Here is a 56059-nt window from a genome sequence, read left to right as displayed (position 1 = left end):
GTGGCTCCTCGTCGACGGGTCACCGCGAACATCGGCGGAGCTCACAACATCACCGGGTGCACGGTTGTGACCGGAGGCAGCCCACCGATGGGCGGACGCACCGCCGCGGCGACAGGTGGATTGTGAGATCTCCAAGCGAAATCGGAACGTGTTCCTCTCGATGGTGCAAGCCCTACCGTCGAGTAGGAAGGCGCTCACCAGTGCCGGGGCGAAAGGAGCACGCCATGATTCCCATCGACGAGAACATCGCCGCCACCCTCCACCGCATCGACCCGAACGAGATACCGACCCGGCGGATCACGGTGTACTTCGATGGCCCCACGCCCGAGGACGCACTGGTCCTGGAATACGCGGCGACTCAGGCCGAGGCCTGGGAATTCACCTCGGCGGCCGTGCATTCCGGCCTGCTGGTCACCGTCGACGGCCAGGTCGGCCCCGGCCTGCGCCGGTTGCCCTGCCGGTCGCTGTGGCACCGATGACCTCGACGCCGCCCCGCTAAGCTGGCGGGCGGGGCGCATCGGCCCCCGGTGAGGAGAAGGGGCAGACGTGGCACGGTGGCAGTTCCGGCTCGCTCTCGCCGCGACGGCCGTCCTCACCGGTTGCGGCTCGGCCGACATCGCGGATGTCGCGACCCCGACCACCACGACTACCCCGACGACGACCCGAAGGGTGCCCGCCACCATCGCACCGCCCACCACCACGGTCGATCCCTACGCGGGCCTTCCCCTCATCGACCACGTGAGCTGGACCGAGAACATCGACGGACCCCGGCTGCTCGTCTTCCCCACCCCGGCCGGCCGCAAGACCGCCGCACCCGGCACCGACGAGCTCGCCTGGCAGGAAGTGCGCGCCCTGGATGGCGGCGCCGACGCGCCGGGCATGCGCGACCAGTTCCTTTGCCACTGGGTGTGGGCGAGGATGGTGGCACCCGACAAACCGAGCTGGAATCTCGAACCGTGGCGGCCCGACGTCGGTTACCAGGCCACGGTATCGGCGAACTGCAATCCCGGCGGCCCCGAACGCTGATAGGAGCAACCATGCGCATCGTCATCGCCGGTGGACACGGCAAAATCGCTCTGCTGCTGGCTCAGATCCTGACCCGGCGTGGCGACCAGGTCCACGCGCTCATCCGAGAGCCGGGCCAGGCCGCCGATATCGCCGCGACCGGCGGCGTCCCGGTCATCTACGACATGGAGCGCGACACTCCCGCCGACCTCGCGGCCGCGGTCGCCGGTTCGGACGCGGTGGTATTCGCGGCGGGTGCCGGCGCGGGCAGCGGCGCGGCACGCAAATACACCGTCGACCTCAACGGTTCGGTGCAGCTGGCCGACGCCGCCGAGCACACCGGCGTCGCGCGGTTCGTGCAGATCTCGACGATGGGCGCGGGCAGCCCGCCCGCGCCGGGCACCGACGAGGTGTGGGCCGCCTACCTCGACGCCAAGACCCGCGCCGAGGAGGACCTGCGGACCCGCGCGCTGGCTTGGACGATCCTGCGGCCCGGGCAGCTCACCGACACCGAAGGCAACGGTCTGATCACGCTCGGGCCGCCGCCGATTCCGCGCGCCGCGGTACCGCGCGCCGATGTCGCCGCGACACTCGCGTCGATCTTGGTCGCGGACAACACCTTTCGACGCACGCTCGAGCTGGTTTCCGGAACGCAGCCGATCGACACGGCCGTCGCAGCTATTGAATAGCCAGAAATTAACTATCGCAATATATTTCACCCTTTCGGCATATGCGGAGTCGACCCGCGCCGCATTGTTGTCGCCCGGTGAACACAGCGAGCCGCCGGTCACGACACTATTCGCGCGCCACCTTCGGTGACGGCGGCGGCCACAGACCTGGATTCGCCGCTCAGAAGCGGAGAAACATGCTGCATCGAGACGGAATCGATCGTGCAGATGTGCTTGCATCTGAAAGTGTCCCCGTCCTAAACTCAGGGCCGCAACACAATTCAGGGGATAATCAGGGGAGGCCGCGAGCGGCACACCCGGGGCCAGGTTTGCCTTGGGTTTGCCACTGCCTGAGTAGCACAGGGGCATTCACATGAACAACACCACGGACCATTTCGGCCTCGCTGATCGCGCAGCGACCACCCATCCCGGCACCGCACAGTGGTCGAGGGAAAGCGCGGTCGCCTTCGTCATCGATGCCGTGGAATCCACCGGCGCGGCAACACGCAACGATTTCGATATCGACCGGATCGTGACCACCGCGCACGAGTTGGCCGACGACTGGGATCCGCACATGCTGACCCCTGATACTTTCTGGCGAATAGCCGCCGGCTGTATCCGGTACTGAACGGCGGATCGGTACCCGGGCTGTTCGACATCGCCGAGCGACCCGGCGTGAGTTCTGCGTGCCGGTGCCGCCCTGCGGTCAATCCCGCTCGGCGTAGGAGAGCAGAATCTCCCGTGAGCGGTCCGGCCGTTCGGCCTGGACGCTGAGCTGATCCATCACCGACAGATACATCGCGAGGTCCTGCCGGCGCTCGAGATAGAGCGCGCTGGTGAGTTGCTCGAGGTAGACGATGTCGGGCAGTTCCGGTTCGGCGAACCGCAGAATACTGAACGAACTGCCCGCCGCCGCGTGCCCGCCCGCCGCGTACGGCAGCACCTGCACCGTCACATTCGGCAGTTCCGAGAGCTCGGCCAGGTAGCGCAGCTGAGCCCGGTGCACCTCGCGGCCACCGATCGGACGGTGCAGCACGGCCTCGTCGATCACCGCCCACACCACCGGCGGGTCGATCCGGCGCAGCACATCCTGGCGCAACTGCCGAACCTGGACCCGACGGTCGGTGTCGGCGTCGTCGAAACCGAGAGTGACGATGGCCCTGGTGTACTCCGGCGTCTGTAGTAGGCCGGGTACCAACTGGGCCTCATAGGTACGAATCTTGCTGGCCGCCTGCTCGAGCCCGAGGTAGGTGCTGAACCACGACGGCAGCAGATCGCTGTAGCGATGCCACCAGCCGGGTTCGCTTGCCTGCCTTGCCAATTCGAAGAACGAGGTGCGTTCCGCGGCATCGTGCACGCCGTAGAGGGTGAGCAGATCCCGGATGTCACGTTCCTTGAAACCGGTGCGGCCCAGCTCGAGTCGGCTTATCTTGGCGTGCGAGCCGCGGATCGCGTCACCGGCGGCCTCGCGGGTGATGCCTTTACCCTCGCGTAGCTTGCGCAACTGGCCACCGAGCGCGATGCGCAACACGGTGGGGCCACGGTCTACAACAGGTTGTACGCGACCGATCTCGTCGGGTTCAGCCGTCATGGACCCAGATGTTACCGATTACCCGGTGAGGTAGTCGAACTCTCCGGCCTTCGCGCCGCGGATGAACGCGTCGATTTCGGGCCTGGTGTAGAAGATCACCGAGCCCTGTGGGTCGCGCGAGTTGCGCACAGCGACCGAACCATCGGCCGCTTCGGCGACCTCGACGCAGTTTCCGCTCGGGTTGCTGTAGGTACTCTTGCGCCACGCGCCGTCTCCCGGGCGTTCACGCTGATCATGCTGCATTCCGGACATACCGCACTCCTCGTTCTCGAATGATGCCCAACGGTACGAACATTGCAGATGCACGTACAAACGTTCTTGCATCCGCCTTGCGCGATGGGGACATTAACACGCGAAACGTGACCGCGCACCGGTCGGTACTTACCCGACGTCACGACCGGGGGGCGACTCCGGCCAAGTCGTCCAGCCCCCTGAATTCTTCAGCGCCACAACCTCATCCCGGCCCGACACGGCCCGAACGAACGTGCAGATGTGCTTGCATCCGAAAACGACCGGCCCGTACACTCGGCCCGAGATCACCGGGAGGTACCTCGGCTCCATCAGCCGGACCGGCCTTCCATCGCCGGATGGGAGGGGCTTCGATGAGCAGTCCGTTGCAGCGACACCTCGGTGCCGCAGGCGCACCGCCCACCGCGTGTAGCGACGAGCCGAACGGGCTCACCTACCGTCAGGCGCGCGAGATGCTACGCCAGCACGACATCCATGGACCACAGTGCCGCCAGTGGCTCGCCGCGGCGGCGTATCTGTCCGCGGGGCTGGACGACGAATAGTCCGGTTGTAACGTCTTCGTGCTGGTCAGACCGGTGCAAACCGGTCATACTTGGCGGCGACGACCGATCCGGACAGGTGGTGCGCGTATGCGGATAGCTGAGATCTTGCGCAACAAGGGCACGGCGGTCACCACCGTGCCACCGCGGACGACGGTGCGTGACCTACTGGCGGCCCTGGCCGAGCACAATATCGGCGCGGTGGTCGTCTCCCCCGACGGTGCGGTGATCGCGGGCATCGTGTCCGAACGCGATGTGGTGCGTCATCTCCACGCCCACGGTGCCGCGCTGCTGGATCGACCGGTCACCGACATCATGACGGCCAGGGTTCGCACCTGCGGGCCCGATGAGGATGTCTCGTCGCTGCGCGATGTGATGACCGAGCATCGGATCCGGCACATGCCGGTGGTGGAGTCCGACCGGCTGATCGGCATCGTCAGCATCGGCGACGTGGTGAAGAGCGAGATCACCGAACTGGCCGCCGAACGCGAGCACCTGGTCGAGTACCTCCAAGGCAACTACTGAGCGCAACGCCGCCCCACGGCAGCCGAAAAGCGTTGCGCCTGAGAATTCTTCGCGAGCCGTACCAGAAACGTGCGTATCGTTGAACAGGTGCACCCCGCCCGGCCCGAGCTCGCCGCAGCATCGGTGACGCGGCACGCGCCGACTCCGGTGCCCGCCTCGATCCGGTCGCGGTTTCCCGCCCTGACCGATCCCTCGGTGGTCTATCTCGACAGCGCCGCGACGACGCAGAAGCCCGACACCGTCATCGCGGCGGTCACCGGCTACCACCGCGAGCACACCGCCAATCCGGGCCGCGGCACCTATGGTTGGGCCACCTCGCTGTCCGCGCGGATCGCCGCCGTCCGCACCAGGGCGGCCGGTTTCGTCGGCGCGCAGCACTGCGACGAAATCGTGTTCACCGGCGGGGCCACCGCCGCGCTCGGCGCGATCGCGCACAGTTGGGGCCTGGCAGACCTGAACGACGGCGACGAAATCCTCTACAACCCCGCCGATCACGCCGCCAATGTGCTGCCGTGGCATCACCTGCGCGACACCCTCGCCAGATTCGGCCGCCGAATCGTGCTGCGGCCCTACCGCAGCACCGCGACCGGCGAGGCCGACATCGACGACATCCTGGACCTGGTCGGTCCGCGCACCCGGCTGATCACCACCAGCCACCTGCATCACGTGTACGGCGGACTCACAACCCTCGAAGAGTTGCACGGCCGGATCGACCCCGCCATCCTGCTGTGCTTCGATTGCGCGCAGAGTGGTGGGCACCTACCGGTCGACGTGACAGCTCTGCGCGCCGATTTCGCGGTCTTCGCGGGGCACAAGATGTTCGGCGCGCCCGGCACCGGCCTGCTGTACTGCCATCGCCGGGTGCACGACAGGCTGCGGCCCTTCCTGCCCGGCGGGCAGTCCGGGGTCAGGATCACCGACGCCGGTCTGATCGGCACCGGCATGCCCGAACTGCTCGAGGGCGGCACACCCGATATCCCCGGGATCCTCTCCCTCGCACCGGCTTTCGATCTGCTGGACGAAGTGGACCGGTTCGCTGTCGCCGCGCACAACCAGGTGCTCACCCTGCGGCTCATCGCTGGCCTGCGCGAGATTGCCGGACTCGACTTCCTCCCCGGCCCCGCGCACGCCGCGTGCGCCGTGGGCTACGGGATCGTGTCGTTCACGCTCGACTCGATCACCGCGGCCGATCTCGGGTTCGTGCTGGCCGATGCCGGATTCCTGGTGCGCACCGGCGCGCACTGCGTGCCGTCCGCCGATGCCGCGAGTGGTTCGGTGCGGGTGAGTACCCAGCTCTACAACACCCTCGACGAGATCGACCGATTCGTCGCCTGCGTGTCCGGCATCGCCGGGCACGGGCGCTGACCTGTCCGCCAAGCCCCGACGCCGAGGAGGAACGATGGGTACACCCACCGTGCAGCACTACGATCGCCGCGCCGCGTCCCGGGTACTGGCCCGACTGGCCGCCCCCGGATTCCTCGCGGCCACCGACCCGCCACCTCCGGTCCGGATCAGCTTCCGGGCCACCGCATTACAGCCCGAGGCGGGTGCCGCGCTGACGCAATCCCAGCGGATGTATCTGGAACGGTTCATGCGACCGTGCCGTCCCGACCAGGTGACCAGCGCGACCCACCGCCTCACCTGGACCGACAGCGCGGGCATCCCCAACACCGGGTACTTCCACACCTCGGGCGCCGGCCCTGAGCTCGCGGTGATCGCCCGTGAAACGGTTCTCGCACTGTGGCATTCACTGTCCGCATCGGCTCTGCCGGCGCGGGCAGCGGCGCTGTCGGCCCACGATCGCGGCGTCCTCGCCGCGACCACCACCGATCACGACCCGCACGAGATCTTCCGGGTCGGGGTCGAGGCCACAGGACGGGCGCTGGTGCAGCACGGACTGATCGCCGCCGATACCCCCTATCGCGGGGTTGCCGCATTCGCCAGGGGCATGCGCGATTCCGGTATCTTCACCGCCGTCGCCACCCGCTGGTTCTGGGAGTTGCAGGCGTCGACCTTCCGGCGCGGGATGATCCCGGTGCGCCTGGCCACCCAACCCGATGGGCTGGTGCGCTACACCGCCGACTCGATCGCTGTCCTGCGAGCGATGAAGGACGCGACGATCGCCGACGCGCACGCGGTGATGCGTCGCGCGACCACCGACGAAGGCCTCGACACCGAGGCGGCCGTCGCGAAGTACCACGACGACCTCGATCTGATCTCACGGCAGTACGCACTGCTCCCGGCCGATGCCCGACCCGCCTGCCTCGCGGCCACTCAGCACGACATCGACGGTGTTGCCGTGCATGTCCTCGGTGCGGTCGCCGACCGGTTCGTCGAGACCTTCGCCGCGCTGGCGGGCTCGGTGGAGGTGGTCGAGGATACGGCGGTGGAACCGTCCGGAATCGAGGGTGCCGACGATGACGGTGTCTTCTACGTGCCCGATATGAGCTGCCGGCACTGCGTGCGGACGATCACCGCCCTGCTCGAATCGATGGATATCCCGGTCGTCGAAGTCGATCTGGAATCCAAGCGGGTGATCGCCCGGATCCGAAGCCCGCGCAATCGGTTCCGGGTGTTCGAGGCCTTGCGCGACGGTGGCTACAACCCGGTCGACGATGTGCCCGCACCGGCACCCGGCGCGTCGATGGGATGATCCCGCCCGCCGTTCCCGCCGCGCTGCATCCGCTCGTCGCCGCGTTTCTCGCCGACCGCGACGGCGTACGTGCCGCGCTGCATCGCTATGGCTCTCCCCTGCACCTGGTGTTCCCGCAGATCTTCACCGCCAACCTCGCGGCGCTGCGCACCGTGCTCGACACCGGCGCCTTCCGGCATCGAATCTGCTACGCACACAAGGTGAATCGCTCGGCGACGTTCGCCCGGACCGCCGCGCACGCGGGGATATCCGTCGATGTGGCATCCGCCGCGGAGTTGCGCTCCGCACTGGCTGCCGGATTTCGCGCCGACCGGATCGAGGTGACCGGACCCAAGGGCGCCGCCATGCTGCGGGCCGCGCTGTCGGCGGGGATCACGGTGAATGTGGACAATCTCTGGGAGCTCGCGACCCTGGCCGAACTGATCCCGCCGGGGCCGGCGGTGCCGGTGCTACTGCGTGTTTCGGGATTCCGCGGCAGCTCGCCGAGCCGGTTCGGCATCGATCTGGCAGATATCGCGACAGCCTTGGATCTGCTCGTGCTGCACCGAGATCGGTTGCGGCTACTGGGCTTCGCCTTCCATCTCGATACCGCCGCCACCACGGAACGGGTCAACGCGGTCGGCGACTGTCTCGACCTGATCGAACGCGCCTACGGGCACGGTCTCACGCCCACAGTGCTCGATATCGGCGGCGGCCTGCGCCAGGTATTCACCGCTGACGCCGCGGGCTACGACGCCTACGACCACGCACTGCGGACGGGCCTGCTCGGACGAGGTCCCGCGATGCACTGGGGCAACAACACTTTCGGCTACCACGTCGCCGAGGGAATGGTGCACGGCGGTCCGGTGTTCCACAAGTACGCCAATACCGAACCCGCTGCCACCATCCTCGCCGAGCTGCTCGCCGCCCCACTGCCCGGCCACGGCGGACGGGCACTGGGGGCGGTGCTCACCGACAATCTGCTCGATCTGTGGCTCGAGCCGGGCAAGGCGCTGGTCGACCACGCCGGAATCACCGTGGCGCAGGTCGAATTCGTCAAACAGGCGGGCAACGGCGCGACGCTGGTACATCTGGACCTCAGCCGCGACACCGTCACCGCCGCCGACCAGGAGGTGCTCATCGATCCGATCGTGCTGGCTGCCGATACCGAATCCCCGCCTGTCGGTGTGTATTTCGCGGGACACCTGTGCCTCGAGCGCGACCTGATCACCCAGCGCAAGGTCCGGGTCGCGAACCTGCCCGCGCCGGGCGATCCCGTGGTGTTCGCCAATACCGCCGCCTATCACATGGATCTGTCGGCCGCACAGGCCAGCATGCACCCGGGTCCGACAAAAGTCGCTGTCCTGCACCGTGAGGGACAGTTCGTACTCTGCCCCGATGCTGACTATCGCCCCGGTGACCGGTGATGGTCTACACCCACATCACCGAGCTGATCGGCAACACTCCGCTGTTGCGCCTCGATCCCGCCGTCCACGGGCTGCCCGGGGTCGACCTGTACGCGAAGCTGGAGTCGCACAACCCTTTCGGCTCGGTGAAGGACCGCGTCGCCTGGGCGATGATTCGCGATGACCTCGAGCACATCACCGCGGACGAACAGTCGTTCATCGAGGCCTCCAGCGGCAATACCGCCAAAGCGCTGCGGGTACTCGGCGCGCTGCACGGCATTCCGCTGCGCGCGGTCACCAACCGGATCAGGGTGGGCGAGGTCCGCCAATTGCTGCAGCTGCTCGGGACCGAGATCGTGGAACTTCCCGGCCTGTCGGAATGCCCCGATCCCCATGCGGCCGACGATGTTTCGGCGGTGATCGAGCAAACGGTCAGTCAGGCGCCGGGCCGCTGGTACCACCCCTCGCAATACACGAACGAGCGCAATGTCGCGGCCCATCACGATGGCACCGGCACCGAGATCGCCACCGATCTCGCGGACGCGGGTATCGATCACCTCGACTACCTGATCGGCGGCCTCGGCACCACGGGCTCGACGCGCGGCACCGCGACCGCACTGCTGGCCGAGCATCCGGGCCTGCGCACCATCGGAGTGGTGTCGGACCGGTTCGACTTCATCCCCGGCATTCGCTCCGAGCGCGAGATGTGGGATGTCGGGCTGTTCCGGCCGGACTTCTACGACGAGATCGTCACCGTCGACTCCGCCGCCGCCATCGAGTCGACCCTGGAGCTTGTCCGCGGCTACGGCGTCCTCGCCGGACCGACCAGCGGCGCAGGCTATTTCGCCGCCTTGCGCACCCTCGCGGCGGCACCGCGCCCCGAGGGCAGACCGCTGGTGGCGGTGTTGATCGTGTGCGACCGGATCGAACCGTACCTGTCCTATTTCGCCAAGCGCAGGCCCGACCTGTTCGGCAAGCCGACCGCGCCCGCGCCGCCGAGCCCTGACGACACCGCGCCCACGCTGTCGCCCGCCGCACTGGCCGAACTCGACCGCACCGGCAGGCCGACCATCGTCGACACCCGTGGCGCGATGGCCTATCGCGTCGGGCACGTCCCCGGCGCGCTCAACATCCGCGACGACCAGCTCGACGACATGCTCACCCAGGGTGTGCCGTTTCCACGGTCACGGCCGGTGGTGTTCGTCTGCCCGGTGGGCGAAACCTCGTTGCGCTTCGCCGCACTGGCCCACCGCGCGGGCTATGACGCGTTCAGCCTGGCGGGCGGCATCGTCGCGTGGCGCGACGGGGGCTACGCCATGGAGCGCGGTGGCTGATCAGACGAGCACCCTGGTCGCGCGGCGGGCGGTGCTCAGCGAGCCGGCGCGGCCGGAACTCGCCAGCAACACCGTCAGCGGGCCGCGGTATCCACCGGCGAGCAACCCGACGACCGCACGGAAACGGGCCACGAACTGCTGTGCGGTCGCCTCGTCGAACCGGGCGATCGGATAGCGGAACGACCCGTCGACACCGGCGGGTGCGCCCAGCTGGTCGTAGTGATCGGTGAGCCCGAACTCGAGGTCGTGCTTGGCCCTGATCACACCGGTCGGCATCTCGGTGATCGAAAGCCCCTGCGCCGGCACCTGTTCGGTGGATGTGCGCGGCGTCTCGGCGCGCTGGAGGATGAGCGTCGCCTGGAACAGTGGGAGCGCGGCGTCCTGGAGCAGGCAGCGTTTCAAGCGCGGGTTGGGAGTGTCGGGGTGGGCGAAGGCGGCGAGCGCGACCCGGCGGACCTGATCGAGCAGCTCGTCGACATCGCTCGCGCGGTCGAGGCGGACGCGCATCAGCACGTCATCGGAGAAATTGCCGACGAGGTCGTCGAGCAGTCGGTGATCGCGGCCCGACACCGCCGTGGCGACAGTGACATCGGCGCTGCGCGCGAACGCACCGACGGTGAGGGCGAACGCGGCCTGCAACACCATGAACAGACTCGCCCGGCCGTCCTGCGCCAAGCGCAGCAGCCCGGCGTGGGTCGCGGCGTCGAGCGAAATCGGTAGCAGCGCACCGGCAACCGGGTCGATCGGTGTCGTCGGCTGTTCGCGCGTCGGCAGGTCGAGCAGGGCGGGACGGCCCGCCAGCGCGTTGGCCCAGTACCGCAGCTGATGGGTGGCGCGGCTCCACTCATCGGTGAACTCACCGAGTTGCTCGTGCTTCCACAGGGTGTAGTCGCGGTAGCTGATCGGCAGCGGCTGCCACTGCGGGGTGGTGCCCGCGCGGCAGGCAAGGTAGGCCGTGACCAGGTCGCGGATCAGCGGGCCCATCGAGCGGCCGTCGACCGAGATGTGGTGCACGACAAGGGCGAGCACCACATCGTCGGGACCGAGTACGAACAGCCGCGCACGCACCGGCAGATCGCGGGCGAGGTCGAAGGGCTGCCCGGCCAGGGCGGCGACCGCGGGGGCGAGTTCGGCCGCACCGATGCCGCATTCGACCACGTCGAGGACGACATCGTCGGGGTCCATCACCTGCTGAGCGGGGCCCCGGTCGGTTGCCGGATAGCGGGTGCGCAGCGGATCATGGCGGGCGACAACGAGTTCCAGCGCCCTCCGCAGCGCGGCCACGTCGACGGCCGCGCCGCGCAAGCGCATGGCACGCGCGACATTCCAGTCCGCCGAACCGCCGAGCCGCGCGCTGTGCCACATCCGTTCCTGGGCGGGCGCGAGCGGAACATGGTCCGGACACGGCCGTGGCGCGAGGACCGGTGGTGTGGAAGGCCGGAGACACACCGGGTCACGCCCCTTGCGCGCGGTCGCCACCAGCACGCCGCGACCTGCGTCGAAACCCCCCGATCTCATCCCCACACCGGGGTCAACCACGCGTCTGCAACCTCCGCACCGTTCCGACAGGTGAGCGACGCTAATGACCCGATATGAACACGCAGTTACCGGATCGTGACCATGCTCGGTCAGCCCGACCGCATCGCGGATCCGCGGATTTCGCCGACTATCCACTTTCCGGGCGAAATCGCCCAAAAGCCGCGTTAGAGTAGCGACGGGAAAGTTGAGCGAGGAGTGTGTTGGTGTCCATCGGGAAATTGGTGTCGTTCGACGGTTCACGGGGTTTCGGGTTCATCCGGCCCGATGACGGCGGGCCCGATGTTTTCGTCCATGTCAACGACATCGGCCTCGACGAGGACGAACTGCGGCAGGGTCGCCTGTTCGAATTCGATGTGACCGAGGGTGACCGTGGCCCCAAGGCGATCAACCTGACCGGGGTCGGCCAGGCCGTCGCGGCGCCGAAGGTACGCAAGACCGGCGACCCGCTCGGCCCCGATGAGCTGCGTCAGCAGATCACCGAGCTGCTGCTCGAGGCCTCTCCGGCGCTCACCGCGGCCGAGATCATCACCATTCGCGACCGATTCACCACCTTCGCCGACGAGCGCGGCTGGCTCGACAGCTGATCGCGACGCCGCGCGCACCCGATCTTGCGCGCACCTGTCGGTCCCTCGTCCTAGGATCGCCTCACACACCGATGAATCGGGCGTGCTCGCGTCGTCGACACGGGTGAACACACCCGCGAGGAGGATCGGATGGATCTACCGGTGATGCCGCCAGTGCGCCCCATGCTGGCCAAGTCGACGCCGTCGCTACCGCGCGAACCCGGGCTCAGCTATGAGCCCAAGTGGGACGGCTTCCGCTGCATCGTGTTCCGCGACGGCGACGAGATCGAGCTCGGCTCCCGCAACGATCGCCCGCTCACCCGCTATTTTCCGGAGCTGGCCGAGCTGCTGAAAGCCGCGCTGCCGCAACGCTGTGTCGTGGACGGGGAGATCGTGGTCGTCACCGATCAGGGCCTGGATTTCGATACCTTGCAGCAGCGGTTGCATCCGGCCGCGTCGCGGGTGAACAAGCTCGCCGCGCAGACTCCGGCCAGTTTCGTAGCCTTCGATCTGCTGGCCCTCGGCGATCGCGATCTCACCACAGAGCCCTTCGCCGATCGGCGCCGTGAGCTCGAATCGTTGCTGGAGGCCGCGCCGGGCCGGATCCATCTCACCCCGATCACCCAGGATCCCGACGTGGCGCAGGATTGGTTCACCCGATTCGAAGGCGCGGGCTTCGACGGCGTGATGGCCAAGTCCGACGAGCAGACCTATCTGCAGGACAAGCGAGTGATGCTCAAGATCAAGCACGAACGCACCGCCGACTGTGTGGTCGCCGGCTACCGGATGCACAAGGACGGCGAGGGCGTCGGTTCGCTGCTGCTCGGCTTGTTCGACGACGACGGCAACCTCAATCACGTCGGCGTTGCGTCGAGTTTCACCGCGGCCCGGCGCCGCGAACTGCTCGGCGAGCTGGCGCCATTACGGGAGAACGCCCTCGACGACCATCCGTGGCGCAACTGGGCCGACGCCGCCGCCCAGGCCGGTGCCGACGGCAAGATGCCCGGCGGGCAGAGTCGCTGGAGCGGCGGCAAGGACCTGTCGTGGGAGCCGTTGCGGCCGGAGCTCGTCGCCGAGGTGCGCTACGAGCACGTGCAGTCGGGACGGTTCCGGCACGGCGGGCGGCTGGCACGGTTCCGAGCCGACCGCACCCCGGATTCGTGCACCTACGCCCAACTCGACGAAGTGGCGCCCGCCGAACTCGACGCGATCTTCGGAATCGGCCGATGAGCGCCGCGGTGGAACTCGACGTCGACGGCCGTGGGCTCACGATCAGCAATCCCGACAAGGTCTACTTCACCAAGCGCGGGGAGACCAAGCTCGATCTGGTCAACTACTACCGGGCCGTCGCCGAACCGCTGCTCGGCGTGATCGGCGGCCGTCCGCTGCTGCTGGAACGTTATCCCGACGGCGCGTCGGGCAAATCGTGGTTCCAGAAGCGGGTGCCGAAGTCGGCGCCGGACTGGCTGCGGACCGTCGAGGTTTCCACCCCGAACGGCACCACCAGCGACGCGCTGGTCGCCCACGACCTCGCGCACATCCTGTGGGCGGTGAATCAGGGCTGCCTCGGTTTTCACGTGTGGCCCAATCACGTTCCCGATCTGCGGATCGCCGACGAGCTGCGCATCGACCTCGATCCCTCGCCCGGCATCGGTTTCGACGATCTGCGCCAGGCCGCGGTGCGCACGCGCGAACTGCTCGCCGAACTCGGTATCGACTCGTCGATCAAGACCTCGGGTTCGCGTGGCCTGCACATCTACGCGGCACTGGAGCCGCGCTGGGACGGTTACGAGGTGCGGGCGGCCGCGGTGGCGATGGCCAGGGAGCTCGAACGCAGGCACCCCGAGGAGATCACGGCGCAGTGGTGGAAGGAGGAACGCGGTTCGCGTGTGTTCATCGATTTCAATCAGAACGCACCGCACAAGACCGTGTTCGGTGCCTGGTCGGTGCGGCCGAAGGTCGGCGGCCAGGTGTCGACGCCGATCACCTGGGCCGAACTCGACACGGTCGTCCCCGATGAACTCACCCTTGCCACCGTGCCCGCCCGGCTCGCCGCATCGGGTGATCCGTGGGCGAACCGGGCGCCGCAGTCGATCGAACCACTCCTGGAAATGTCGGAGCGCGACATGGCAGCGGGACTGATGGACGCACCGTGGCCGCCGCAGTACCCGAAGATGCCGAACGAGCCGCCGCGCGTCCAGCCGAGCCGGGCCAAGAAGGACTGAGGTCGAACCCCCGAAGGCCTATTCGGTGGTGGTCCAGGGCGACCAGACCGCCGCACTGCCCTTGCCCTCGCACACGAGCGCGTGGTTGTCGGAGGTGCGGCCCGACTTGTCCACCGAGGGATCGCATTTCGCCCCCGCGGTGTAATACGACCCCGACACCCGGAACGGCCCCGACCAGGCGTAACCGCCCGGTCCGCGCAGACACAGCAACGTTGCGCCGTCTGCGGCGACGCCGAGCAGGCCTGCCTTCTCCGCGGCGCACTCCGTGCCCTTCTCGACAACGCCTGCCTTCTCCGCGGGACTCGTCACCGGAACGGCCTCCGTCGCCGTCGGCGCGCCGTGGGAGGTGACCGACACCGGCGTCGGGGTCGTCGTCACCGACTGCGCCAGGGTCGGAACCGACACCTCGAGCCCGCCGAACACCGCGAGCCCGATCACCACCGCGACCGCCGCCTCGGAGATGCCGAGCAGCAAGGCCAGCACCGCGATTCCCCGCCCACGCGGATGCCCGAACGACAACAGCCCGAACACGATCGCGATCGGGAACAGCACCACCAGCGCGGCGGCGAGCGCCACCATCGCGTACGGATTCACGCGCGGCTGGTCACCGCGGCGACCGCCGGATGCACCGTCCACACTCACCTGCGGCCAGCGCTGACCGTCCCACCGTCGATCATCGGACTCCTGCTCGGGGTCGTCATCCCATTCCTCGTACCGTGCCATCAACCCCGGGTCCCTCTCCGATCTCCCCGGGCGCACAACGAAACAGGTGCGACGCCGGGTTACGCGACGAGAATAGGGACTCGGAGCCCACTAGCACAGCTCAAACGCAAAATAGGGTCACAGTGACATAACGTGTCAGATCGCCGTGCCCACCGGGTAACGAACCGGCTAACACCTTTGCCTCCCCGGCCGGAACAGGTTCATGCTGGTCATGAAGTGCACCACTGCGCGCACCCTGAGCTCGCGAGGAGGACTCATGTCGCACAGCACGCCTCCGGCAGACCGACCGTGGCACGCTCAAGCCGGTGACCTGCTGGCTGACGATTACAACGTCCCCGGCATCATCATGTGCGCCGTCGGCGTCGTCGGTCTCGCGTGCACTCTCGTCGCGGCAGGCACCGAGCACACCGGGTGGGCGATCGTGGCCGGGATACTGACCGTGCTCTTCCTCGTCGGCGGTATCGGTGCGCTGATGTTCGAGCATCACCGGGAGAAGAAGATCGAGCAGTCGCTCGGCCGGACCGGCCACGCGCCCGGCCATGCCGGACCACAGCGCTACAGCGCAGGCGCGATCGCGATGCGGCACTCGCGACGCACGCTCGATTCCTAGCGTTCGCCCGGCGTCGCCTCGGTGAGCAGCACGCTGGGGATCGTCACGGTCATTATCGTGAGCAAGGTGTCGGCCAGCAGTCGATGGATCTGTGCCCTGGTGAGCGTGCCGCGGGTGATCCACTCGCGCCCGGCCACTTTGACCAGGCCCGCATAGGCGAGCACCAGCGCGCGCAAAGGTGCACTGTCTGCCAGATCCGCGCGTCCGATCATCACCAGCATGCGTTCGGCGGCGGCGTCGTCAGCCTGGTCGAGGATCTGCTGCACCTCGGGGTCGTCACCGACACCCTCGTGGCTGGTGACCTTCACCCAGGTGGTGCCGTGTTCGGCGATCGTGTCGAGGAGCCAGCCCACGATCGCGTCGACCCGCTCGCCCGGCGAGCCGTCGGGGATGGACACCTTGTCCTGCCGCGGCAGCGTGACCATGCGGCGAACCACCGCCAGATACAGGTCGCGCTTGTTGCCGAAGTAGTGGTTGATCAGGCCACGCGCCACGCCCGCGCGCTGGGCCAGTTCCGCGGTCGAAACCGCCGCGTAGGGCCGCTCACCGAACATGTCGATGGCACAGGCCAGGATCTGGGCGCGTCTCTCGTCGGGTTCGAGCCTGCGCCTGCGCGGCGCGTCTGCGGTGTCGGTGTCCAGCGGGGAAATCGCGGTGCTCCGTCGAGTTCGTCGGCCGCCGCGTGGTTGCGGCGACGGCCCATCACGATACCCAGCGGGTCGCTCGCGCGGCCAATGCGACAATAGATGTCGCCCACCGCTCCCGCACGAAGGAATGTCGCACTCCCCGATGACCGAGAACATGATCGATCCGGATGAGTTGGCGACCTGTCTGCGGGTGCTGGAACGCGCCGGGCAGCTGGAGAAGGAACACCCCGATTCCATCGCCGTGCAGCGCGCGGTCGGGCACATGTTCAAGAAACTCAAGCACCGCCGTCGCATCGAGGCCAGAGAGCAGATCTCCTCGAACGACCGCGCGGTGATCGCCGCGACCGCGACCGGGTCCCCGCAGCGCATCGACGACGAGACCGCGGGCATCCCGATCAGCTCGTCGACCTCCGGCGCGAGCGCGGGCACCCTGCTCAAGGCGCGACCCTGCTATATCTGCAAGCAGAAGTACACCCAGGTCGACGCGTTCTACCACCAGCTGTGCCCCGACTGCGCGGCCGCGAGCCACACCAAGCGCGACGCCCGCACCGACCTGTCCGGTAAGCGCGCCCTGCTCACCGGCGGCCGCGCCAAGATCGGCATGTACATCGCGCTGCGGCTGCTGCGCGACGGCGCGCACACCACCATCACCACCCGCTTCCCCAACGACGCGATCCGCCGCTTCGCCGCGATGGAGGACAGCGCCGACTGGCTGCACCGCCTGCGCATCGTCGGCATCGATCTGCGCGACCCCGCCCAGGTCGTCGCGCTGGCCGACGACGTCGCCGCGCAGGGCCCGCTCGACATCCTGATCAACAACGCGGCCCAGACCGTGCGCCGTTCGGCCGGTGCCTACAGCGCCCTGGTCGACGCCGAGACCTCGCCGCTGCCCGCGGGTGTGCTGCCGGAGATGGTCACCTTCGGCAAGACCATGCAGGCTCACCCCACCGCGCTCACCGCCTCGCTCACGCCGTCGCTGACGGCCGACGATGTCGCCGAACTCGCGCTGGTCGCGGGCTCGGCCACCCCGGAGCGGATCGCGGCGGGCGTGGCCATCGACGCCGGTGGTCTGGTTCCCGATCTCGCGCACACCAACAGCTGGGTGCAGACCGTCGGCGAGGTGGAGGCCACCGAGCTGCTCGAGGTGCAGCTGTGCAATTCGGTCGCGCCGTTCATCCTGGTGTCGCGGTTGCGTCCGGCGCTGGCCGCCGCGGCGGGCAGGCGCAAGTACGTGGTGAACGTCTCCGCGATGGAAGGCCAGTTCGGCCGTGGCTACAAGGGCCCGGGGCACCCGCACACGAATATGGCCAAGGCCGCGCTGAACATGCTCACCCGCACCAGCGCGCTCGAGATGTTCGAGGCCGACGCGATCCTGATGACCGCGGTCGACACTGGCTGGATCACCGACGAACGCCCGCACTTCACGAAGGTTCGCCTCGCCGAAGAGGGATTCCACGCGCCCCTCGATCTCGTCGACGGCGCCGCCCGGGTCTACGACCCGATCGTGCAGGGTGAGTCCGGCGTCGACCTGTACGGCTGCTTCCTGAAGGATTACCGCCCTTCGCCCTGGTGACCCAAGCGATGCCGAACCGGAATGATGATCATGATTCCGCTCGGCCGAGGGTTACATATTCTGAATAGGTGCCGTTCCGGGTGCTGGCCGACGTTCTCGCCGTCACCCACGTCGCGTTCATCGCGTACGTGGTCGCCGGCGGTTTCCTGGCGTGGCGGTGGCCACGCACGATCGGCCTGCACGTGCTGGCCGTGGCCTGGGGTTTCGGCACCGTCCTGATCGGCTTCGACTGCCCGCTCACCTACGCCGAGAACTGGGCGCGCAGGCAGGCCGGAGTGGGCGAGTTGCCCGCCGCGGGATTCATCGACCACTACCTGACCGGGGTGATCTACCCCGACAGCGCGCTCGGCTTGGTGCGCGCGCTCGCGGCGCTGACGGTACTGGTGTCGTGGCTCGGCTATGCGCGCCTGTACCAGCGCCGCCTCAGTTCACGTGTCGTGTGATCTCCTGTGCGACCGCGGCGTGCTGTTCGTCGAGGTAGAAGTGCCCGCCACCGAACGTGCGCAGACTGAACGGCCCGTCGGTGACCGTGCGCCACTGTTCGGCCTGGGCCACGGTGGTGGTCGGATCCTCGGTGCTCGCCAGCGCGACGACGGGGCAGCTCAGTAGCGGTGCGGAGCGGTGCCGATAGGTCTCGACCGCCTGATAGTCGGCGCGGACAGCGGGCAGGACGAGATCGGCGAGGCCTGGTTCGGTGCGCAGTATTCGCACCGACGCGGGGTCGTTCGCCAGCCGTTCGAGGTCGTCGATGAGCGCGGCGTCCGAAGCCTGGTGCAAGCGGGCCATTTCGATGAATCCTGGTGCAGGACGGCCGGATACGAGCAGAGCACGCACCGGCTGTCCGGCTGCGGCGAGCCGCACGGCGGTCTCGTAGGCCACGGTCGCGCCCATGCTGTGCCCGAACAGTGCGCGGGCCGGTCCGGGCTGACGCGCGATATCCGCGGCGATCCGGTCGGCGAGCAGATGCAGGTCGGTGATCGTCGGATCGTCGAGGCGGTCCTGGCGCCCCGGATACTGCACCGCCGTCACTTCGACGCCCGCACCGACGTGTCGTGCCAGCTCACGATAGAAGGTCGCCGATCCGCCGCCCGGTGGAAAGCAGGTCAATCGCCCGCGCGCCGCCGTGCCGGGTCGCAGGATCCGAACCCACTCCGTCGCAGCCGTATTCACGCCCACATCACACTCCTCACCGTCAGCACCGCAACTAGGCTGGTCGATGTGACCACCGCGCAGCAGCTCGTCCACGCCTACGAGTCGGGGCTCGGGCTCCCCTCGTCGGCCGAGGCCGACGTGCCGGACCCCGCGGCGCGGCTGGCGGCCACCCTACCGGTCTGGGCGCTCGCGGCGGGTTCGGTCGCGGCGGCGAGCGCCGCCGCCGACCGGGTCAGAGTCGCACACGGCCTGCCCACCAGACCTGTTCGCCTCGATGCCGACCGGGTGACCGCGGCATTCAGCAGCGAGCGGCTGTTCCGCCGCAACGGCGCGGCACCGTCGATCTTCGCCGAATTCTCGGGCTTCTTCCGCACCGCCGACGGCTGGGTTCGCACGCACGCCAACTACCCGCATCATCGGGAACGGCTCCTCCGGGCGCTCGAGCTGGGCGCCGACAGCGACGCCGCCCAGCTCACCACCCGACTGTCCACGATGAAGGGCGCCGAGATCGAAGACGCGGCCGCCGCGATCGGTGCGATCGCGGCCCGGGTACGCGCCGAGGACGACTGGACGAACAGTCCGATGGGCCGGGCCGCGACCGCCGGCCCACTGGTCGCGATGGACGTGCGCGACGACCGCCTGTCCGGCGCCGGTGCCGCGGCGCCTGACCACGCTCGACTCGGCATCGCCGTCGCGTCGGCGGCCCCCACGACCGACCGCCCCCTGACCGGTCTTCGCGTACTCGACCTCACCCGTGTCCTCGCGGGCCCGGTCGCCACCCGAACGCTGACCCTGCTCGGCGCCGACGTGCTGCGCGTCGACCCACCGCACCTGCCCGAGATCGACTGGCAGTTCGCCGACACCTGCCAGGGCAAACGCTCCACCCTGCTGGATCTCAGGACCGACCTCGCGACCTTCGAGGACCTGCTCGCCGCGGCGGACGTGCTGGTCACCGGCTATCGTCCCGGCGCGCTCGCCGCGGCCGGTGTCGGCGCCACTCGACGTCCGGGTTCGATCGAGGCGTCCGTCTCGGCCTGGGGCACGCGCGGACCGTGGGCCGACCGGCGCGGTTTCGACAGCATCGTCCAAGCGGCGTCCGGCATTTCGCTCCTCGAAGGCACGCCGGATCGTCCCGGTGCGCTACCCGCCCAGGCTCTCGACCACGGTTCGGGCTATCTCTTGGCCGCGGGCGTCATGGATGCCCTGCTTGCTCGCGCCGGCGACGGATTCGGGCGAACGGTCCGGGTTTCCTTGGCCCGTACCGCATCCTGGCTACTGGCCGCCGACGGACGCTGCCCCGATCACCCCGTCGCGGTGCCGCCCGATCCGGCCTCGACCGTCGCGCACAGCGAACTGGTCACGGCCGCACCGGCATTCGCCGACTACGACGACTATCGCTGGCCCGCACCACCTTACGGCTCGGCACAGCCGTTCTGGGTGGCAGCGACCGACCACTACCACCCCGCGTGAGCGGCGTTCCGGTCACTTTCCGGCCAGCGCCGAGACCGCGGCCGTGAGCTGATCACCGTCGGCGACCAGCTCGCCCGGATTCAGCAACCACAACACCCCGAGCCCCTGCACGAGCGCGAAGTACATCCGCCCTATGGCCGCGGCCTGCGCGGCGTCGAGTTCGGGATGCGCCGCCTCGACGTTCGCGGCGAGGTCGTCGAACGCGCCGGACAGCTGGTCGCCGAGCTGTCCCCGCGCATCGTCGGAGCGCACGATCCGCACGATGTTCTCCAGACTGGCCAGCATCGCCTCGTGATTGGCCTCGAATACCGCGGACATCCCGTTCCACAGCCGAGCGAGCCCTTCCAGCGGTGAGCTCCCAGCGCCGGCGGCGATCAGCTCCTCCATCGCGTCACCGATGGAGTTGCCCAGCGCCTCACTCAGCGCCTCGGTGACGAGACGGTCCTTCGACCCGAAGTGGTAGCCGATCGCGGCCAGGCTCACCCCCGCCGCGGTAGCGATATCGCGCGCGGTCGCCTTCGCGACGCCGCGCTCCAGGATCACTTTGCGCGCCCCCGCCAGTAGATCTTCTCTGTTGCCCATGCTCAGCAGTCTAGCCGAACGTCTAAGACGTTTGTTCTAGACATCCGTGCAACTCTCTGTTAGACATATGTCTAAGACGTTCGTACATCAGACGGGAAACTCCATCATGAGCATCACCAGCCCCCTCCATGTTCTCGTCTCCGGCGGCGGCATCGCGGGCAACGCCGTCGCACTCCAGTTGCTGCGCAACGGCATTCGCACCACCGTCGTCGAGCGCGCCGCGGCCCCCCGCCCCGGCGGCCAGGCCGTCGATCTGCGTGGCCCGAGCAAGGAGGCCGCCGAACGGATGGGTCTGATGGAGGGCATCGCCGAATTCCAGCTCGACGAGCGCGGGATGGCCTACGTCGACGGCGACGGCAAGATCTACGCCAGGATGGCGATGGAGGACTTCGACGGCCAGGGTGCCGTCGCCGAGATCGAGATCACCCGCGGCGACCTCAACCAGGTACTGCTCGACGCGGTCGCCACCGCCGACAACGGTCGACTGGACTACCGCTACGGCGAGTGGATCGAGCAGATCGTCCAGGACGCATCCGGCGTCGACGTCACGTTCGCCTCCGGTGTCACCGAGCGCTTCGACCTCGTGATCGGTGCCGACGGCGTGCACTCGGCGACCCGCAAGCTCGTCTTCGGACCCGAGGAGCAGTTCAGCACAAACCTCGGCGGCTACGGCGCCTTCTTCACCATGCCCAAGCCCGCCGATGTGCAGCCCGGCTGGATGAGCATGCGGCTGATCCCCGGCGCCATGCTCGGCATCCGCCCCGACTCCGACCCGAGCACCGCCAAAGCGATGATCACCCTGCGCACCGACGTTGACCCCGCACTGCGCCGCGACGTCGACGCCCAACGCGCACTCATCAGGAAGACGATCGCCGACGCGGGCTGGCATGCCCCCGCCGTGCTCGACGCGATGGACTCCACGCCCGACTTCTACTTCGATGAAGTCGCCCGCGTCGACGTACCCGAGCTGTCGGCAGGCCGGGTCACGCTGATCGGCGACGCGGGCTACTGCGGCTCCCCGCTCAGCGGCATGGGCACGGCGATGGCCATCGTCGGCGCCTATGTCCTGGCCGCCGAGATCGCCGCCACCCCGGCTGATCTCCCCGGCGCGCAGCAGCGCTACCAGGACAAGATCACACCGTTCCTCGACAAGGCCAAGGAGATCCCCGGTGGTGGTATGGCGATGATGATTCCCAAGTCCCCGCTGTTGACGCGGCTGGCCAAGACGAACGTGCGGCTCATGATGTCGCGCCCGATGCGTCCGCTCACCAAGAAGATCTTCTTCGGCCACACCGAGGAATTCGCCCTCCCGACCTACTGACCCACCCACCGACTGGCCGCGGGCCCCGAAAGGTCCGCGGCTACTCTCGATGACGTGCCGCAGAAGATCATCCTCGACGTCGATACCGGGATCGACGACTCACTGGCCATCCTGTACCTGCTCGCCTCCGACGAAGCCGAGATCATCGGCATCGCCGCCACGGCGGGCAACGTGGACGGCGCACAGGTCGCGGCGAACACCCTGGCGATGCTCGATCTGGGCCGCGCACCCGAGATCGAGGTGGCACTCGGCGCGGCCCAACCCCTCGCCATTCCCTTGCGCACCACTGAGGACACCCACGGGCCCCAGGGTCTCGGGTACGCCGAGCTCCCGGTCTCGCCGCGTTCGCTGTCGCCCCGGTCGGCGGCCCAGATGTGGGTGGACCTGGTTCGCTCCCACCCCGGCGAGGTGACCGGCCTGTGCACCGGTCCGCTGACCAACCTCGCGCTGGCCCTGCGCATCGAACCCGAGCTGCCGCACCTGCTGCATCGGCTGGTCGTCATGGGCGGCGCGTTCAACCACCCCGGCAATACGACCCCGACCAACGAGTGGAACATCCACGTCGACCCGGAGGCTGCCAAGGAGGTGTTCGACGCCTTCTCGGCGGCACCACCGGATCGCAGGCCGCTGGTGTGCGCGCTGGACATCACCGAGTCGATCGAGATGCTCCCCGAACATCTCGCACTGCTGGCACGGTCGGCACACAGCGCGCCGATCGAGCACGTCAGTGCGGGCGATCCGGCTGAATTCCGTTCGGCGGCGAGCAATCCGATCATCCGCTATCTCACCGACGCGGTGCGGTTCTATTTCGACTTCCATCACCAGTACGACCTGGGCTATCTGGCGCACATGCACGACCCGTTCGCCGCCGCTGTCGCACTGGACCCAGCCTTGGCGATCACCCGCCCGGCCACCGTCGACGTGGAGCTGGCGGGCACCATCACCCGCGCCACCACGGTCGCCGACTGGGCGGGCATGTGGGGCCGAGAACCCAACGCCGACATCGTGATCGGTACCGACCCCGCAGTGTTCTTCGAACGCCTGGTCACCCGCGTCGGTGCCCTGGCCCACCACCTCTACCCGGAGCAGTCATGACCGTAGACACCGTCGCCTACCTCGCCGACTTCCGCACCCGCTACGACCTCCCCGCGATCGTCGACGTGCACACCCACTTCATGCCCGATCAGGTGATGCGCAAGGTGTGGGCCTATTTCGACGCCGCCGGGCCGCTGACCGGCCGGCCGTGGCCGATCACCTACCGCGACGACGAGCAGGTGCGCCTGAAGACGTTGCGCGACTTCGGCGTTCGTGCGTTCACCTCACTCGTCTACCCGCACAAGCCCGGGATGGGCGAGTGGCTCAACTCCTGGACCGCCGAGTTCGCCGACCGCACCCCCGACTGCCTGCACACCGCCACCTTCTACCCCGAGCCGGACGCACCCCGTTATGTTCGAGCCGCGATCGACGGGGGTGCGCGAATCTTCAAGGTGCACATCCAAGTCGGCGCGTTCTCCCCCCTCGATCCCCTGCTGGACCCGGTGTGGGCGATCCTCGCCGAAACCGGCACGCCCGTTCTCATCCATTGCGGATCCGGTCCCGCGCCCGGCGAGTTCACCGGCCCCGCCCCCATTGCCGAACTGCTGCACCGCTTTCCGACCCTGCGCTTGATCATCGCGCACATGGGCACCCCCGAATACAGCGAGTTCCTCGACCTGGCCGAGCAGTACCCTCAGCTCTACCTGGACACCACCATGGTCTGGACGAATTTCAGCGAGGGTGGCGCGCCCTATCCACCGTCCGAGCGCGACCGGCTGATCCGTTTCGGCGATCGCATTCTCTTCGGCAGCGACTTTCCCAATATCCCGTATCCGTACGCCGAGGCGATCAACGCGCTCGAACGATTGGAACTCGGCGCCGAGTGGATTCGAAATGTGTGCCACAACAACGCGGTTGCCCTTTTCGACCTGTGACGTTTCAGGCCGGGATCTCCATCCCTTCGGCCAACAGCGGCCAAGAGTTCTTGAAGGCTTTCTGCCAGTAGCCCCAGGAGTGGGTGCCCTGGGTCGACAGGTCGAAGGTCGCGGGGATGTCGAGTTCGTCCAGGCGCTGCTGCAGGTTCTTGGTGCACCAGCGGGTCGTCGCCTCGATCACCCCGCCCACGACGATCTGGTTGGCCAACCCGACCGGACCCCAGGTCACCAGGTGTGAATCGCCGAGCTTGTCGAATTCGCCCGGTAGGCCGTTGCCGTTGGACACGTAGAGCTTCGTCCCGCGCAGCCCTTCCGCGTTGACGACGGGATCATTGGCGGCCCAGGCCGGATCACCGGGCGGACCGTACATGTTCGACGCGTCACCGCCGCCGGTCCCGACGACGACATTGACAAACTGCCTGCCGACGGGATCGCTGATCTGCGCGCAGCCGCTGTAGGCGGCGACCGAACGGAACAGCCCCGGCTTGGCGATCGCGAGTTGCAGGACGGAAGTGGCCGTCATCGAATTCGCCGCGATGGCGTTCTTGCCGGTGGTCGCGAACATGGTGTCGACGAGCGCGGGCAGTTCGTCGAGGAAGAAGGTCCGCCATTTGTTCACGCCCAGCATCGGATCCGGCTCGTGCCAATCGGTGTAGTAGGTCCACGCACCACCGATCGGCATGACGACATTGACATTCTTGCCCGCGAGAAAGTCCACGACATCGGTGTTGTGTTCCCACGTCGCGGTGTCCTCGCCGCCGCCCGCACCGTTCACCAGATACAGCGACGGCCGCGGCACCGACGTGTCGGCAGGCCGCTGCACCTTGACCGACACTTCGCGGCCCATGGCGGCGGAATGGATCCGCACCGTCACCTGCCGCCCGTCTATCGAGGCCACCTCGGCCCGCGATCCGTCGATCGCGATACTCGGATTCACCACCGCGACAAGAGGTTCCGGACCTCGCGCGTGCCCCTCGCCCACGCCCATCATGGTCGAGCCCACTGCGACGAGCACCGCCGAAACCGCCCTGCGGCACCTCACCGATCCAACCTCCATGCGAAAACCGACCGCACAGTGCGGCTCTCACCATATCGGGCAAGATCACATCGCCGTTACCGGCTTCTTACCGATTTGTCACCGAAGACAAAGGTCCGTCTCGGCGAATCATGCTGCCGCGACGGTGAATCGGGCCCGCCGCTGGGCAGGTCACTCGAGAGATCAGCGGCCGATGACCTCGGCCGCGTAGACCGCGAGGCGGACGCGATTGTCGGTACCGGTCTTCCCCAGCAGGTTGGCGACGTGCGTCTTGACGGTGCTGACGCCCAAGTGGAGCCGGTCGGCGATCTCCTGGTTGCCCTGCCCGTCGGCGACGAGACGAAGGACCGCGAGCTCCCGGGGTGTCAGATCGGGTACCGGGACAGGCGTCGACGGCGCCGTGAGCGCCCGGTCGACCAGGCGGCGTAGCAGCGCGGGCGAGAACAACAGGTCGCCGTCCACCGTGCGCCGGATCGCGTCGAGCAGTACGGCGGGTTCGGTGTCTTTGACGAAATACCCTGCGGCTCCGGCGGACAGCGCGGGGAACAGGTGTTCGTCGTCGTCGAAGGTGGTCAGTACGAGCACTTTCGCGCGCGGCTCCGCCGCGAGGATCTGCTGGGTCGCCCCGACACCGTCGAGGCCCGGCATTCGCAGGTCCATGACGACCAGGTCGGGGGCGAGCTCGGCGTACAGCCGCACCGCCTCGACACCGTTCGCCGCCTCCCCCACGACGGCGAGGTCGGCGGTGTCCTCGATGAGCATCCGCAGACCCGCGCGCACCAAGCGCTGATCGTCCACGAGTAGCACGGTGATCACAGCAGCTCCTCCGCTCGCGCACTGTCGGGCAGCCACGCTCGCACCACCCAGGTCCTGCCCTCAGCGCCGACGGTGAGCGTCCCACCAGCGAGCTCGGCCCGTTCCCGCATTCCGACGATGCCGTGTCCCGGCGGAGCCGGCGTCTCGCGCCCACCATTGACGACCTCGACCGTGACGCCGCCGTCCCGCCTACCGACCCGGAACCGCACGGGCACACCACGATCCGCGTGCTTCATCACATTGGTCAGCGATTCCTGCACCAGCCGCAACAGCGTGAGTCTGCTGATCACGTCGAGCCCGTCGAGCTCGGTGTCCAGCGTCGACTCCACGGTGAACCCGGCAGCCCGCACCCGCTCGAGCGCCGCGGTGATCTCGGTCCCGACCGCATCCGTGTCGACCAGCGCCACGGTGCCGAGAGCCGGATCCCGCAGCGCGGCGAGCAGCCTGCGAATGTCAGCGAGTGCGTCGGCCGCTGTACCGCGCACATCGTCGAGTACCGAGGTCACGCGCGGATCAGCTTCTCGCACAACATGTCCGGCTACCGAAATCCGCAGAATGATCGAAGCCATGTGGTGGGCGACCACATCGTGGAGTTCCCTGGCCAGCGCGGCACGCTCGTCGAGGCGGGTCCGCGCTTGCGCCTCGACCGCGCGCTGGCGCAGATTCTCCGCCAGGTCACGCTGCCCACGCAGATACAACCCGAGCAGCAACGGCAGGCCCACATACGCCGCGGCCTCGACGAGGGTGGACGCCCGCCCGATCGAATTGTCGTGCAGACCGACCCGTCCGAGTGCCACGGCACCCGCCCAGCCCGCCGTCGCCACCGCCACGGTCGACCATCGGTGCGTGCGCGCCACCACATCGACCAGCGCCACCGCCCCGAGGTAGGGCACCAACCCTGACACACCCCAGGCGTCGGTCCGCAGCATCGGCACGGCCAGCGCCGACAGCACGATCGACACCGCGAGGGGCCATCGCGAGCCGGCCAGGAACACCACGCCCGCCGTCATCGCCAGCAGCCAGTAGTGCGGCGGTACGCGGTACTGGCCCGGGTATGTGCTGGCCAGCAGCAATACCGGGATCAGCACCAGCGGCAGCCACCGCAACAGCCCTCGCCAGTCGCGGTGGGCACGGATGTCGATCACGCTCCCACGGTAGGTGACCGAACGGCCGGGGCCGTGCGGCGCGTCCGCGCGGGAGCGGCCCGGATCCGCGACCGGCTCGTCCGCGCGGGCACCGGTTCGGAGCCGATTAGCACGCGATCGGCGTATCCGCAAGGGCCGCGCGGGTGGAATCGGTCGGCCCGGGTCCGGCCGTTCGGCGGAGTCGCCACGTCCTCGACCGAACGAGGCTGGAGGTTCCAGCACAGAAGGAGCACACGTGGTCTCGCGACGAGGATTTCTCACCGGGCTCGCCCTCGCACCGGTGGCATACGCGGCCGGGTGTTCGATCCGCCCGTCGACGCCTGGTCCGGCGGCCGACTCGACCCGGCCGTTGCCCATCCCACCACTCGCCGCGGCCACCGTCGGCGCGGACGGCGTCCGCCGGTTCGCCCTGCGGGTGCAGCCGGGCACGACCGAGATGATCCGGGGCAAGCACACCCCGACATGGGGCTACGGCGGGTCGATCCTCGGCCCGACCGTGCGAGCTCGGCGCGGCGAACAGGTCGCGTTCACCATCACCAACGATCTCCCCGAGCCCACCTCGGTGCACTGGCACGGCATGCACCTGCCCGCGAAGTTCGACGGTGGCCCCCATCAGATGATCGCGCCGGGTGCGACGTGGGCGCCGAACTGGACGGTGCAGCAGCAGGCCGCGACGCTCTGGTATCACCCGCATCCACACGGCGCCACCGAAAAGCATGTCCACCGTGGACTTTCCGGCCTCTTCCTGATCGACGACGACGCGACGGACGCGCTCGATCTACCGAAAGACTATGGCGTCGACGACATTCCGCTGGTGATCCAGGATCGCCGCTTCACCGCCGACGGTGCGCTGGACGAATCCGACGCCACCGATGTGGGCCTGCTCGGCGACACGATCGTCACCAACGGCATCGCGAACGCCCATCTGCCCGTCACCACCGACCGGATCCGGTTGCGCGTCCTCAACGGCTCATCGGGCCGCCTCTACAACCTGTCCTTCAGCGACGGCAGAGCATTCCAGCTCATCGCCACCGACGGCGGCCTGCTCCCGAAACCCGCATCCCTGAACCGCATTCAGCTCAGTCCCGGTGAGCGCGCCGAACTGGTGGTCGCCGTCGGTGCGGGCGAGAACGTCACGTTACGGTCGCTGCCGATCATCGACCGCGCGGGCATCGATCGCGCCGCCGAGTTCGGCTTCGACGACACTTTCGACATCCTGACACTGCGTGCCGCCGAAACCCTGCGCCCGTCGGCCACGCCACCGGCAACCCTGATCCCGATGACCGCCCTCGCCGCCGCGACCACGCCGCCGACGCGTTCGTTCGACCTCCAGTGGTTCATGATCAACAACCGTCGCATGGACATGAACCGCATCGATATGACCATTCCCGTCGACACCACCGAGGTCTGGACGGTCCGGAACAAGGACAACTGGCCCCACAACTTCCACGTCCACGACGTCCAGTTCCAGATCATCGCCGTCGACGGAAAGCCCCCTCCCCCGGCACTTTCCGGCTGGAAAGACACCGTGTACACCACCCCTGACACCACCTACACCCTCGCGATGCACTTCGCCGACCACACCGACCCGACGTATCCGTACATGTACCACTGCCACCTGCTGCACCACGAGGACCAGGGCATGATGGGCCAATTCCTGGTTCTCGGCCCGGGCCAGCAACCGGCTCCCATGCAGATGGACATGGGATCCATGGGTCACGGCTGATCGTGACTACAGTCGAGTGATGGGCATCGAGTGTTCTGACATCGTTGCAACACCCCGGGCCGACGTTTTCGCCTGGTTCGCCCGTCGCGGCGCGTTCACGCGACTGGCTCCACCGTGGCAGCCGGTCACCTTGCTCGCCGAAGCCGATTCGCTGGCCACTGGGCGCGCCGTGCTCGGTCTTCCCGGCGGGCTGCGCTGGATCGCTCAGCACGATCCCGAGCAGTACCGACCGCCCGAGCGGTTCGCCGACGCCCTCACCTCGGACGGACCGGCGTCGTTCCCGGTCTCCCGGCTGTTGCCGTGGCAGCATGTCCACGAGTTCGCCGAGGTCGACGACACGCACACCCGTGTCATCGACCGGGTGCGGACACCCATTCCGGAGTCGGTGTTGCGGCCGATGTTCGACTACCGCTACCGCCAGCTCACCCACGATCTGGCGGCCCACCGCCGTGCGGCCGAGTCCGGCCTCCCGCCGCTGACGATCGCGATGACGGGCGCGTCGGGGCTGGTCGGCTCCGCGCTGAGCGCCTTTCTCACCACCGGCGGACACCGCGTGGTGCGGTTGGTCCGTCATCGCGCGCGTCATCGCGACGAACTCCAGTGGGACCCCGCCGCGCCCGCCACCGACCTGCTCGCCGACATCGATGCCGTGGTGCATCTGGCCGGGGCGCCCATCGCGGGCCGATTCACCGCCGCGCACCGGCGTGCGGTGGCCGACAGCCGCATCGAGCCGACCCGGCGACTCGCCGAGCTGGCCGCGGCCTGCGGCGTCGACACCTTCGTCAGCGCTTCGGCCATCGGCTACTACGGCTACGACCGTGGTGAGCAGCCGCTGACCGAGAAGTCCGAGCGCGGTGACGGATTCCTGGCCGATGTGGTCGAACAGTGGGAGGACGCGTGCGAGCCCGCCGCGGTGGGCGGAGTCCGCGTCGTGCGGGTGCGTACCGGCATCGTGCAGTCTCCGCGTGGCGGGACCCTGCGGTTGCTTCGACCGTTGTTCAGCGCCGGTCTCGGTGGGCGGATCGGGGACGGCCGACAGTGGTTGTCGTGGATCGGCATCGACGATCTCGTCGATGTCTACCACCGCGCACTGTGGGACGACACGGTGGTCGGCCCGGTCAATGCCGTTGCGCCACAGCCGGTTCGCAACAGCGAGTACACCCGCGTGCTGGCGCGAGTGCTGCACCGCCCAGCACTGCTGCCGGTCCCGAGCTTCGGTCCAACGATACTGCTGGGCAAGCAGGGTGCGCGTGAGCTCGCCGAGGCCGGTCAACGGGTGACGCCGACTCAGCTGATGAAGGCGGGACACACCTTCCGCACCGACGAGGTGGAGCAGACGTTGCGACATCTACTCGGGCGGACCGAGAGCTGACCCGATCCGGCACGGTCGTCACCCGCGAACGATGCGTGTCGACGGGTTCGCCGACCTCGGAGTCGACTGTTCCCACAGCGCATCGCCTATGCATCGTTCAATGGTGGCCGACCCGATCTCGCGATGTGCGCGGCCGGGGAGCGGCTGATCGACGACACCGGAAACATGTTGCGCCCGAGGGTTTCAGCGGAGCGCGTCGACCGCGGCGGCCAGGCTACCGATCCGCTCAACCGTGTCGGGCAGCAGCACCGACTCCCAGCCCGGCCCGCCGATGAGCACCCGGGCACCGGCCCGCGCACAGGCCAGCACTGCCGAGGTCAACGCGGTCGACTCACGTTGCGACCACAACAGCACCGAGGCCTCGCCCGAGTGCCGGGCGAGCGCATCGGACAACGCCACCGCGGGCACGTCGGCGCCCAGCATGCGCGCACCGACTCCGGCCTGCGCCAAAGCGGCGCGCAGCACGTCGAGCGGGAGCGAATGCGTTTCGCCGCTCGTACACGCGAGCAACACGGGCGCACCGCTCCGCGCCGGTTTCACCTGCTGCATGATCGCCGCGATCGACCACGACAGCAGGTGCTCGACGTCGATGCAGCCCTCGCCGCCGCCCTGCCGCGCGACGATGTCGGTGAATGCGGGGCGGCACAGGGCCTCCCAGGTCTGCACGACGCCGTACGCCCGCACGTGGGCGTCCAGATGCGCGCAGACGGTGGCGGTATCGAGCGCGAACGCGGCGTCGAGCAGGCCGCCGCGGTCGCCGAGGACCGGTACGGGCCCGCGTGCCGCCGCGGCGGCACCGGCGGGACTCGCGCCGCCGCCGATCAGCTCGAGCATGTGCTCGAGCACGGCGATATCGGAGTCGGTGTAGAGGCGATGGCGGCCGGGCCGGTCCTGGGCGGGACCGATGCCGTAACGGCGATTCCAGCTCCGCAGGGTCGCGGTCGGGATGCCGAGACGGTCGGCCGCCGCGCGCACCGTGAATCCGGCCGCGGCGGAGGCAGGAACAGAACCGGCGGGCATCGTTTCATTCTGCCCGGACCGCCTCGACCGGCGCAGGACAGCCCCGGCCTCCGCGCGTCGACGACAGATTCTGTCCATTGCGCCGACGACCCACTGAACCACCTGCCATATGCATCAATAGTGCATCAATTACTGTTAGCATGGGGGACACCGACTACCGCGAGGAGTTTCCTGTGCGCACCCGATTCGGCCTGTGGACCACCGCCTTGCTGATCGCCGCCGGCCTCGCCGCGACCGGCTCCGGCACCGCGGCCGCCGCGCCACCCGCACCGGTGCCCTACCTCGACCTCGGCCGCTATCTCGGCGATTGGCATCAGCTCGCGGCAGTACCGCAGGTGTTCAACCTCAACTGCGCACGCGACACCTCCGCGAACTACACCCTCGACGCGCGCGGCGACATCGCCGTCCACAACCGCTGCCACACCTGGAGCGGCGGCGTCGACGAGATCCGCGGCACCGCGACCGTGAACGACCCGGCCACGAACGCGCAACTGCACGTGAGCTTTCCGGGCGTCACCGGCCAGGACGGGCGCGAGGGACCGACCAACTACCTGGTGACCGCGCTCGGCCCGGACTACTCGTGGGCCCTGGTCACCTCGCCGAGCAGGCTGTCCGGTTTCGTCCTCTCCCGCACCCCGGCCCTGGACGAGAGCACTTGGCAGCGGATCGACGAGGAGATCAGAATCGCGGGCCAGGACCCGTGCGTCTACCTCACCTCGCCCACCACCGGCGGACGCGAGGATGTGCTGCCCCTCTGCGCACGATGAGCGTCGCCATCGCCCTGTTCACCCGTGACCTGCGCGTTCACGACAATCCGGTACTCACCGCGGCCGCGCGCGAGGCCGACCGGGTGGTGCCGCTGTTCGTCGTCGACGCGGCGCTGGTGCCCGACCGCTGCCCGCCCAATCGCGCGCACTTCCTCGCCGCCGCACTGGCCGAACTCGACCTGGAGCTGCACGCGCTCGGCGGCACGCTCGTCGTGCGCCGCGGCCGGGTGGCCGATGTGCTCGACCAGGTGATCGAGGAGACCGGTGCCACGAGCGTGCACCTGGCCGAGGATGTCAGCCGCTACAGCAGGCAGCGCGAGCAGGCGTTGCGCCGCAACCCGAACACGGCCGTGCACTGCCATTCCGGTTCCGTCACAGCCACTTCCGCCGAGCTCGTCCCGTCGACCGGTCGCGATCACTTCGCCGTCTTCACCCCCTATTTCCGGCGCTGGAGCGCGGCCCACCGCCGCACCCCGCTACCCGCGCCCCGGTCGCTGTCGGTGCCACCGATCCGGAGCGAGCCGCTGCCTCAGCCGGCCGATCTCGGTTCCGGGCGACCGTCGCCGCAGTTGCGGGTCGGCGGGGAATCCACCGGACGTGCGCTGCTGCACGACTGGCTCGACGGCCCGATCACCGGCTACGCCCGTGACAACGACGATCTCGCCGCCGACGCCACCTCCCGGCTCTCGCCGTACCTGCACTTCGGGTGCGTGTCCCCCACCGAGGTGGTGCGCCGGGTCGATACGGCGACCGACGGCGGACTCGCCTTCGTCCGGCAACTGGCTTGGCGCGACTTCCACCACCAGGTGCTCGCCTCCCGCCCCGATGCCGCCTGGTCGGACTACCGAACGCGCGTGATCGCGGGCCCCGACGACGAGCAGGCCGTCGCGGCGTGGCGCGACGGGCGCACCGGCTACCCGATCGTCGACGCGGGCATGCGGCAGCTGCGCGCGGAGGGCTGGATGCCGGGGCGAGCGCGGCTGATCGCGGCCAGCTTCCTCGCCAAATCGCTGCGCCAGGACTGGCGTGTCGGCGCGGCGCACTTCCTGCGCTGGCTCGTCGACGCCGACCTCGCCAACAATCAGCTCAACTGGCAGTGGGTCGCGGGCACCGGCACCGACACCCGGCCCAACCGGGTACTCAACCCCCTGCGCCAGGCCGACCGTTACGACCCCGACGGCGTTTATGTCCGCCGGTGGCTGCCCGAACTGGCGCACCTGCCCGGCGCAAGCATTCACCGCCCGTGGCGCGCGAACATCGATCCGATGGACTATCCCGCACCGATCGTCGACTGTGTGGGCGCCTAGGCCGATGAGCCTGCCACAGCCAGGTCGAGAATATCGACCGCCATCGGCGGCAGTCCGAACCGCCGAGCCAGCCGAACTCCGTTGCATCCAACATCTACGCGGCACCTCGCCGCCTCGACGGAAGTGACGGAAACACCATGCGCACCTTGCCGAATACTCTTGTGGCGGCGATACTCCTCGGCTCGGCGCTCGGCCTCTCGGCCTGTTCCGATGACGACTCGAGCACCAGCTCCGCGACCTCCTCGGCGCCGATGACGTCGGCGCCTGCCACCACCGGCGCGTCCGCCGCCGCCGACCTCGTCGGCCCCGGCTGCGCGGAATACGCCGCCACGGTACCCAGCGGTCCCGGCTCGGTCAGCGGTATGGCCCAGGAGCCGGTCGCCGTTGCCGCGTCCAACAACCCGCTGCTCACCACGCTGGTCTCGGCGGTCTCGGGCAAACTCAACCCCGACGTCAATCTCGTCGACACCCTCAACGGCGGTCAGTTCACCGTATTCGCGCCCGTCGACTCGGCGTTCGCGAAGATCGATCCGGCCACGATCGACACGCTGAAGACCGACTCGGCCACCCTCACCTCGATCCTCACCTATCACGTGGTGCCGGGCCAGATCGCGCCGCAGAGCATCGCGGGCGCGCACAAGACAGTCCAGGGCGCCGACGTGACGGTCAGCGGCTCAGGCGACAGTTTGAAGGTCGGCGAGGCGAACGTGATCTGTGGTGGCGTGCGCACGTCGAACGCTACCGTGTACATGATCGACAGCGTGCTCATGCCGCCAGCGGCGTGATGACGGCGACGGCGCTTTTTCCGGCGTCGCCGCGGAAATATCTCGGCGGCGCCCATCCGAACCCGAAGGCAGGCCGAAATCCCTCTCATGCTGATGCAAGCAGGGACCACCCGATGACGGCCCGGCGCGGCTCCGCACCGATCAACCTGCGATCGGTCACCGAGCCCGCTCCGGCCTGCCCGACGGTCGACCGCCGCGACCATGCCGTGCAACAGCGGCTGGTCGAGCTGCTCGACGACGTCGCGGCAGGCGATCGGGCGGCGTTCGCCGAGTTCTACCGCGCCACCAGCCCCCGGGTGTTCGGGCTCGCGCTACGCGTCGTCCGCAACCACGGCGCCGCCGAGGACATCGCCCAGGAGGTGTTCCTTCAGGTCTGGTCGCTGGCCGGACAGTACGACGCGACAAAGGCCAGCCCGATCGGCTGGCTGATGATGCTGACCCACCGGCGCGCGGTCGACCGGGTACGGGCCGAACAGTCGGCCACCCGCCGTGACATCGTGTTCGGCCACGCCCACCTCGGCCGCGACCACGACGTCGTGGCCGAGGAGGTCACCCAGCGACTCGACGAACAGTCGGTGCTGGACTGTCTGCAGACCATGACCGAACTCCAACGCGAAGCGGTGGCGCTGGCGTACTACGGCAGCCGTACCTACGTCGAGGTCGCCGAGACCTTGTCGGTGCCGTTGCCGACGGTGAAGAGCCGCATCAAAGATGGCCTGAAAAGGCTCGAGAACTGTTTGACCGGAGGGAACACCCGATGAGCGAGACAGATCGGCGGACCCCTTGGTCGTGGCTGGATGAGGCGTATCCCTACGCCATAGACGCGCTGGATCCACCACAACGACAGGCACTCGAGGACTGGCTCGACGCGGCAGGCACCGACCGCGCGGCCGAATTCCAGGCCGCTGTCCACCGCATCCAGGAGACGATGGCGGACCTGACCGTGTTCGACTCGGTCCCGCCACCGGCCCGCCTCGAATCCGCGCTGATGCGAGCACTGGACCGGTACGACACACAGGCGCACCCGCTCGCACGGCGGGGCGCGCCCGGCAAGCGGTGGCACCTTCGATGGTTGACCGTCGCCGCCGCGGCGATCGTGGCGGTCGGTGCCGGCGTCGGAATCGGGGTCGTGATCGACCAGGCGAACGACGGCACCGGGGCGGTCACCGCACAGCAGGTGCTCGACCAGTCCGACAGCCGGGAAACGTCGGTGGCCGTCACCGGCGGCGGCGCGATGACGGTGTACCAGTCCAAGTCGCTCGGCGCGGCCGCGGTGTCGTTCCAGGACATGCCCCCGCTGCCGGACGAGCGCACATATCAGTTGTGGCTGATACGTGCGGACACACCGAAATCGGTGGCGGTGCTGGATAGTTCGGCCTCGGCCGTGACCGCGGTCGAGGCGGCCGACACGCTCGCGGTAACGGTCGAACCCGCCGGTGGTTCGCCAGGGCCGACCACCTCGCCGATCGTCAGCATGACAGTCGGCTGACCTGCTGCGGCGGGCCATGCCGACACTCGAAATCCCAGGAGTGACAGCATGGTCCGCCCGTTCACCTTCACCCATCGCCATCCCGGCCGACTCGCGGCGGCGTTCGCGACGGCTGCCGCCGCCGCCCTCGTCCTCGGGGTCGGGCACCTCGTCGCGGTGATCATCGACCCGGTCTCCTCCCCCTTCTTCGTTCTGGGTGCCACCGTGGTCGATCACACGCCGAAGTGGTTGAAGGACAGTGCGATCCGCTGGTTCGGCGCCAACGACAAACTGGCACTTGCCATCACGATGGCCGCGGTGATGGCAGTCGCTGCCGCAATCATCGGCCTGGTGGCCCGCCGCCGCCCGGCCCTGGCGGCGGGCCTGCTCGGCGTCCTCGGCTTCTCGGTGGCGGGCTTGGCACTGCTCCGGCCCACCGCGACGCCACTGTTCGCCATTCCGGCGGTGGTGGGGTCACTGGCCGGGATCGCGGCAATGTGCGCGCTGTTCTACGTGCCCTCCGGCGTCGACCAGCAGGTCGGGCCGACACGGCGCGGGTTCCTGCTCGCGCTGACGGCCGTCGCGGCGGGGGCCGTCGCGGCGGGCGCGGCGGGACGGTTCATCGGCACGCGCCTGCGCGATATCGCGGCCGACCGGGCGGCTTTCGTCCTCCCACGGGTCGGCGCGCCCGCGCCACCGGTCACCCCGGAGATGGACCGAGTCGTTCCCGGCCTCACCCGATTCATCACCCCCGCACCGGATTTCTATCGCGTCGACACCGCGCTGCAACTCCCCTCGTTGACCCGCGCGCAGTGGCGGTTGCGCATCCACGGGATGGTGGAACGCGAAATCCGTCTGGACTTCGACGAATTGAGCGCCCGGCACGCCGTGGAGTCGCTCATCACACTCACCTGTGTCTCGAACGAGGTCGGCGGCGATCTCGCCGGCACCGCACTGTGGACCGGATACCGCCTGTCCGATCTCCTGGCCGAGGCAGGCCCCTCCCCCGACGCCGACATGATCTTGTCGCGCAGCATCGATGGGTTCACCGCGAGCACGCCGACCGCCGCCGTGCTCGGAAACCCCGACGCCCTGCTGGCCATCGCGATGAACGGCGAGCCGCTCTCCGTCGTGCACGGCTACCCGGCCAGGATGATCGTGCCCGGCCTCTACGGCTACGTGTCGGCCACCAAGTGGGTTGTCGACCTGGAACTCACCCGATTCGACCGCGCCCAGGCGTACTGGACACAGCGCGGTTGGGCAACCGATGCGCCCATCAAGACCGCGTCCCGGATCGACGTCCCCGCGGCGTTCGCCAACCTGGACGCTGGATCGATGACCGTGGCAGGCGTCGCGTGGGCTCAAGGCCGTGGGATCGACGCCGTGGAAATCCAGGTCGACGATGGCCCGTGGCAGCCAACCACACTCGCCGCGGCCTACTCCATCGACACCTGGCGCCAGTGGACCTGGACGTGGGATGCCACACCCGGCACGCACGCGCTGCGCGTGCGTGCGGTCGACGCCACCGGATCGGTGCAGACCGACGCGAGGGCGACCCCGTTCCCCGACGGCGCGACGGGCAGGCACTCGCGCGTTGTCACGGTGCGGTGAGCGATGCTCAGGCCTGGCTGACGAGGTAGTTCACGAGGGCGTCGACGAGGCCGAGGGTGCCTTCCTCGCGCTGGGCGCCGGTGTCGAAACCGTCCAGGTGGGCGCCGAATTCGACGAGCGTGAGCTTGGTGCCGGTGGTGGTCGGTTCGAATTCCCAGGTGGCCACCGAGGTGGAGATATGGGAGCCGTTGAGCCACATGTCGTAGGTGTAGACGAGGCGTTCGTTGACGACGATGTCGGTGTAGGTGGCGACGAAGTGGGAGGTCACCTCGTGGAAGGTGCCTTCGTTGATCTCGCGGCCGCCGACCTCGAAGTCGACCGAGACCTCGCCCTGCTCCCAGCCTTCCTCGCCGCCGAACCACTTCGCCTTGACGGCGGGATCGGCGAATGCCTGGAAGACGACGGCGGGCGCGACGGGCACCTCGCGTTCGATGGTGAACTGGGCGTGGTTGATGGAGCGGGTCACCGTGTCGGTCATTGTTGTTCTCCCTCTGGGTTTCTGGTTGATTCCACGAGTAGTGCCGTGAGCCGGTCCACCTGCCGTTGCGCGGGTGGGCGTTGCCGGTGCAGCCAGTCGATCGCCGTCCCGAAAGCGTCCGGAACCAACTGGTAGGTGCGCACCCGGCCGATCTTCGCCGAGCTGACGAGCCGACCGGCCTCCAGCGCTTTCAAGTGCTGCACGATCGTCGGGAGCGCGACCTCGAACGGTGCGGCGAGATCCGACACCGAGGCGGGCCCGCGCGCCAGCCGTTCGACGATCGCGCGACGAGTCGGATCGGCCAGCGCCCGGAAGACACTGTCGAGTCCGCCGTCCGGTTCGTCGCTCGAATACTTAGGCACATACCTAAGTATTCACATCACGGTCGATTCGCGCAACCCCTCGTCCGGTTGCACCTGTATCGGCCGCCGTGGGATGCTGCGGCGAGATCGACGAGAGCGAGGTGAACGATGGTCGACGGCCCTCGCGTCACACCCGCTCCCACCGCGAGCCGGCGCGGCATCGGCGCCCGGGTGGCGGATTCCCCGTTCCTGTCCCGCGGCAGACGCCGGGTGGAAGTGGTCCCCAAACCCTCGGTCCCGACCGCCCGCGCCATCGTGGACTGCGCCGCCTACGTCGACGGCAAGCGGCTACCCGGCCGCTTCACCCCGGAGAGCGCCCTGGCCGAAATCCGCGGGCGCGGTGCGGGTTTCGTGTGGATCGGCGTGTTCGAGCCGGATCTGCACCAGATGGGCGAGATCGCCGAGACGTTCGGACTGCACGAGCTCGCCGTCGAGGACGCCGTCACCGGCAGACAGCGCCCGAAGTTCGAACGCTACGACGACACCATGGTCACCGTGATGCGGACCGTCGCCTATGTCGAGCACGATATGCACACGGTCAGCGAGATCGTGCAGACCGGCGAGATCATGGTCTTCCTCGGCGCCGATTTCGTCGTCGCGGTCCGCCACGGCGAACACAACGAACTCACCGCGGTCCGGCACGCGCTCGAGGCCGAACCCGATCGCCTCGCGCTCGGCCCCGGCGCGGTGCTGCACGCGATCGCCGACCACGTCGTCGACACCTATATCGACGTCACCCAGGCCGTCGAATTCGACGTCGAGTCGATGGAAGAAGAGCTGTTCAGCCCGCGGAGCAAGATCCCGATCGAGGCGATCTATCAGCTCAAACGCGAGATCGTCGAGCTGCGTCGCGCCGTGCGGCCGCTCGCGGGCCCACTCCAGACGCTCACCGCGCCGCACACTCCCCTGCCCAAGGAAGTGCGTCGCTACCTACGCGATGTCGCCGACCACCACAGCGGTGTCGCCGAACGCATCAATGACCTCGACGAAACCCTCACCACCCTCGTCGGTGCCGCCGTGGCCAAGATCGCCGTCCAGCAGAACACCGACATGCGCAAGATCTCCGCCTACATCGCCATCCTGGCCGTGCCGACGATGATCGCCGGGATCTACGGCATGAACTTCGATCACATGCCCGAACTCCGGCAGACCTGGGGTTACCCCATCACCCTGACCGTCATGGTCACCCTCTGCACAGCCCTGGTCGTCGTCTTCCGGCGCATCCGCTGGCTGTGAAGGCCCGTCAGGCGAGTCGACCCCATCGGATCGCCACGAACCCGCAGAGCGCGATGGCGGTGGTCATCCGCTTCCACAGACGCACCATCGCGAGCTCGAGGATGATGCCGATGCGGTCCGCGCAGGTGGTGGCCTCCGCCAGCGCCATGCGGTCATAGACCAGGGCTGGGTCGCTGAGGATTTCGTCGAGCCTCAGTCCTGATATCGCCTGATCAGGCGTCAGGCCGAGTTCCGGCAGCCAGGTGAGCCGCCAACGGCCATCGCCCCCGAGAACCGCCCGCTCAGGCGTCTTGTCGCTGCTCATGATCCGATTCGTGCGGTAGATCGTCATCACTGCCTCCTCGGCCGTCAGCTTGCGGCGTCCACCTTCCACGATCCTCGGAAATCGACGCAGACAACAGCTGGCGACGTGGCCGACATCGGAATATCATCGATGAATTTCGAGGTGAAGGCCAAAACTTTCGAGCGATCACGATCGAAGCGACCCACCGGCACGCCAGCCAGCTACCGCCCAGCACTGCGGTGGGAGTACTAGCTCCGGTCGAAGGCCGTGAGGATCTGTTCGGCAGCGAGGGCGGGGGTGAGGGTGCCGGCGCGGACAGCCGATTCCACTTGCGCGCGAACATCTTTCACGTTCGGATTGTCGGCCAGGCGACGCAGGATCTGATCGTGGACCATGGTCCAGGTCCAGTCGACCTGCTGGCGGCGACGCTTCTCGGCGAATTCTCCCGCCTCGGTGAGCACCCGACGGTGATCGAGGACGGTGCCCCAGAACTTGTCGAGGCCGACACCTTCCAGGCCGCTCATGGTGAGCACCGGCGGTTTCCACAGTGCGTCGTGCGGGTGGATCAGGCGCAGCGCGCCCGCCAGTTCGCGGGCCGCGCCTTTCGCCTCGATCTCGTGTTTGCCGTCGGCCTTGTTGACCGCGACGAGTTCGGCGAGTTCCAGGACGCCCTTCTTGATGCCCTGCAACTGATCTCCGGTACGGGCCAGGGTGAGGAAGCAGAACACGTCGACCATATTGGCGACCGTCACCTCGGACTGGCCGACGCCGACGGTCTCCACCAGGATCACGTCGTAGCCAGCGGCTTCCAGGAGCACGATAGTCTCGCGAGTCGCCTTGGCCACGCCACCGAGGGTGCCCGCGGTGGGCGAAGGCCGGATGAACGCGTCGGCCTCCAGGGACAACCGCGCCATCCGCGTCTTGTCACCCAGGATCGAGCCACCGGTGCGGGTCGAGGACGGGTCAACCGCGAGAACCGCGACCCGATGGCCCTGGTCCAGGAGATACATGCCGAGCGCGTCGATGAACGTGGACTTGCCGACGCCGGGAACGCCGGTGATGCCGACCCGGTTCGAGACGACACTGCCCGGTTCCGCGGCCACCCGCAGCAGCAGTTGCTGCGCGAGTTCCCGATGATCGGAGCGGGTGGATTCGACCAGGGTGATCGCGCGGGCCAGCGCCGATCGCTGTCCCGCTCTGACCTCGTCGGCGAGCACGTCGACGTCGATCGTCCGGCGAACACCCGTGGCGGTGCGCCCCTCGTTACGTGGCGAGCCGACGCCCGCGGTGGTCCCGAGCCGAGGGTGCGCTTCGGCACCCCCGGCCCCCTGTGCGGCGTTGCTCATTCGGCTGCGCCGCCACCGATCTCGTGCCCGAGCGCCGCGCCCAGCTTCTTCAGCAGGTCGATGGCCGCGTCGGCGATGACGGTGCCGGGCGGGAAGATCGCGGCGGCACCGGCTTCGTAGAGCTCGTCGAAGTCACCGGGCGGGATCACACCGCCGACGATGACCATGATGTCGGGACGACCGACATCGGCCAGTGCCTGCCGCAGGGCGGGCACCAGCGTGAGGTGACCGGCGGCCAGCGAGGACACACCGACGATGTGCACGTCGTTGTCGGCCGCTTGGCGCGCCACCTCTTCGGGCGTCTGGAACAGCGGGCCCACGTCGACATCCATGCCGAGGTCGGCGAACGCCGTCGCGATCACCTTCTGGCCGCGGTCATGCCCGTCCTGGCCCATCTTGGCGACCAGGATGCGGGGACGACGGCCCTCGGCCTCGCCGAACTCCTCGACCAGCGCGATGGCGGCGCCGATGTTGGATGCCTTGCCTGCTTCGTCACGGTACACACCGGACAGGGTACGGATTTCGGCCTGATGGCGGCCGTACACCTTCTCCAGCGCGTCGGAGATCTCACCGACGGTCGCCTTGGCACGGGCGGCGTTGATGGCCAGCGCGAGGAGATTGTTCTCCATGCCGCCCTCGGAAGCCGATGCCGCCCGGGTCAATTCGGCCAGTGCCTGCTCCACCGCGACCGAATCACGTTCGGCGCGAAGCCGTTCCAGCTTCTCGATCTGCTCGGCACGCACCCGCGAGTTCTCGACCTTGAGGACCTCGACCGCGTGGTCCTCTTCGACCTGGTACTTGTTGACGCCGATCACCGGCTGCTGGCCGGTGTCGATCCGCGCCTGGGTCCGCGCGGCGGCCTCTTCGATGCGCAGCTTCGGAATACCTTCCGAGATCGCCTGCGCCATACCGCCGTGCGCCTCGACCTCGGCGATGTGGGCGCGGGCCCGCTCGGCGAGCTGATGGGTGAGCCACTCGACGTAGTACGAGCCGCCCCACGGGTCGATCGGGCGGGTGGTGTTGGATTCCTGCTGAATGAGCAGCTGGGTGTTGCGGGCGATGCGGGCGGAGAAGTCCGTCGGCAGGGCCAGCGCCTCGTCGAGTGCGTTGGTGTGCAGCGACTGGGTGTGCCCCTGGGTCGCGGCCATCGCCTCGATACAGGTGCGCGCCACATTGTTGTAGGCGTCCTGCGCGGTCAACGACCAGCCCGAGGTCTGCGAATGTGTGCGCAGCGACAGCGATTTCGCGCTCTTGGGTTCGAACTTGGACACCAGTTCGCTCCACAGCAGACGCCCGGCGCGCAGCTTGGCGACCTCCATGAAGAAGTTCATGCCGATGGCCCAGAAGAACGAAAGGCGCGGCGCGAACTTGTCGACGTCCATGCCCGCGGCGATACCGGCGCGGATGTACTCCACCCCGTCGGCGAGGGTGTAGGCCAGCTCCAGATCGGCTGTCGCACCGGCCTCTTGGATGTGGTAGCCGGAGATCGAGATCGAGTTGAACTTCGGCATCTTCGCGCTGGTGAAGGCGAAGATATCGGAGATGATCCGCATCGAGGGCTTGGGCGGGTAGATGTAGGTGTTGCGGACCATGAACTCTTTCAGAATGTCGTTCTGAATGGTTCCGGCCAGCTGTTCGGGCGTCACGCCCTGCTCCTCGGCGGCGACGACGTAGAGCGCCAGGATCGGCAGCACCGCGCCGTTCATGGTCATCGACACCGACACCTGGTCAAGCGGGATCTGGTCGAAGAGCTGGCGCATGTCCAGAATCGAGTCGATCGCGACACCGGCCATGCCGACGTCACCTTGGACGCGGGGGTGGTCGGAGTCGTAGCCACGGTGGGTGGCGAGGTCGAACGCGACCGAGAGCCCCTTCTGTCCCGCCTGCAGGTTGCGGCGGTAGAAGGCGTTGGAGTCCGCGGCGGTCGAAAAACCCGCGTACTGGCGGATCGTCCACGGCTGGTTCACGTACATGGTCGGGTACGGGCCACGGAGGAACGGCGCGACGCCGGGCACCGTGTCGAGCGGATAGCCTTGCGCGACAACAGCATCCCGATCGGCCTTGGTGAACACCGGCGGAACGTCGATACCCTCCGGGGTCGACCAGACCAGCTGCTCGGCAGTGGTGTGGTTCGCCGTCGCGGCATCGGCCACGAAGGCGCGCACCTGCTCGGCGTCGACGTCGGCGGACGTGGGCGCGTGGTCGGTAAGCGGCACCTCGGCGAAACTACCGATGACGTGCTCGATATCGGATGTGGTCATCAGGCTCCCACCTTCTCCAGCAGCTGCGACAGGACCGCGACCGCGTCGATACGCAGGGCGAGGTACCCGTCGGGACGCTGCGTCCCGCTGTATTGCTCGACCGACTTCTCCGCACCGGCCAGCAGCACGGTCTCCACGCCCGCGGCACGCAGGGCGTCGGTCGCGGCTCCCGCCTGTTCGGCGTAGCGCTTGTCGGCACCGCACAGCACCGCGATGCGCGCACCGGATTCGGTTGCGGCGGTGGCGATGTCATCGATCGCGAGCGGACCGGGGTTGACCGATTCGATGCCGCCCGAGGCCAGGACGTTCGCGGTGAAGATGGTGCGCGCGTTGTGCTCGGCCACCAGGCCCAGCGGCACGATCAGCGCCTTCGGCCGGGCGCCGTTGGCCGCCAGGTAGGCGTCGGAACGGTTGCGCAGCGCTTCGAAGGCGGCACCGTAGCGCGCGTTCGGGCCGGGTTCACGGGCCTGCTCCGACAGCGGGGTCTCGGCGAGGTTGGGGAACTCGTTGACGCCGGTGACCGCGGTCCGGCGATGGGCGATGTCGGCGGCGCGCGTGGCAGCGGTCTCGGCGATCCGGGCCGCGAGCACACCGGCGTCGAGCGCGGCGAGATACCCACCCGCCGACTCGAGCTCCTGCATGAATGCCCATGCCTTGGCGGCGAGTTCGTCGGTCAGCTTGTCGACGTACCAGGAACCGGCGGCCGGGTCCTGCACGTGCCCGAGGCGCGATTCCTCGAGCAGCAGCAGCTGGGTATTGCGAGCCAGGCGCTGGGAGAACGTCGTGGAGACGCCGAGTTCGCCCGCGGGCAGCGCCGCGTCGAAGGGCAGCACGGTCACCGAATCGGCGCCGCCGACGCCGGCGCCGAACGCTGCCAGGGTGGTGCGCAACAGGTTCACCCAGGGGTCACGCTGGGTCATCATGGCGGCCGAGGTGATCGCGTGCTGCGGCGCGGCGCCGAAGGCGGGCGCACCGGAGACCTGGGCGACTCGGGCCCACAGCCGCCGGGCGGCCCGGAATTTCACGATGGTGGCGAACTGGTCGTCGGTGGCCGCGAAGCGGAACTCGAGCTGGTCGAACGCGTCGGCGATGTCGACCCCGGCGCCGGTGAGCAAACGCAGGTAGGCCAGACCGGCCGCGACGGCCGCGCCCACTTCCTGCGCGTCGGCGGCACCGGCGTTGTGGAAGGCGATGCCGTCCACCGTGATCGCGCGGACGGTCTCGGGCCGGGCGATCGCGCGCACGGCCAGCGCCACGGCCTCGGCCTGGTCGACATCTTCGGCGCCGGTGAAGGCGTTGGTCAGCGGGGCGGCGCCGAGGCCGACCCGGATCTGCGCGCGATCGGCGATCGAATAGCCGTCGAGCACCTCGTACACCCGCTCGGCGGCAGCACCGGTGGCCGCTCCGGCGACCAACGTCAGCGGGGCCAGTTCGAACAGCAGGCCACGCAGCGCGACAGGGATGTCGTCGACGGCGACGCCGTAGGCGCCCACGCCGAGCGCGATCGCGCTCACGCCGTTCTCCAGACCGGTCAGGATCGCCCGGTTGGTGGCCTCGGCGTCGTCCTGACCGGCGAAGGCGCCGACGAACCAGCCGCGCTGCGGGTCACGGGTGGCGTCGCCACCACGCACGTACGGGAAGGCGCCGGGCAGCGGCTGCTCGGGCAGCTCGTCGCGGCGGGTGTAGAGCGGGGCGATCGTCAGCCCGTCATAGGTGGTCTCGTCGAGCAGATGTTCCGGTTCGGCGGGGAGCTCGGAAGCCTCGACCCGTCGCGCTTTCGCCAGCACACCCGCCACACCCTTGCGCCACGCGGCGTACTCGGGCACCGGATCCGGCGCGAGCCCCGCCCCGGACTCTGAACCAATCGGCATAGCTGCTGTTCTCTCTTCCATTCGACGACCGCACCCCGGCGTGCTGCCGGTCCGTGAAATCCCACAAACGGGCCCACAGCGAACCAGGATGTGTCCGGTTCCCTGATGATGCTAACTGTGACAGGGTGTCCACCCACTCGGGCCATCCCCTACCGGCCGGTACGCTTACCCGGGTGCCCCGCCTGCTCCGTTCCCCGCGCCTGCTCATCGCCATGGCCGGGCTCGCCGCGCTGTTCGTGCTGGCGATGATGGTTCCGTTGCCGGGCCCGCAGCAGATCCGCGACTGGGCCGGCGGCGCCGGGCCGCTGTTGCCGTTGCTGTTCTTCCTCTTCTACGCGGTCGCCGCCGTCGCCCCCGTTCCGCGCACCGTGCTCACCGTGACCAGCGGCGTGCTGTTCGGTCCGGTCCTCGGGTCGGCCATCGCGATGGCCGCGACCGGTGTCAGCGCGACCGCGGCGCTGCTCGGGGTGCGCGCGCTGGGGCGCGACCGGGTCGCCCGGCACCTCACGCATCCGGCGGTGCGGGCGATCGACGATCGGCTGGCCCGGCGCGGGTGGCTCGCGGTCGCCGCGATCCGGATGATCTCCTTCGCGCCGTTCTCGATCGTCAACTACTGCTGCGGACTGTCCTCGGTCCGGGTCTCTCCCTATCTTGTCGCGACACTGGCCGGTTCGGCACCCGGCACGATCGCCACGGTTGTCTTGGCCGGTTCACTGGCGGGCGGCACCCATCCTGCCGCGATCATCGTGTCGGCCATCTGCCTGTCGATCGGGCTGGTCGGCCTGATCGTCGACCTCCGGCTACCGGTCGACGCGCCGGTCCTCGAGCCGGAACCCGCCACCCCCTGACCGACCGCGCGCCTCGGCCGGAGCGGTCCCGATCTGTTCCGCTGATGTGAACTAAAACCCCATTACTCCAGGGGCAACTGGTCTAGGTTGTGATTCGAAACAAATCTGAAAGTGATCTTCTTCACACCTTCCAATTGTGACTTAACAATATTTCAGATAACTCTCAGAGTTATAGACTCGGAATAGCCCAGGGTTCGCCAGCTACATCCGGTGCGGGATCCAGAGCAACACCCGGTGACGCGCCCGCGACCACCGAATCCCCTTCGCGCCGTTTCTCGGCTTGCATTCCCCATGAGGTGACCCGCCATGGAATACACCCATCTCTCCGAATTCCGGATTCGCTGCGGCGACCTGGTGATCTGGACCCCCGAACTCACCTCGTCCGAGACCTGGCACGACGACGAACGCCCCCTCGCCAGCGTCCACGAGCAGTACCTCGGCTTCCTCGATCCCGACGACGCCCGCCCTGGTCGCGGCCGCTCCTCGAGCTGCGCACCCTTTACACCGCGGTCACCACCGGCGGCGAGATCCGCGACTCGGCCACCTTCGGCAGCCCGGCCGACTACGCCGTCATCGAGCGCGCGGCGGCCGAGGAACTCGACCCCGAATCCCCCGCCGTCGCGGTGTGGCGTGAATTCCTCGGTGCGCCGGGCTCGCCCATGCCCCGCTTCGCCGCGGATCAGGTCACCGTCCTGGACGGTGAGCACGCCCAGCCCAGCGTGTCGCGCACCCTGATCGGCATCGACCAGCTCGAGGAAATCGAGGCCGCGCTCGATCGCATGAAGCACCGGCTCTCGGTGACGGTGTTCGCGGCGTTGGCGATGGCCTCCCGGGAAACCTTCGGCGACAACCGGTTCCGCACGGTCATGCCGATCGCCACCCGGCCCGACCTCACCTGGCTCGAATCGATGGGCTGGTTCGTCAATGTCGTGCCGGTCGACATCACCCTGCCCGCGGGCGCGGACATGGCGGTCGCGCTGACCGCGACCCGCGCCTCGCTCAAGCGTGCCCATCTCTGCGACGACGCCTCCTGGGGCCGTTCGCTGGCGATGGCCGGTGCCGTAGAAGGACCGACCTACGGTGCGTCCTTCCTCGACATCCGCATGCTTCCGGACTACGAATTGGTCGCCGAACTGCGTGGACGCACCTTGCGCGCCGTCTCGTACTCCACCGAAGAGGTGTATTTCTGGGTCGTACGCGGCCCCGACGGCCTCTATGTCTCTACCCGTCACCCCGCGGGCCTGCCGGGCGAGGTCATGGAACGCTTCCTCGCCGAGTTCGCCAGGGCGATGTACTCGGTGACCCTGGTTCCGGTCGCGACGGCGCCGGTCACCGACACCGCAGCAGCACTGAGCGCGGGCTGAGCATGCGTGCGCTGCTGGCCTTCACCGGGAGCCGGGGCGATGCCCAGCCCGGCATTCTCCTGGCCCGCGAGCTGGTGGCTCGCGGGCACTCGGTGACGCTCGCGCTGTCCCCCAATCTCGTCGGCTTCGCCACCGCGCACGGCATCGCCGCCGTCGGTTTCGGTCGCGACAGCGCCGAACTGCTGCGCACCCAGCACGACGATCACCGCTTCCGCAGTCCGAATCCGCGTCAGCGGGTGCGCGCGGTGCTGGATCTGCAGCGGCGCGGGGTTGTCGAGGCGGTACGTGACCTGCTGGTTCTCGCCCCCGGTCACGACGTGGTCGTGACCGGGATGGCGGGCGAGGAAGCGGCCGAGAAGGTGGCGCGGCGCGTTGGGTTGCCGCTGGCAGCAGTGCATTTCTTTCCGATCCATCCGAATCGCTCGGTCCCGGTGGTGCCCACCGCGTGGGGCGCCAGGATCCCCGGGGCGCTCAATCGGCGGATCTGGTCGGGCCTGCGGTGGGCACGTGACGCGGCGCTGGAACAGCCGCTGTCGGAGTTCGGAATCGTGGAACATCCGCTACCCGACCGAGTTTCGATCCAGGCCTATGACGTCGAGCTGTTTCCCGGGTTAGCGGCCGAGCTGCCGGAGCGACACCCGGTGACGGGGTTCGCCGTCGATACCGCCGGATTCCTCGGCGCGCCGACCGATCCGGCGCTGACCGCGTGGATCGATGCCGGTTCGGCACCGATCTATGTCGGTTTCGGCTCGATGGCGGTCGACGATCCGGCCGCGCTGGTGACGATGTTGCGCGCGGTCTGCGCACGTCGGGGTCGCCGACTGCTGCTGGCCGCGGGGTGGGCGGGGATCGAACCGTCGCTGTCGCCCGAGCTGGCCGTCGTCGAGCAGGTCGAGCACGCTTCGATTTTCCCGCGCTGTGTCGCCGCGGTGCACCACGGCGGTGCGGGAACTACCGCCGCCGCGTTGAGAGCGGGTGTCCCACAGGTGATCTGCGCTGTCCAGGCCGATCAGCCGTACTGGGGCCGGGCGTTGGCGCGGCGCGGCCTGGCGGGCACCGTGCGCGCCGCCGAGCTCACCGAGACCGCGCTCACCACTCTGCTCGACCGAGTCGCCGATCCGAACGTGGTGTCGCGGGCGGCCGCCTACGCGAGCCGGTTCGCCTGCGACGGCGTAGCGCGTGCTGTCGACGAGGTGGAATCCCTTGCCGCCCTGTCGTTCCCGACACCAGTTTCCAGCCACGCCGGGAGGCCGCAGTGAGCACCGAAATCGCCGTTCGCACCACCGGACTCGGCAAGTCCTACGGAGACTTCGCCGCGGTCGGCAGCATAGACCTCAGCATCGCGGCCGGATCGGTGTTCGCGATGCTCGGTCCCAACGGCGCGGGAAAGACCACCACCGTCCGCATGCTCGCCACGCTGCTCCGGCCGGATCGGGGTAGCGCCGAGGTGTTCGGTTACGACGTGGTGCGCGAGGCGACCGCGGTGCGCTCGATGATCGGGCTCACCGGCCAGTACGCCTCCGTCGACGAAACCCTCACCGCCGGTGAGAATCTGCGCCTGTTCGGTCGGCTGCTCGGCCTGTCGCGCCGCGAAGCGGGCAGCCGGGCCGATGAACTCCTCGAGGAATTCGAGCTCTCGGCTGTCGCGCGGCGCAGCGTCAGCGCGTTCTCCGGCGGCATGCGACGGCGCCTCGATCTGGCCGCCACGCTGATCACGGTGCCCCCCTTGATCTTCCTCGACGAGCCGACCACGGGGCTCGATCCACACACCCGCGACCGCATGTGGGGCATCGTGCGCGGGCTGGTCGAGCGCGGCGCCACCGTGCTGCTCACCACCCAGTACCTCGAAGAAGCCGACGCGCTGGCCGACCGGATCGCGGTCATCGACCGTGGCACGCTCGTCGCCGACGGCACCCCCGCCGAACTCAAGTCCTCCATCGGTGAGCAGGTGCTGCGCTTGGACATCCGCGACACCACCGACCTGCGCCGCGCCGAGGCGCTGATCCAGGACATCACCGGCGACGTGCCCGAGGGTTCGTCGACGGGGACGTTGACGATCGCGTTGCGCGACGTCACCCGCGGCGCCGATATCGTCGCCGCGTGCCGAGACGAGGGCATCGCGCTGCGCGGGTTCGCGGTGGACCGACCCGATCTCAACGAGGTGTTCCTCTCGCTGACCGGGCACGCACGCACCGTGGACGCGAGATGACCACCCTTCGCGAAAGCTCGAGGACCACCATGACCCGCACGGCCGAGATGCCTCGCCAGGTGGTGCGCACGCCACGCGTGACCCGTGTCAGTCCGCTTGCCGCGCTGCATCATTCGCTGATGATGGCGTGGCGCGGACTGCTCACCTTCCGGCACAGCCCGCAACTGCTCTACGACGCCGTACTGCTCCCGATCGTCGGCCCGGTGCTGTTCGGCAGCATCTTCGGTACCGCCATCGCGGGCAGCATGGCCGCGTACCTGCCGATCATGATCCCCGGCGTGCTGGTCCAGATCGTGCTCACGTCCTCGGTCGCGACCGGTGTGCAACTGTCCGAGGACATCCACTCGGGCGTCTTCGACCGCTTCGTCGCCATGCCGATCGCCCGCTCCGCACCGGTTGCCGGGGCATTGCTGGCCGGTGCCGTGCGCTATCTCATCGCCGCGACCACGGTCGTGATCGTCGGTTTCTGCCTGGGTTACCGGCCCGAGCACACCGCCGGTTTCCTGGCGGGCGCGGTGCTGGTCGTGTTCGCCACCACCGCGATCAGCTGGTTGTTCGCGTTCATCGGCGCCACCATCGCCCGTCCCGCCGCCGTGCAGGGCATGTCCATGCTGGTGCTCACCTTCCTCGGCTTCGCCTCCAACGCCCTGGTGCCCGAGGAATCCATGCCCACCTGGATGCGCCACGTCTCCGACCTGAACCCGGTGTCCTACCTGGTCTCCGCGGTGCGCACGCTCGCCGCGGAGGGCACGATCGGCGCCGACGCCTGGTGGTCGCTGGTCGCCTCGGTGATCGTCGTCGCTGTTTTCGCGCCACTGACCGTGCGCACTCTCCGTTCCCGATAGGCGTACTTCCGCCTTCGCTCCCGCCCTGCGCAGCTGAGGAACGCTGTCGCGCCGACGCCCGTCAGGAGTCCATCGATGACTGTCATCTCCCCCGCCGTCGCAGTGACCACCGAGCTCAACCGGATCACCGCCGACGACGACCTGTTCTTCAAGCTGCACAGCCTCTACCCGAATGCGCTGGTCAACCAGCTGGCGTACCGCTTCGACACCGCGCTTGGCCGGGACCTGCTCGACGACTGGCACGCGCATCTGGCGACCGGTTTCATCGCGCGACGGGTCCGCACCACCCGCTTCCCGATCGCCCGCGCGCACTGGGAGCCAGCCACCGAGTCCCTCCCGCTGCGCTGGTCGGACACGCCGATTCCCGAGGACCGGATTCTCGACTGGTTCCTCGAGCAGGCCGCCGTCGAATTCGACCCCGAACGCGGACTCGTGTGGCAGCTCGCGGGCGCGCCCCTCGAATCCGGCGGCACCGTGATCACCTTGGTTGCCTCACATGTCGCGTGCGACGGCGGCGCCATGATGCACGCGATCGTCGACTCCCTCGATCGGCTCAACCGCGGGGAGTCACCCGACCGCCTCGCCAGCGCGGGCAGGCTCGTCGGCCCGGTGGCGGGTGCGGGCCGCTTCGCCGCCGACCTCGCCGATGCCCGCCGCCAACTCGGGGCCCTCGCGCGTGGTGTGCGTGCGGCGCGCCGGTCGCGCGGTGTCAGTGAACCGGCCCGCAATCCCCGCCCGGCCGTGCCACGACTGGCCCATGCCGACACCTGGCAGGCCGCCGAGGCCATCGTCCAGCTCGATCTCGCCGCGTGGGACGCCGTTGCGGCCGACCACGGCGGAACCACCAACGGCCTGCTGATCGGCGTCGCGGTCGGGCTGCTCGGTCGCAGCGGCCGCATCGCCGACGGTGCCGAGGTCCGTGTCGACATTCCGCATTCGATGCGCGAGGCCGACGACCCACGCGCCAACGCCACCACCGGGCTGCCGATCAGCGTCGGCTACCGCGCGGGCGAACGCGCCGATCTGCCCGCGGTCCGCGCCGCTCTCAAAGCGGCGGGCCTTGCCTACCGCGACCCCGCGACCGTCCCGCCGATCCAGCACCTGCAACCGGTGCAGATGCTGTTGCCGAAGGTGGTACTGCACAAGTTCGCCCGCACCGCCAAGGCGCCGGAATGCCTGTGCACCAACATGGGTCGCACCGCGCAGAACATCGCGGTCCTCGGTTCGCACCGTGCGCGCGACGTCATCATGCGCCCGGTGGTCAATCCCGGGCCGGTCGAGTTGTTCCGTCAGGTCGAGCTCGGCGTCAATCTCGCCTTCTCCTGCGATGACGACACCGTGACACTCGTGGTCACCGGCGGCGACCCCGACCGTTTCCCCACCCGCGCCGCGTTGCGCGAACTGCTGGCCGCCGAGTTCGCCGACTGGGGGCTGACGCCGCGGTTCTGGTGACGAGTCAGGAGGCTTCCTCGACGAATTCGGCGGCGCTGTCGGCCTTTTCGATGCGCAAGGTGAACCGGAACCCGCACGAGGCCTCGAGCGAAGTGGAGCCCGCCTGCGGGCGATTGCGCACCTCGATTCTCACGTCGAGGTCGTCGAACCCGACGTGGAACGGTTCCGCCATCCACAACTGGGTGTGCCAGGCGGTCTGCCCGGCGAGCACATCACCGGCACCGGGCCGGAAGTCGCGCAGCGGCACGCAGACCGGCGTGTAGCCGTCGGTATCGGGCGCGAGGTACAGCACCACCGGACCGTGCATTTCGAGGAGCAGTCGCAGCACGTCGAGTGCGTCGTCGCTGGCCTCGACCGCACGGTGTCGATGATGGACCTTGCGGCCGTGGGGATGTCGAACCATTGGTGCACTCCTCGCAAATTCTCGACAGTGATCGTGCTCGGAGCACACTATGGTTGCGAAAGGTTGGTCAAGGGTTGGTACCGGTCCAATCTTGCGAAGGCCTGCACCCGCGTGGCGCCGTCGCGGAATCGGATCGCGTCGGCGGCGTTGACTACTGATATGGCACTCGAATCGGTTCGCTTCTCGATCCTGGACCGCTCACGCGTACGGCGCGGGCAGGACCACGCCGACGCCCTGCGCGAGACCGTCGCGTTCGCGGCGCTCGCCGAGCAGTGGGGCTATCACCGGTTCTGGGTCGCCGAGCATCACAGCGTCCCCGGAGTCGCCGGAACGGCGCCGACCGTGCTCGCGGCCGCGGTCGCGGCGGCAACCTCGCGAATCCGGGTCGGCACCGGTGGGGTGATGCTGCCCAACCATCAACCACTCGTCGTCGCCGAGCAGTTCGGTGTGCTCGCAGCGCTGTTCCCGGGACGGATCGACATGGGTCTCGGCCGTTCGGTCGGGTTCACCGATGGCGTCCGCCGTGCGCTCGGTCACGGTCTCGACGAAGTCGACGATTTCGACGCGCATCTCGCCGAAGTCCTCGACTATTTCGCGGCGGGTCGAGCGGGCGTGCACGCCGGCTCCGCGGAGGGCAATGACGTCCCGGCGTTCCTGCTCGCCACCGGTTCCGGGGCCGAGCGCGCGGCACGTTTCGGACTGCCGCTGGTGATCGCGCCGATCGCGGGCACGCAAGCCATGGTGGACGCGATCGAGCGGTACCGCGCCCGGTTCCAGCCGTCGGCTCGCGTCCCACGACCGTATGTCGTCGTCTCCGCGACGGCGATGATCGCCGACTCGACCGAGCAGGCGCACCGGCTCCTCCTTCCCGAGGCCTGGGCGAGTGCCTACTCCCGCACCCACGGCGAGTTTCCCGCGCTGATCCCGCCCGGCGAAATCGACCCGGCGAGGATGACCGACCGGCAGCGCCACCTCTTCGAACAGGCGCTCGGCAACCAGCTCCACGGCACCGAGGACGAGGTGGCGGAAGCAGTGGAGAAGCTGGTCAGCCGCACCGGCGCCGATGAAGTCCTGGTGCACACCAGCACTTTCGATCGGGCGGCCCGGCTGGATTCGCATCGGCGGCTGGCTCGCGTCGTCGGTCTGGCAGGTTAGTCCGGTCGCCAAAATTCGCGAGATCGCTTCTGCTCCGAAAACAAACCCGGAAGGCCCGCAATTTATTCGACGGTGTAAACGATCGTGAGGTCACTCACTGTGCGAGTACCGTTCCGCGGCACCGCACGGCCGTGCCGACGGCCTCGGTGGCCGATAGCCTGCCCATTGCCACCTGCCGGGGAAGACGACTGAGCTGGCGCTCTGTGCCATCGATGCGGATTGCCGAAGTTGGCGTAACGGCTTGTCACACAGATGAACTCGCGGCGCGAAGTGCGCTGGATCACTGCATGCAACGGCTCCGCGCGACCGGTAGGGTTCGACTCCACCGGCGATCGGAAATCGTTCGGTACACCATTCTTCGACCGCATCCGGGAGCTCACGTGTCGCAATCGCGTTTCGAATCCATCGGGGCATATCTTCCGTCGAACATCTTGTCCACCACCGAATTGATCTCGCGGTTGAAAACGCCACCGTCGTTCGATCTGGAACGAATCACCGGCGTGAAAGAACGCCGCGTGCGCGATACCCGACCGGAATCGGTCGAGGATTCGTTCACCCTCGCCGTCAACGCCGCGCGGGACTGCCTTGCCCGATCCCGCTACGCGCCGGGCGAACTGGAGGTGATCATCTCCTGTTCGATCACCCGCAGCAATGACGGCACCCGCATGTACATGGAGCCCTCGTTCGCGTCGACGATCGCCAAGACCCTCGGCGCCGAGCGAGCGATCACCTTCGATGTCTCCAACGCCTGCGCCGGAATGCTCACCGGCACATACATTCTCGACCGGATGATTCGATCGGGCGTGGTGCGCAACGGGATGGTGGTCAGCGGTGAGGCCATCACGCCCATCGCCGAGACCGCCGTGGACGAGATCTCCGAGAAATACGATCTGCAGTTCGCCTCGCTGTCGGTGGGCGACTCCGGGTGCGCGGTCGTGCTCGACCGCGCGGTCGACGACGCCGACAAGATCCACTACGTCGAATTGCTCACCGCCGCAGAGCATTCGCACCTGTGCCTCGGCATGCCGAGCGACAAGTCGTCGGGCGTCGCGCTCTACACCGACAACCGCAAGATGCACAACGAAGCACGCTTCCTGCTCTGGCCCGACGCCCAGGGCACCTTCCTCGAACAGCAGGGCCGCGACTTCGCCGGCGAGCAGTTCGACTACCTCATTCATCACCAGTTCGGCGCTGCCGCCGTGCCGTACATCAACGCGGTAGCCGCTCGCGAGTTCGGCGCCGAGATGCCCCCGGACCTCAATGTGATCGAGAAGTACGGAAACACCTCGACCACATCGCATTTCATCGTGCTGCACGATCAGCTCGCCGACGAGAACATCGCGGCGGGATCGAAATTGCTCATGGTCCCGGCCGCCTCCGGCGTCGTCGCCGGCTTCCTGTCCGCCACCATCTCCTCCCTGAAGGTCTGAGGTTTCTCATGGGATTTCGCATCCGAGCCACGGGCACGAGTAGGTCGACCGATACCCACAGCGTCGTCGAGCACAGTGGGCGCGCTGCCCGCCGGTGCCTCGAGCAGGCCGGTGTCCGTCCCGACCAGGTCGGCGTACTGATCAATACCGGCGTCTTCCGCGACTCCAACACTGTCGAACCGGCGGTGGCCGCGCTGATCCAGAAGGCGGCGGGCATCGGACTCGACTACACCAGGGCAGATCCGCGGACTTTCTCCTTCGATCTGATGAACGGCGCGGTCGGCGTCGTCAATGCCGTCCAGGTCGCGGGTTCTATCCTGGCGACGGGTAGTACCGAGCACGTCCTGATCGTCGCGGGCGACACCCACCCGTCGATGGCCCGGTCGCGTGCCGACGCCGAATTCCCCTACGCCACTTCGGGTGCCGCCCTGCTGCTCGAACAGGTCGACGGCCCGGAAGGGTTCGGGCCGGTGCACACCGCGACCGCACCCGGGACACCCGCGGGCCAGGCCTACGTCGACACGGCCACCATGGGCACCGTCGGGCGAACGCTGATGACGGTCGAACGCGAACCCGACTTCGAGGACCGAATCCTCACGGTGGCAACCGAAGCCGCCCAGTCCGCGCTCACCGATTTCGACGGCGCCTTCGTCGCGTTGATCGCGTCCACCCCGAGCCCGGATTTCCCCAAGCGGCTCGCCGACGCGCTTGGCATCGACCAGAACGCGGTGCGGGTGCCCGACCTGTCCGACGGCGACCCCCACACCGCCGCGCTACCGCTGGCCTACGCCCGCGCGACCGCCGAGGGCACGCTCACCGGCTACACCCACGTGCTGTTCGTAGCGGCCGGTGCGGGCCCGTCCGCCGCCGCGACGCTGTACCGGCTCCCCGTGGAGACCACCGCGTGACGACGGCGACCTACTGGGAGACCATCGACCGATTCCGGACGCTCGCCCACGCGGAGCCCGACCGCGAGGCGGTCATCTATCCCGACGGCACGACCGCCGACGGGCTGCCCGACTACCGGGCGATCACCTACCGCGACCTCGATCGATGGTCCGACGCCATCGCTGAGCACCTCACCGATTCCGGGGTCGGCAGCGGTACCCGCACCATCGTGCTCGTGCTGCCGAGCCCGG

The 56059-nt window shown here is 68.5% G+C and carries 57 protein-coding genes (1 of these 57 cut by a window edge); 39 read left to right on the top strand and 18 right to left on the bottom strand.

The window, feature by feature from the left end:
* Positions 1 to 224 precede the first annotated feature (224 nt).
* From ACQHI0_RS10270 to ACQHI0_RS10255, 4 genes are all read left to right on the top strand, one after another.
* The gene (locus ACQHI0_RS10270; protein WP_427907703.1) at positions 225 to 479 is read left to right on the top strand and encodes a hypothetical protein; all 255 of its coding nucleotides are present in this window, start codon (positions 225 to 227) and stop codon (positions 477 to 479) included.
* Positions 480 to 546: 67 nt separating this feature from the next.
* Positions 547 to 1026, top strand: a complete 480-nt coding sequence (locus ACQHI0_RS10265; protein ID WP_427907702.1) for a DUF2599 domain-containing protein — start codon at positions 547 to 549, stop codon at positions 1024 to 1026.
* An 11-nt stretch (positions 1027 to 1037) separates the two neighbouring features.
* Entirely contained in the window at positions 1038 to 1694 is a 657-nt protein-coding gene (locus ACQHI0_RS10260; protein WP_427907701.1) for an SDR family oxidoreductase, read from the top strand.
* A gap of 352 nt (positions 1695 to 2046) precedes the next feature.
* Positions 2047 to 2301 (top strand): hypothetical protein, encoded by a 255-nt coding sequence (locus tag ACQHI0_RS10255; RefSeq protein WP_427907700.1) that lies wholly within the window; start codon positions 2047 to 2049, stop codon positions 2299 to 2301.
* A 78-nt stretch (positions 2302 to 2379) separates the two neighbouring features.
* On the opposite strand, the gene ACQHI0_RS10250 is transcribed toward ACQHI0_RS10255, so the two are convergent.
* Positions 2380 to 3264, bottom strand: coding sequence for a helix-turn-helix domain-containing protein (locus ACQHI0_RS10250; RefSeq protein ID WP_427907699.1), 885 nt, complete (start codon positions 3262 to 3264; stop codon positions 2380 to 2382).
* An 18-nt stretch (positions 3265 to 3282) separates the two neighbouring features.
* Positions 3283 to 3516: a DUF397 domain-containing protein gene (locus ACQHI0_RS10245; protein WP_056817490.1), complete on the bottom strand. Its 234-nt coding sequence runs from the start codon at positions 3514 to 3516 to the stop codon at positions 3283 to 3285.
* Positions 3517 to 3866: 350 nt separating this feature from the next.
* On the opposite strand from ACQHI0_RS10245, the gene ACQHI0_RS10240 reads away from it, so the two are divergent.
* The 6 genes from ACQHI0_RS10240 (at position 3867) to ACQHI0_RS10215 (ending at position 9949) form a co-directional block, all read left to right on the top strand.
* Positions 3867 to 4055 (top strand): hypothetical protein, encoded by a 189-nt coding sequence (locus ACQHI0_RS10240; RefSeq protein ID WP_427907698.1) that lies wholly within the window; start codon positions 3867 to 3869, stop codon positions 4053 to 4055.
* Between the two features lie 87 nt (positions 4056 to 4142).
* Positions 4143 to 4577 (top strand): CBS domain-containing protein, encoded by a 435-nt coding sequence (locus tag ACQHI0_RS10235; protein ID WP_427907697.1) that lies wholly within the window; start codon positions 4143 to 4145, stop codon positions 4575 to 4577.
* Between the two features lie 87 nt (positions 4578 to 4664).
* Positions 4665 to 5942: an aminotransferase class V-fold PLP-dependent enzyme gene (locus ACQHI0_RS10230; protein ID WP_427907696.1), complete on the top strand. Its 1278-nt coding sequence runs from the start codon at positions 4665 to 4667 to the stop codon at positions 5940 to 5942.
* 34 nt (positions 5943 to 5976) lie between these two features.
* Positions 5977 to 7230 carry a heavy-metal-associated domain-containing protein gene (locus ACQHI0_RS10225; protein WP_427907695.1) on the top strand — a complete coding sequence of 418 codons (1254 nt, stop codon included), beginning with the start codon at positions 5977 to 5979 and terminating at the stop codon, positions 7228 to 7230.
* Positions 7227 to 8636, top strand: coding sequence for a decarboxylase (locus ACQHI0_RS10220; RefSeq protein WP_427907694.1), 1410 nt, complete (start codon positions 7227 to 7229; stop codon positions 8634 to 8636). Before ACQHI0_RS10225 ends, ACQHI0_RS10220 begins: the two co-directional genes overlap by 4 nt.
* Positions 8636 to 9949, top strand: coding sequence for a pyridoxal-phosphate dependent enzyme (locus ACQHI0_RS10215; protein WP_427907693.1), 1314 nt, complete (start codon positions 8636 to 8638; stop codon positions 9947 to 9949). Before ACQHI0_RS10220 ends, ACQHI0_RS10215 begins: the two co-directional genes overlap by 1 nt.
* Here the strand turns inward: ACQHI0_RS10215 and ACQHI0_RS10210 are convergent, their stop codons facing one another.
* The gene (locus tag ACQHI0_RS10210; RefSeq protein WP_427907692.1) at positions 9950 to 11467 is read right to left on the bottom strand and encodes a condensation domain-containing protein; all 1518 of its coding nucleotides are present in this window, start codon (positions 11465 to 11467) and stop codon (positions 9950 to 9952) included.
* A gap of 218 nt (positions 11468 to 11685) precedes the next feature.
* On the opposite strand from ACQHI0_RS10210, the gene ACQHI0_RS10205 reads away from it, so the two are divergent.
* The 3 genes from ACQHI0_RS10205 (at position 11686) to ligD (ending at position 14276) form a co-directional block, all read left to right on the top strand.
* Complete coding sequence (locus ACQHI0_RS10205) at positions 11686 to 12072, top strand: cold shock domain-containing protein (protein WP_427907691.1); 387 nt, start codon at positions 11686 to 11688, stop codon at positions 12070 to 12072.
* A gap of 129 nt (positions 12073 to 12201) precedes the next feature.
* A complete protein-coding gene (locus ACQHI0_RS10200) occupies positions 12202 to 13281 on the top strand; it encodes an ATP-dependent DNA ligase (RefSeq protein WP_427907690.1) in 1080 nt (359 codons plus the stop codon).
* Positions 13278 to 14276, top strand: a complete 999-nt coding sequence (gene ligD / locus ACQHI0_RS10195) for a non-homologous end-joining DNA ligase (RefSeq protein WP_427907689.1) — start codon at positions 13278 to 13280, stop codon at positions 14274 to 14276. Before ACQHI0_RS10200 ends, ligD begins: the two co-directional genes overlap by 4 nt.
* A gap of 18 nt (positions 14277 to 14294) precedes the next feature.
* Here the strand turns inward: ligD and ACQHI0_RS10190 are convergent, their stop codons facing one another.
* Positions 14295 to 14999, bottom strand: a complete 705-nt coding sequence (locus tag ACQHI0_RS10190; protein ID WP_427907688.1) for a hypothetical protein — start codon at positions 14997 to 14999, stop codon at positions 14295 to 14297.
* 256 nt (positions 15000 to 15255) lie between these two features.
* Between ACQHI0_RS10190 and ACQHI0_RS10185 the strand changes: the two genes are divergently transcribed.
* Entirely contained in the window at positions 15256 to 15609 is a 354-nt protein-coding gene (locus tag ACQHI0_RS10185; RefSeq protein WP_427907687.1) for a hypothetical protein, read from the top strand.
* Here the strand turns inward: ACQHI0_RS10185 and ACQHI0_RS10180 are convergent.
* A complete protein-coding gene (locus tag ACQHI0_RS10180) occupies positions 15606 to 16163 on the bottom strand; it encodes a TetR/AcrR family transcriptional regulator (protein WP_427907686.1) in 558 nt (185 codons plus the stop codon). The genes ACQHI0_RS10185 and ACQHI0_RS10180 overlap by 4 nt on opposite strands.
* Before the next feature lie 235 nt (positions 16164 to 16398).
* On the opposite strand from ACQHI0_RS10180, the gene ACQHI0_RS10175 reads away from it, so the two are divergent.
* Both ACQHI0_RS10175 and ACQHI0_RS10170 read left to right on the top strand, forming a co-directional pair.
* Positions 16399 to 17829, top strand: a complete 1431-nt coding sequence (locus ACQHI0_RS10175) for an SDR family NAD(P)-dependent oxidoreductase (protein WP_427907685.1) — start codon at positions 16399 to 16401, stop codon at positions 17827 to 17829.
* 68 nt (positions 17830 to 17897) lie between these two features.
* Positions 17898 to 18272 (top strand): DUF2784 domain-containing protein, encoded by a 375-nt coding sequence (locus ACQHI0_RS10170; protein ID WP_427907684.1) that lies wholly within the window; start codon positions 17898 to 17900, stop codon positions 18270 to 18272.
* Here ACQHI0_RS10170 and ACQHI0_RS10165 read toward each other — a convergent pair.
* Positions 18253 to 19005 (bottom strand): thioesterase II family protein, encoded by a 753-nt coding sequence (locus ACQHI0_RS10165; protein WP_427907683.1) that lies wholly within the window; start codon positions 19003 to 19005, stop codon positions 18253 to 18255. The genes ACQHI0_RS10170 and ACQHI0_RS10165 overlap by 20 nt on opposite strands.
* Positions 19006 to 19047: 42 nt before the next feature.
* Between ACQHI0_RS10165 and ACQHI0_RS10160 the strand changes: the two genes are divergently transcribed.
* A complete protein-coding gene (locus ACQHI0_RS10160; RefSeq protein WP_427907682.1) occupies positions 19048 to 20451 on the top strand; it encodes a CoA transferase in 1404 nt (467 codons plus the stop codon).
* Between the two features lie 12 nt (positions 20452 to 20463).
* Here ACQHI0_RS10160 and ACQHI0_RS10155 read toward each other — a convergent pair whose 3' ends face one another.
* Complete coding sequence (locus tag ACQHI0_RS10155; protein WP_427907681.1) at positions 20464 to 21033, bottom strand: TetR/AcrR family transcriptional regulator; 570 nt, start codon at positions 21031 to 21033, stop codon at positions 20464 to 20466.
* Positions 21034 to 21139: 106 nt separating this feature from the next.
* On the opposite strand from ACQHI0_RS10155, the gene ACQHI0_RS10150 reads away from it, so the two are divergent.
* From ACQHI0_RS10150 to ACQHI0_RS10140, 3 genes are read left to right on the top strand one after another with little or no spacing between them, the layout of a single operon-like run.
* Positions 21140 to 22354 (top strand): FAD-dependent monooxygenase, encoded by a 1215-nt coding sequence (locus tag ACQHI0_RS10150; protein ID WP_427907680.1) that lies wholly within the window; start codon positions 21140 to 21142, stop codon positions 22352 to 22354.
* Positions 22355 to 22408: 54 nt separating this feature from the next.
* Entirely contained in the window at positions 22409 to 23449 is a 1041-nt protein-coding gene (locus ACQHI0_RS10145; protein WP_427907679.1) for a nucleoside hydrolase, read from the top strand.
* Positions 23446 to 24324 carry an amidohydrolase family protein gene (locus tag ACQHI0_RS10140; RefSeq protein ID WP_427907678.1) on the top strand — a complete coding sequence of 293 codons (879 nt, stop codon included), beginning with the start codon at positions 23446 to 23448 and terminating at the stop codon, positions 24322 to 24324. The genes ACQHI0_RS10145 and ACQHI0_RS10140 overlap by 4 nt, the downstream gene beginning before the upstream one ends.
* Before the next feature lie 4 nt (positions 24325 to 24328).
* Here the strand turns inward: ACQHI0_RS10140 and ACQHI0_RS10135 are convergent, their stop codons facing one another.
* The 3 genes from ACQHI0_RS10135 to ACQHI0_RS10125 all read right to left on the bottom strand — a co-directional run bounded on the left by ACQHI0_RS10135 (position 24329) and on the right by ACQHI0_RS10125 (position 27321).
* Positions 24329 to 25381 carry an alpha/beta hydrolase gene (locus ACQHI0_RS10135; RefSeq protein ID WP_427907677.1) on the bottom strand — a complete coding sequence of 351 codons (1053 nt, stop codon included), beginning with the start codon at positions 25379 to 25381 and terminating at the stop codon, positions 24329 to 24331.
* Between the two features lie 162 nt (positions 25382 to 25543).
* Positions 25544 to 26176 (bottom strand): response regulator, encoded by a 633-nt coding sequence (locus tag ACQHI0_RS10130; RefSeq protein WP_427907676.1) that lies wholly within the window; start codon positions 26174 to 26176, stop codon positions 25544 to 25546.
* A complete protein-coding gene (locus ACQHI0_RS10125) occupies positions 26173 to 27321 on the bottom strand; it encodes a sensor histidine kinase (protein ID WP_427907675.1) in 1149 nt (382 codons plus the stop codon). The genes ACQHI0_RS10130 and ACQHI0_RS10125 overlap by 4 nt, the downstream gene beginning before the upstream one ends.
* Positions 27322 to 27556: 235 nt before the next feature.
* Between ACQHI0_RS10125 and ACQHI0_RS10120 the strand changes: the two genes are divergently transcribed.
* Positions 27557 to 29047 (top strand): multicopper oxidase family protein, encoded by a 1491-nt coding sequence (locus ACQHI0_RS10120; RefSeq protein WP_427907674.1) that lies wholly within the window; start codon positions 27557 to 27559, stop codon positions 29045 to 29047.
* Between the two features lie 19 nt (positions 29048 to 29066).
* Entirely contained in the window at positions 29067 to 30419 is a 1353-nt protein-coding gene (locus ACQHI0_RS10115; protein WP_427907673.1) for a TIGR01777 family oxidoreductase, read from the top strand.
* A 183-nt stretch (positions 30420 to 30602) separates the two neighbouring features.
* Here the strand turns inward: ACQHI0_RS10115 and ACQHI0_RS10110 are convergent, their stop codons facing one another.
* The gene (locus ACQHI0_RS10110) at positions 30603 to 31439 is read right to left on the bottom strand and encodes a MerR family transcriptional regulator (RefSeq protein WP_427907672.1); all 837 of its coding nucleotides are present in this window, start codon (positions 31437 to 31439) and stop codon (positions 30603 to 30605) included.
* Between the two features lie 173 nt (positions 31440 to 31612).
* Here ACQHI0_RS10110 and ACQHI0_RS10105 point away from each other — a divergent pair, with 173 nt between their 5' ends.
* The 6 genes from ACQHI0_RS10105 to ACQHI0_RS10080 all read left to right on the top strand — a co-directional run bounded on the left by ACQHI0_RS10105 (position 31613) and on the right by ACQHI0_RS10080 (position 37377).
* Positions 31613 to 32206: a lipocalin family protein gene (locus ACQHI0_RS10105; protein WP_427907671.1), complete on the top strand. Its 594-nt coding sequence runs from the start codon at positions 31613 to 31615 to the stop codon at positions 32204 to 32206.
* Positions 32203 to 33513, top strand: coding sequence for a cryptochrome/photolyase family protein (locus tag ACQHI0_RS10100; RefSeq protein ID WP_427907670.1), 1311 nt, complete (start codon positions 32203 to 32205; stop codon positions 33511 to 33513). The genes ACQHI0_RS10105 and ACQHI0_RS10100 overlap by 4 nt, the downstream gene beginning before the upstream one ends.
* A 137-nt stretch (positions 33514 to 33650) precedes the next feature.
* Positions 33651 to 34298, top strand: coding sequence for a fasciclin domain-containing protein (locus ACQHI0_RS10095; protein WP_427907669.1), 648 nt, complete (start codon positions 33651 to 33653; stop codon positions 34296 to 34298).
* Positions 34299 to 34411: 113 nt separating this feature from the next.
* The gene (sigK, locus tag ACQHI0_RS10090; protein WP_427907668.1) at positions 34412 to 35059 is read left to right on the top strand and encodes an ECF RNA polymerase sigma factor SigK; all 648 of its coding nucleotides are present in this window, start codon (positions 34412 to 34414) and stop codon (positions 35057 to 35059) included.
* A complete protein-coding gene (locus tag ACQHI0_RS10085; protein ID WP_427907667.1) occupies positions 35056 to 35787 on the top strand; it encodes an anti-sigma factor in 732 nt (243 codons plus the stop codon). Before sigK ends, ACQHI0_RS10085 begins: the two co-directional genes overlap by 4 nt.
* 48 nt (positions 35788 to 35835) lie before the next feature.
* A complete protein-coding gene (locus ACQHI0_RS10080) occupies positions 35836 to 37377 on the top strand; it encodes a molybdopterin-dependent oxidoreductase (protein ID WP_427907666.1) in 1542 nt (513 codons plus the stop codon).
* A gap of 7 nt (positions 37378 to 37384) precedes the next feature.
* Here ACQHI0_RS10080 and ACQHI0_RS10075 read toward each other — a convergent pair whose 3' ends face one another.
* Together ACQHI0_RS10075 and ACQHI0_RS10070 are read right to left on the bottom strand one after the other, a co-directional pair.
* On the bottom strand, positions 37385 to 37855 hold the full coding sequence (locus tag ACQHI0_RS10075; RefSeq protein WP_427907665.1) for an SRPBCC domain-containing protein: 471 nt from the start codon (positions 37853 to 37855) through the stop codon (positions 37385 to 37387).
* Positions 37852 to 38217, bottom strand: coding sequence for an ArsR/SmtB family transcription factor (locus ACQHI0_RS10070; RefSeq protein ID WP_427907664.1), 366 nt, complete (start codon positions 38215 to 38217; stop codon positions 37852 to 37854). Before ACQHI0_RS10070 ends, ACQHI0_RS10075 begins: the two co-directional genes overlap by 4 nt.
* Before the next feature lie 108 nt (positions 38218 to 38325).
* On the opposite strand from ACQHI0_RS10070, the gene ACQHI0_RS10065 reads away from it, so the two are divergent.
* Entirely contained in the window at positions 38326 to 39453 is a 1128-nt protein-coding gene (locus ACQHI0_RS10065) for a magnesium and cobalt transport protein CorA (RefSeq protein ID WP_427907663.1), read from the top strand.
* Between the two features lie 7 nt (positions 39454 to 39460).
* Here ACQHI0_RS10065 and ACQHI0_RS10060 read toward each other — a convergent pair whose 3' ends face one another.
* The 4 genes from ACQHI0_RS10060 to ACQHI0_RS10045 form a co-directional block, all read right to left on the bottom strand.
* Entirely contained in the window at positions 39461 to 39784 is a 324-nt protein-coding gene (locus ACQHI0_RS10060; protein ID WP_427907662.1) for a hypothetical protein, read from the bottom strand.
* A 200-nt stretch (positions 39785 to 39984) separates the two neighbouring features.
* Positions 39985 to 41082: a methylmalonyl Co-A mutase-associated GTPase MeaB gene (meaB, locus tag ACQHI0_RS10055; protein WP_427907661.1), complete on the bottom strand. Its 1098-nt coding sequence runs from the start codon at positions 41080 to 41082 to the stop codon at positions 39985 to 39987.
* A complete protein-coding gene (scpA, locus tag ACQHI0_RS10050; protein ID WP_427907660.1) occupies positions 41079 to 43343 on the bottom strand; it encodes a methylmalonyl-CoA mutase in 2265 nt (754 codons plus the stop codon). The genes meaB and scpA overlap by 4 nt, the downstream gene beginning before the upstream one ends.
* Positions 43343 to 45214, bottom strand: coding sequence for a methylmalonyl-CoA mutase family protein (locus tag ACQHI0_RS10045; protein ID WP_427907659.1), 1872 nt, complete (start codon positions 45212 to 45214; stop codon positions 43343 to 43345). Before ACQHI0_RS10045 ends, scpA begins: the two co-directional genes overlap by 1 nt.
* Positions 45215 to 45387: 173 nt before the next feature.
* On the opposite strand from ACQHI0_RS10045, the gene ACQHI0_RS10040 reads away from it, so the two are divergent.
* The 6 genes from ACQHI0_RS10040 (at position 45388) to ACQHI0_RS10015 (ending at position 51932) form a co-directional block, all read left to right on the top strand.
* Positions 45388 to 46062, top strand: a complete 675-nt coding sequence (locus ACQHI0_RS10040) for a TVP38/TMEM64 family protein (RefSeq protein WP_427907658.1) — start codon at positions 45388 to 45390, stop codon at positions 46060 to 46062.
* A 296-nt stretch (positions 46063 to 46358) separates the two neighbouring features.
* Complete coding sequence (locus ACQHI0_RS10035; protein ID WP_427907657.1) at positions 46359 to 47426, top strand: hypothetical protein; 1068 nt, start codon at positions 46359 to 46361, stop codon at positions 47424 to 47426.
* A 2-nt stretch (positions 47427 to 47428) separates the two neighbouring features.
* Positions 47429 to 48685, top strand: coding sequence for a glycosyltransferase (locus tag ACQHI0_RS10030; RefSeq protein ID WP_427907656.1), 1257 nt, complete (start codon positions 47429 to 47431; stop codon positions 48683 to 48685).
* Complete coding sequence (locus ACQHI0_RS10025; RefSeq protein ID WP_427907655.1) at positions 48682 to 49635, top strand: ATP-binding cassette domain-containing protein; 954 nt, start codon at positions 48682 to 48684, stop codon at positions 49633 to 49635. Before ACQHI0_RS10030 ends, ACQHI0_RS10025 begins: the two co-directional genes overlap by 4 nt.
* A 29-nt stretch (positions 49636 to 49664) precedes the next feature.
* Positions 49665 to 50480 (top strand): ABC transporter permease, encoded by an 816-nt coding sequence (locus ACQHI0_RS10020; protein ID WP_427907654.1) that lies wholly within the window; start codon positions 49665 to 49667, stop codon positions 50478 to 50480.
* A gap of 75 nt (positions 50481 to 50555) precedes the next feature.
* The gene (locus ACQHI0_RS10015) at positions 50556 to 51932 is read left to right on the top strand and encodes a hypothetical protein (protein WP_427907653.1); all 1377 of its coding nucleotides are present in this window, start codon (positions 50556 to 50558) and stop codon (positions 51930 to 51932) included.
* Between the two features lie 4 nt (positions 51933 to 51936).
* Here the strand turns inward: ACQHI0_RS10015 and ACQHI0_RS10010 are convergent, their stop codons facing one another.
* Positions 51937 to 52335, bottom strand: a complete 399-nt coding sequence (locus ACQHI0_RS10010) for a DUF779 domain-containing protein (protein ID WP_427907652.1) — start codon at positions 52333 to 52335, stop codon at positions 51937 to 51939.
* Positions 52336 to 52494: 159 nt separating this feature from the next.
* Between ACQHI0_RS10010 and ACQHI0_RS10005 the strand changes: the two genes are divergently transcribed.
* The 4 genes from ACQHI0_RS10005 to ACQHI0_RS09990 form a co-directional block, all read left to right on the top strand.
* Positions 52495 to 53490: an MsnO8 family LLM class oxidoreductase gene (locus ACQHI0_RS10005; RefSeq protein ID WP_427907651.1), complete on the top strand. Its 996-nt coding sequence runs from the start codon at positions 52495 to 52497 to the stop codon at positions 53488 to 53490.
* Positions 53491 to 53870: 380 nt separating this feature from the next.
* Positions 53871 to 54920 carry a 3-oxoacyl-ACP synthase III family protein gene (locus tag ACQHI0_RS10000; RefSeq protein WP_427907650.1) on the top strand — a complete coding sequence of 350 codons (1050 nt, stop codon included), beginning with the start codon at positions 53871 to 53873 and terminating at the stop codon, positions 54918 to 54920.
* 8 nt (positions 54921 to 54928) lie between these two features.
* Positions 54929 to 55828, top strand: coding sequence for a hypothetical protein (locus ACQHI0_RS09995; RefSeq protein ID WP_427907649.1), 900 nt, complete (start codon positions 54929 to 54931; stop codon positions 55826 to 55828).
* Positions 55825 to 56059: the start of a fatty acid CoA ligase family protein gene (locus ACQHI0_RS09990; protein ID WP_427907648.1), read on the top strand. Its footprint extends 1424 nt past the window's final position; 235 of the gene's 1659 nt are visible here — the first part of the coding sequence; its start codon is at positions 55825 to 55827; its stop codon lies off the right edge, out of view. The genes ACQHI0_RS09995 and ACQHI0_RS09990 overlap by 4 nt, the downstream gene beginning before the upstream one ends.

This window comes from Nocardia sp. FBN12, from assembly GCF_050320175.1.
Taxonomy (GTDB): Bacteria; Actinomycetota; Actinomycetes; order Mycobacteriales; family Mycobacteriaceae; genus Nocardia.
This window is presented reverse-complemented; position numbering and strand designations above follow the sequence as displayed.

Excerpts from the sequence above, each read along its gene's own strand:
- ACQHI0_RS10030 (WP_427907656.1), top strand. The coding sequence starts at position 47,429 with ATGCGTGCGCTGCTGGCCTTCACCGGGAGCCGGGGCGATGCCCAGCCC.
- ACQHI0_RS10180 (WP_427907686.1), bottom strand. The coding sequence starts at position 16,163 with ATGTTCGGTGAGCGGCCCTACGCGGCGGTTTCGACCGCGGAACTGGCC.
- ACQHI0_RS10100 (WP_427907670.1), top strand. The coding sequence starts at position 32,203 with ATGAGCGTCGCCATCGCCCTGTTCACCCGTGACCTGCGCGTTCACGAC.
- ACQHI0_RS10085 (WP_427907667.1), top strand. The coding sequence starts at position 35,056 with ATGAGCGAGACAGATCGGCGGACCCCTTGGTCGTGGCTGGATGAGGCG.
- ACQHI0_RS10270 (WP_427907703.1), top strand. The coding sequence starts at position 225 with ATGATTCCCATCGACGAGAACATCGCCGCCACCCTCCACCGCATCGAC.
- ACQHI0_RS10255 (WP_427907700.1), top strand. The coding sequence starts at position 2,047 with ATGAACAACACCACGGACCATTTCGGCCTCGCTGATCGCGCAGCGACC.
- ACQHI0_RS10005 (WP_427907651.1), top strand. The coding sequence starts at position 52,495 with ATGGCACTCGAATCGGTTCGCTTCTCGATCCTGGACCGCTCACGCGTA.
- ACQHI0_RS10260 (WP_427907701.1), top strand. The coding sequence starts at position 1,038 with ATGCGCATCGTCATCGCCGGTGGACACGGCAAAATCGCTCTGCTGCTG.
- ACQHI0_RS10215 (WP_427907693.1), top strand. The coding sequence starts at position 8,636 with ATGGTCTACACCCACATCACCGAGCTGATCGGCAACACTCCGCTGTTG.
- ACQHI0_RS10175 (WP_427907685.1), top strand. The coding sequence starts at position 16,399 with ATGACCGAGAACATGATCGATCCGGATGAGTTGGCGACCTGTCTGCGG.
- ACQHI0_RS10075 (WP_427907665.1), bottom strand. The coding sequence starts at position 37,855 with ATGACCGACACGGTGACCCGCTCCATCAACCACGCCCAGTTCACCATC.
- ACQHI0_RS10095 (WP_427907669.1), top strand. The coding sequence starts at position 33,651 with ATGCGCACCTTGCCGAATACTCTTGTGGCGGCGATACTCCTCGGCTCG.
- ACQHI0_RS09995 (WP_427907649.1), top strand. The coding sequence starts at position 54,929 with ATGGGATTTCGCATCCGAGCCACGGGCACGAGTAGGTCGACCGATACC.
- ACQHI0_RS10250 (WP_427907699.1), bottom strand. The coding sequence starts at position 3,264 with ATGACGGCTGAACCCGACGAGATCGGTCGCGTACAACCTGTTGTAGAC.
- ACQHI0_RS10020 (WP_427907654.1), top strand. The coding sequence starts at position 49,665 with ATGACCCGCACGGCCGAGATGCCTCGCCAGGTGGTGCGCACGCCACGC.
- ACQHI0_RS10190 (WP_427907688.1), bottom strand. The coding sequence starts at position 14,999 with ATGGCACGGTACGAGGAATGGGATGACGACCCCGAGCAGGAGTCCGAT.
- ACQHI0_RS10115 (WP_427907673.1), top strand. The coding sequence starts at position 29,067 with ATGGGCATCGAGTGTTCTGACATCGTTGCAACACCCCGGGCCGACGTT.
- scpA (WP_427907660.1), bottom strand. The coding sequence starts at position 43,343 with ATGACCACATCCGATATCGAGCACGTCATCGGTAGTTTCGCCGAGGTG.
- ACQHI0_RS10140 (WP_427907678.1), top strand. The coding sequence starts at position 23,446 with ATGACCGTAGACACCGTCGCCTACCTCGCCGACTTCCGCACCCGCTAC.
- meaB (WP_427907661.1), bottom strand. The coding sequence starts at position 41,082 with ATGAGCAACGCCGCACAGGGGGCCGGGGGTGCCGAAGCGCACCCTCGG.
- ACQHI0_RS10245 (WP_056817490.1), bottom strand. The coding sequence starts at position 3,516 with ATGTCCGGAATGCAGCATGATCAGCGTGAACGCCCGGGAGACGGCGCG.
- ACQHI0_RS10210 (WP_427907692.1), bottom strand. The coding sequence starts at position 11,467 with ATGAGATCGGGGGGTTTCGACGCAGGTCGCGGCGTGCTGGTGGCGACC.
- ACQHI0_RS10080 (WP_427907666.1), top strand. The coding sequence starts at position 35,836 with ATGGTCCGCCCGTTCACCTTCACCCATCGCCATCCCGGCCGACTCGCG.
- ACQHI0_RS10235 (WP_427907697.1), top strand. The coding sequence starts at position 4,143 with ATGCGGATAGCTGAGATCTTGCGCAACAAGGGCACGGCGGTCACCACC.
- ACQHI0_RS10045 (WP_427907659.1), bottom strand. The coding sequence starts at position 45,214 with ATGCCGATTGGTTCAGAGTCCGGGGCGGGGCTCGCGCCGGATCCGGTG.
- ACQHI0_RS10185 (WP_427907687.1), top strand. The coding sequence starts at position 15,256 with ATGTCGCACAGCACGCCTCCGGCAGACCGACCGTGGCACGCTCAAGCC.
- ACQHI0_RS10200 (WP_427907690.1), top strand. The coding sequence starts at position 12,202 with ATGGATCTACCGGTGATGCCGCCAGTGCGCCCCATGCTGGCCAAGTCG.
- sigK (WP_427907668.1), top strand. The coding sequence starts at position 34,412 with ATGACGGCCCGGCGCGGCTCCGCACCGATCAACCTGCGATCGGTCACC.
- ACQHI0_RS10110 (WP_427907672.1), bottom strand. The coding sequence starts at position 31,439 with ATGCCCGCCGGTTCTGTTCCTGCCTCCGCCGCGGCCGGATTCACGGTG.
- ACQHI0_RS10150 (WP_427907680.1), top strand. The coding sequence starts at position 21,140 with ATGAGCATCACCAGCCCCCTCCATGTTCTCGTCTCCGGCGGCGGCATC.
- ACQHI0_RS10010 (WP_427907652.1), bottom strand. The coding sequence starts at position 52,335 with ATGGTTCGACATCCCCACGGCCGCAAGGTCCATCATCGACACCGTGCG.
- ACQHI0_RS10155 (WP_427907681.1), bottom strand. The coding sequence starts at position 21,033 with ATGGGCAACAGAGAAGATCTACTGGCGGGGGCGCGCAAAGTGATCCTG.
- ACQHI0_RS10220 (WP_427907694.1), top strand. The coding sequence starts at position 7,227 with ATGATCCCGCCCGCCGTTCCCGCCGCGCTGCATCCGCTCGTCGCCGCG.
- ACQHI0_RS10135 (WP_427907677.1), bottom strand. The coding sequence starts at position 25,381 with ATGGAGGTTGGATCGGTGAGGTGCCGCAGGGCGGTTTCGGCGGTGCTC.
- ACQHI0_RS10060 (WP_427907662.1), bottom strand. The coding sequence starts at position 39,784 with ATGACGATCTACCGCACGAATCGGATCATGAGCAGCGACAAGACGCCT.
- ACQHI0_RS10225 (WP_427907695.1), top strand. The coding sequence starts at position 5,977 with ATGGGTACACCCACCGTGCAGCACTACGATCGCCGCGCCGCGTCCCGG.
- ACQHI0_RS10240 (WP_427907698.1), top strand. The coding sequence starts at position 3,867 with ATGAGCAGTCCGTTGCAGCGACACCTCGGTGCCGCAGGCGCACCGCCC.
- ligD (WP_427907689.1), top strand. The coding sequence starts at position 13,278 with ATGAGCGCCGCGGTGGAACTCGACGTCGACGGCCGTGGGCTCACGATC.
- ACQHI0_RS10015 (WP_427907653.1), top strand. The coding sequence starts at position 50,556 with ATGACTGTCATCTCCCCCGCCGTCGCAGTGACCACCGAGCTCAACCGG.
- ACQHI0_RS10065 (WP_427907663.1), top strand. The coding sequence starts at position 38,326 with ATGGTCGACGGCCCTCGCGTCACACCCGCTCCCACCGCGAGCCGGCGC.